Source organism: Streptomyces arenae (assembly GCF_022343545.1).
In the GTDB taxonomy this organism is placed as follows: domain Bacteria; phylum Actinomycetota; class Actinomycetes; order Streptomycetales; family Streptomycetaceae; genus Streptomyces; species Streptomyces humi.
Map to the genome: position 1 here is coordinate 56547 of NZ_JAKQYH010000045.1, position 55983 is coordinate 112529.

A 55983-nucleotide genomic window follows, 5' to 3' on the forward strand; every position below is an offset into this window, starting at 1 on the left:
GTGGGCCGACGGCGTCTAGCGTGGCGGGCATGGACGAGCAGCGCGAAAGGCAGCGCGGCCCGGCGCGGTGGTGGCGTCTCGGGCCCCCGTGGCATGACGCCGACGAGGCGGACGCCGAACCGGCCTCCGGTCGTCTGCCGTGGCGTTCCACCGTGCCGCTCACCGTCCTGGTGCTGGTGGGCTCGAACTTCGCGGCCCATGCGCAGCCCCACCGTGAACCCCTTGACGTGTACGCCCGGCTGCTGCTCGTCGCCGCGTGTGCCCTGTTGCTGTGGCGGCAACGGCATCCGGTGCCGGTGGCGTACGGCACCGCCGGGCTCGCCCTGGTCTACCTGGGGGCCGGCTACCCCTACGGTCCCGTCTTCGCGGCCGTCGCCGTGGCCTGCTTCAGTGCCGTGGTGGCCGGCCGGCGCCGGGTCGCCTGGGCGGCTCTCGGGACGCTGTGGGCCGGCCACCTGCTGATCTCGCTCTGGCTCTACCGCGTGCTGCCACCGCCGGGTGACAAGGGGGCGAACCCGGGCCAGGAGGTGATCATCGCCACCTGGGTGCTGATCATCGCCTCGGTGGCCGAGCTGGTCCGGCTGCGGCGCGAGCAGTGGGCGCGGGAGCGGGCGGACCGCGCCCAGGCTGCCCGGCGCCGCGCGGACAAGGAACGGCTGCGGATCGCACGTGAGTTGCACGATGTCCTGGCGCACAGCATCTCGGTCATCAACGTCCAGGCGGGGGCGGGGCTCGCGCTCCTGGACTCCGACCCCGAGCAGGCCAGAGCCGCGCTCACCACCATCAAGGCGGCCAGCAAGGAGGCGCTCGGCGAGGTCCGTCAGGTGCTGGACACCCTGCGCGCGCCGGGAGCCGCACCGCGTGCGCCGGCGCCGGGTCTGGGCCGGCTGCCGGAGCTGGCCGAACAGGCGGCGGCCGCCGGGCTCACCGTGACGGTGGAGGGGGAGGCGCCGCGGTTGCCGCCGGGCGCCGACCTGGCGGCCTTCCGGATCGTCCAGGAGGCGCTCACCAATGTCGTACGGCACTCGGGTTCGCGGCGGGCCCGGGTCCGGCTCGAACACGGGGGAGGGGAGCTGCGGTTGCGGGTCGACGACGACGGGCCGGCGAGCGGTGCGGACGCGGGCGGCAGCGGGAACGGGCTGGCCGGGATGCGGGAGCGGGCTCAGGCGCTGGGCGGCACGATCGAGGCGGGCCCGCGCGCCGACGGCGGTTTCCGGGTTCTGGCCGTACTGCCCTTGACCGAGCCGCCCGCAACGAAACGGCCTGCAACGCAACGGCCCGCAACGGAACCGCACCTGGCCCAGCCGCCCTTTCCCGACCGGGAGGACCGATGATCCGGGTGTTGCTCGCCGACGACCAGTCTCTGGTACGGGCCGGTTTCCGGGCGTTGCTCGACGCCCAGCCGGACATCGAGGTGGCCGGCGAGGCGGCCGACGGCGAGGACGCGCTGGGCAGGGTGCGTGAACTGCGCCCCGATGTCGTCCTCATGGACATCCGCATGCCGCGTCTCGACGGGTTGGCCGCGACCCGGCGCATCACCGGTGAACCGGAGCTGAAGGACGTCAGGGTGGTCATGCTGACGACGTTCGAGCTCGACGAGTACGTCTTCGAGGCGATCCGGTCCGGCGCCTCCGGTTTCCTGGTCAAGGACACCGAACCGGAGGAACTCGTACGGGCCGTGCGGGCGGTGGTGGACGGGGACGCACTGCTGTCGCCGGGGGTGACGCGCCGGCTGATCGCGGAGTTCGCGGCCCGCTCCAAGGAGCCGGCCGCCGCCGACGCCCTCGCCCGGCTCACCGAGCGGGAGCGGGAGGTGATGGCACTGGTCGGCATCGGTCTGTCCAACGAGGAGATCGCCCGCCGCCTGGTCGTCAGTCCCCTCACCGCGAAGACCCACGTGAGCCGCACGATGGTCAAGCTGGGCGCCCGCGACCGGGCTCAACTGGTCGTCCTGGCCTACGAGTCGGGCCTGGTACGCCCGGGCTGGCTCGGCTGACCGGCACGCCGACCGACGACACGCACTCCGCCGGTCCCGCGCCCTCACCGTGCCCCGGGCCGGTCCCGCGCCCTCACCGTGCCCCGGGCCGGTCCCGCGCCCTCACCGTGCCCCGGGCCGGACCCGTGCCACAGCCGTGCGCCCGGCGGAGCAACAGGCTCCGCCGGGCGCCGGCTTGGCGGCGGCCCCGGTCAGTCGCGTGCGGGCACGCGCTCCGCCTCCAGGGAGGTGGACCGGGCGATCACGACGGTCTGCCGGGCACGCTTGGCGCGCAGCCCCGAGAGCGTGATCAGCAGTCCGGCCAGGGCCACGCCCGCGACCACCACGAAGCCGGGCCGGTAGCTGTCGAGCACGGCCTGCGGGGTCGCCTCCGCGGGCGCGCCGGCGGTGACCACGGCGGTCACGATCGCCAGGAAGATCGCACCGCCCACCTGCACCGAGGTGTTGAGGAGCCCGGAGACCATGCCCTGCTCGTGGTCGTCGACGCCGTTGGTGGCCTGGATGTTGAGCGATGGGAAGACCAGGGCGCAGGCCGCGCCGATCAGCAGCATCGACGGCAGGATCACCGCCGCGTAGCCGGGGCTCAGGTCGATGCGCAGGAACAGGACGTAGCCGAGGACCATGAACGCGAAGCCCGCCGCGATCAGCCGCTGGGTGCCGAAGCGGTCCACGATCGCGCCGACCTTGGTCGAGGAGACCGCCACCAGTGCGCCGGCGGGGAGGAAGGCCAGTGCGGTGTGCAGCGCCGACCAGCCGAGCAGGGACTGCATGTACAGCGTGGTCAGGAACTGGAAGCCGACGTACGAGCCGAAGAAGGCGACCGCGCCGAGCTGGGCGCGGATCTGGTTGCCCGAGCGGAGCACGCCGAGCCGGACGAGCGGGCCGGGGGAGCGGCGTTCGACCTGGACGAACACGGTCAGCAGGACGGCGACCGCGAGGAACGACAGCAGGGTGCGGGCCGAGCCCCAGCCGACCTGCGGGGCCTCCACCACGGTGAACACCAGGAGCAGCATCGAGGCGGTGCCGAGGATCGCGCCGGGGATGTCGTAGCCGTTGTGGTCCCGCTCGCGGGAGCTGCGCGGCAGCAGCCTGAGGCCGGCGAGCAGCGCGATCAGGGCGATGGGGGCGGGCAGCAGCATGGTGAGGCGCCAGCTGGCCTCGGTGAGCAGGCCGGACAGCACCAGGCCCATGGAGAAGCCGGTGGCCGCGCAGGTGGTGTAGATGGAGAGGGCGCGGTTGCGCAGCGGGCCCTCCGGGAACGTGGTGGTGATGATCGAGAGGCCGGCCGGGGCGGTGAAGGCCGCGCTGAGGCCCTTGATGAAGCGGCTGGCGATCAGCAGCGGACCCGAGTCGACCAGGCCGCCGAGCAGGGAGGCGACCGCGAAGACGCCGAGTGCCACGAGGAACACCTGGCGCCGGCCGAGCAGGTCGGCGGTGCGGCCGCCGAGCAGCAGCAGGCCGCCGTATCCCAGGATGTAACCGCTGACGATCCATTGCAGGGTCGAGGTCGACAGGTGCAGGTCGGAGCCGATAGACGGCAGGGCGACGCCGACCATCGACACGTCCAGGGCGTCCAGGAACATCGCGGCGCAGAGCACCAGCAGTGTGCCCCAGAGCCGGGGGGTCCAGCGGACCGCCGACGACGCGGCGGCAGGGGCGGTGAGCGGAGAGGTCATGACCCCAGAGACTACATGCACATGCATCGAATGCAAGCGCATTTAATTACGATGCAACAATCCGTTTTCTCTGCTACGGTGCCGAGATGGCGGCGAAGAAGCCCGAGCAGGCGCTCGTGGAGCAATGGCGGGACATTCTGGCCCTGCACGCCCGTGTCCAGTGCGAACTCGACCGTACGCTGCACGATCATGGCCTGTGCGCCAGCGACTTCGAAGTCCTCGACCTGCTCTCCGAGGGGGCGGCCGCGGACGGCGGATGTAGCTACCGGGTCCAGGAGATCGCCGAACGGGTGCATCTCAGCCAGAGCGCGCTGTCCCGGCTGGTCGCGCGGCTGGAGAAGGACGGCCTGGTCGAGCGGGCCATGTGTGCGGAGGACCGGCGGGGCGTGCGGGTGGCGCTCACCGGGAAGGGGCGCGCGCTGCACGGTGAGGTGCTGCCCATGCAGCGCGCGGTGCTGAGCCGGCTGCTGGCCGGCTGAACCGGTCGCTCAGATACCGGAGTTGGCCCGCCACAGGGCGGCCAGTTCCGGGTCGCCCGTCACCTGCGGCACCGGCACCCGGTTCCACAACGCCAGGTACAACAGGTCGGCGGGCCCGGACAGTTCGGCTTCCGCCGGGCCCACCTCGCCGGGCTCGGCCACCGGGGGCCCGGCTGTGAGCCGTACGGTCCACACCGCGTCGGCGTCCACGGCGCGGACCCGCAGCACGCGCGGTGTCCCGGTGCGCACCCGGCTGCGTGACCGGGCGTGGAAACCGCGCAGCAGCTCGTCGATCCCGTCGACCGCGAACGCGGTGGCGACAGGCGACACCGGGCCACCGCGCGCGGACTCGGCGTCGTAACGGTGGACGGTCGTCTCGTGCGCCTGCCGCCGGGTCCAGAAGACGAGGGGTGAGGCGACGGGGGCCGGGTGGAAGGTCCAGCAGGACAGGCCGGCCGGTGCGTCGGCGAGGGTGTCGACGAGCCGGCGGTGGCCGTCCCGGTACCAGGTGACCAGCTCCGTGCCGTCCAGGTCGGGAAGGGCCGGGAACGGGCGGGGCCCGGGGTGCGCGTCGGTGACGACGCCGGCGGCCCACCGGTGGACCGTGCCCGTGTGCCGCAGCAGGTCGCGGACCTGCCAGTCGGGACAGGTCGGCACCTTGGCGTCGGGCCCGGCCGCCTCGGCGGCAGCGGCCAGCGACCGGCCCTCGCGGTCCAGGGTCTCAAGGAACTCGGCAGTCTCCATGCCGTGAGTCTGCACGACGACCTGGGCGCTAACGCAACAGGAAACCCACCGCGTATCCGAGGGCGTTGACCGCCCAGTGCAGGGCCGTCGGTGCCAGCAGGGAACCGCTGCGGTCGCGCAGCCGGCACAGCAGGCAGCCCGCGACGGTCGTGAACAGCACGGCGCCGACGTCCACCAGGACCACCCCGGTGACCGAGTGCCCGAACACCGAACCCAGCGTCGGCTTGTCCGCGCCGAGGTTCAGCGAGGGCAGGATGTGCCAGAGGCCGAACACCACCGAGGAGAGCACGGCCGCCGCCGTCGCGGTCCGCAGCCGGCACAGCAGCGCGAACAGGACGCCCCGGAAGGCGACTTCTTCCAGGAGTACGGTCCCCACGGGCACCGCGACCAGCGCCTTGAAGGCGATCTCCGGACCGGTCAACGCGTCCGTCCGCTGGTCCTCGAACAGCCCGCGGGTGACCGGCAGCAGGGCCCCGCAGAGATAGACGGCCGCGACGATCCCGATCAGCGCGACGGCCCAGCGCACCCCGTCGGACCAGGAACCGCGGCCCAGCCCGAGCTCCGTCCAGCTGCCGCCGGCCCAGAACAGCAACGCCACCAGAACGGCCGAGGCGACGACCGCGGTGAGCAGGATCCAGGACCGGGCCCACCGGTTGTTCAGCAGGTTGACCGGCACCAGCACGGCGACCACCAGCACGACGGCCGTCCGGGTGGGCAGCCTCGGGACCGGCACGGCACGCCCGGCCCGGTGTCAGAACCGGACCGGAACGCGCACCGGCGTGGTCGTCGCCGGGGGCCTCGGCCCGGCCGCGGGCGAGGTGGCGTGGGGACGGACGGTGGTCTGCGCCTGGGGCATGCCCACCACCATCGGACACCCGCCGGTGCTCCGCACCTTTTGCCGACCAGGCGGACCGGTTCGCGGATCTTCCGGATGCGGGGCCGCGAGCGGTGGCCGATCGTGGTCCCGAGGTGGCCGAGTGAGTGGTGTGGGCAGGGCTCTGAACCGTACGAGGGACTGGACCCGCCGGACGGCGGAGCGGGCGCGCCGGACAGGGGAGCGGGCGCGCCGGACGGGGGCGCGGGCCCGCCGGCACGCGGGACCGGGCCGGGTGGTCCGGCGGCGCCCCTGCTGGGGCGGGCTCGCCGTGGCGGTGCTGGGCTACTGCCTGTCCCTGACCCCCTCCCTGCTGCCCCGCGCCTGGTGGCTCCAGGGGCTCGCTGCTGGCGTCTCGGCGGCCGTCGGCTACGCCGTCGGCGCCGTGCTGGAGACCCTCGCCCGGCTCCTGCTCCGCTGGGCCGGCGTCCGCGTCCGCCCGCGCGTCCGCAGGATCGTCCGGCCCGCGCTGGGGGTGCTCGGGGTCGCCGCGGTCGTCACCGTCACCGCCTGGAGCGTCCGCTGGGAGGGCGAGGTCCGCCGCGCGGTGTCCCTGCCCCCGCAGTTCGCCCGGTGGCAGTGGGCGCTGGTCCCGGTCGTGGCCGTGTGTGTCGCCGCCCTGCTCCTGCTGGCCGCCCGCACGGTACGACTCGGCACCCGCGTGCTCGCCCACGCGCTCGGCGCGCACGTACCGCGCCGCGTCGCCTACGGCACCGGAGCCGCCGTGGTCGCGTTCGTGATCGTCGGAGTCGTCCAGGGCTTCCTGCTGCGGGCGGCACTCGACGCGATCGAGAGCGGCGCATCCCTCGCCGACCGGGGCACCACCGAGGGCGTGCACCGGCCGGACCTGCCCACCCTCTCCGGCGGCCCCGACTCCGCCGCCCCCTGGGACACGCTCGGCGCCAAGGGCCGTGACTTCGTCGGCACCGCCACGCCGCGCGCCGACATCGCCGCCTTCACCGGCCGCCCGGCCCGGGATCCGGTACGCGTCTACGTCGGCCTGCGCTCCGCCGACACCCTCGACGAACGCGCCGCCCTCGCCGTACGGGAACTCGAACGCACCGGCGGTTTCTCCCGGAAGGTCCTCGCCGTCATGGGCACCACCGGCACCGGCTGGATCAACGACCAGGGCAGCAAACCCCTGGAGTACATGTGGGGCGGCGACACCGCCCAGGTCGCCATGCAGTACTCCTACCTGCCCAGCTGGGTCTCCGCGCTCACCGAGGACGAGGCCGCCGCCACCGGCCGCGCCCTCTTCGACGCGGTCCACGACCGGTGGCGCACCCTCCCCGCGAGCTCCCGCCCCCGGCTCCTCGTGTACGGGGAGAGTCTCGGCTCCTTCTCCATGGAGTCCGCCCTCGACGGCTCCCTGACCGCGCTCACCTCGGAGACCGACGGGGCGCTGTTCGTGGGGCCGACCTACGACAACCCCCTGTGGAAGAGGATCACCGCGGAGCGCCGGCCGGGCAGTCCCGAGTGGCGGCCGGTGGTCGCCGACGGGGCGAACGTGCGGTTCGCCCAGGTGCCGACGGACTACGGCATCCCCGCGGCGCCATGGGGAGAGCCCCGCGCGGTGTATCTGCAGAACGGCTCCGACCCGGTCGTCTGGTGGTCACCCGCTCTGGCCCTGCACCGGCCGGACTGGCTGGACCGGCCGCGTGCCCGGGATGTCTCGCCGGCGATGCGGTGGTATCCGCTGCTGACGTTCTGGCAGGTGGCATGTGATCTCGCGGGCGCCGACAGCGTCCCGGACGGCTTCGGACACCGCTACGGGACACTGCCGACGAGCGCGTGGGCCGAGATCACCAGCCCACCGGGGTGGACGGCGGCCGACACGGCGAGACTGGCCGGCCTGCTGGAGTCGGTGCCCGAGCCGGGACTGCTGGACTGAGGGCGCGTGGCCACGCCATCAGCGGCGGCCCGCCACGCCCCGGCGCTACCTCGTCGCCGCGCCGATCAGCGTCGCCACCGCCGCCAGCACCGCCACGCTCGTCAGGGCCGTCGGCAGGGATGCCCAGTCCGCGATGAAGCCGATCGCCGGCGGCCCCAGCAGCATGCCTCCGTAACCCAGGGTGGACGCCGTCGCCACGCCCGACGGGCCGGCCAGGGCACCGGCCCGTTCCACCGCCACCGGGAAGAGGTTGGCCAGGCCGAGGCCCGTCACGGCGAAACCGAGCAGCGTGACCCACACCCAGGGCGCGAGCGAGCCGAGGAGCATCCCGGCGGCCGCCGTCCCGCCGCCGAGGACCACGGTCCTGGACCGCCCGAGCCGCTCCAGCAGCCTCGTTCCGCTCGCCCGGCCGACCGTCATGGCCAGCGCGAAACACGTGTAACCAGCCGCGGCGACCCCCGCAGAGGCGCCCAGGTCCTGCCGCAGGTGCAGCGCGCCCCAGTCGGCCATCGCCCCCTCCCCGTACGCCGTGCACAGGGCGATCAGGCCGAAGACGAACACCATCCGGCGGGTACGGCGGTCCCGTCGGCGCGGGGCGGCCTCGGCACGGTCCTCGGAGTGCGGGACCGGGATGCCGTGACGGAGCAGGGTGCGGCCGGCGACCGCGGTGACCACGAGGCCGACCACGGTCAGGGCGAGCAGGTGGCGGGTGGGGGAGAGGGCGCCGGCGACCAGGCCGCCGAGCCCGGCGCCGATCATCCCGCCCAGGCTGAAGGCCGCGTGGAAGGTGGGCATGATCGGCCTGCGCAGGGCCGCGACCAGGTCGACCGCGGCGCTGTTGAAGGCGACGTTCAACCCGCCGTACGCGGCGCCGAAGACGAGCAGGACCGCGCCGAGGGCCGGTACCGAGTGGGTGAGCGGGGGCAGGGCCACACTCAGGGAGAGCAGAATCGCGCAGGCCACCGTCACGCGGTGACTTCCGTACCGGCGGCACAGCCGGCCCGTGAGCGTCATGGTGATCACCGCACCGGCGGAGACGCCGAGCAGCGCGAGCCCCAGCGCGCCGACCGAGGCATGGGTCTGGTGCTTGATGTCGGGGATCCGGACCACCCAGCCCGCGAAGACGAAGCCGTCCATGGCGAAGAAGGCCGTGATGGCGATGCGGACACGGGTGAGGGCGACGGGGCTACCCGGCACGACGCTGTGCGAACGGGTTTTGTTTATTAGCGGCACAAAGTCAGCGTAGAAGGGTGTGCCGAGGGTCGCAAGGACGATGCCGGCCGTGCCCGCCGCTCAGTCGCGATGGCGCCCCTGGCGTGCGGTGATCGCGGTGAGGTAGCCGCGCAGCATGATCTTCGCCTCCTCGAGCAGGGCGGTGTCGCCCGCGGCGTCGCGGCGGAACGCCTCCTGGGCCAGGGCGTCCGCCGCGAGGACGGCGGCATGGCAGGCCCGGCCCAGCTCCTCCGTGTCGTCGGCGACGCCCAGCGCCAGCAGGACCTGGCGCACCCCGTCGGCCATCCGGTGCTTGTGCTCCCGGTCCGCCGCCCGGGTCCGGTCGGTCAGGCCGCTGCCGAACCAGAGGGCGCGGAAGCCGTGTTCGGCGCGGTAGAGCCCGGCGTAGCGCTCGATGAGCGCGCCGACCGGGTCCGGCCGGTGTTCGGTGGCCGCGCTGTGCGCGAACTCCGCCATCACCGCTTCGAGCCGGGAGAAGTACGTGGCCGCCAGCGCGTCGATGATCGCGTCCCGGTCGGGGAGGTACTGGTACAGCGAACCGACCGAGACCCCGGCCTCCGCGGCGACCCGGGTGGTGGTCAGCGCCTGGACGCCCTCGGCGACCAGCACCCGCTCCGCCGCCTCCAGCACCCGCGCCAACCGCGCCTTGCTGCGCGCCTGTTGGGGAGTCCGGCGCAGGACGACCCCGGTCTCGTCGGCGGTCGGCTCGCTCACGTACGGCTCCCGGATCTGAACGTGACTTTGTTTCAGGTTTAGGTTACCGTCGCGGCCATGACGGACTCAAGCTCCGCGCTGGTGCAGGAGCGGGCCGCGGTGGCGGACGTCTGCCGCCGTCTGGGCGCCGCGGGACTGCTGGTCGGAACGGCGGGAAACGTCAGCGTGCGGGTGGGGGACCGGGTGGCGGTCACCGCGACCGGAGCCGTGCTCGCCCACCTCACCGCGGGCCAGGTGACGGTGGTCGACCTGGCGGGCGAGGTCGTCGCCGGGACCCTGCGACCGACCTCCGAACTGGACCTGCACCTGGGGGTCTACCGGCGTTACGGCGCCGGTGCGGTCGTCCACACGCACGCCCCGATGGCCACCGCCCTCTCCTGCGTGCTCGACGAACTTCCCTGCATCCACTACCAGTTGCTCGCGCTGGGCGGCACCGTGCGGGTGGCGCCGTACGCCACCTTCGGCACTCCGGAACTCGCCGCCTCGGTGCTCGCCGCGCTGGACGGCCGCAGCGCCGCCCTGATGGCCAACCACGGCTCGGTCACCGTCGGCCCGACCCTCGACAAGGCCGTCGAGAACGCCCTGTTGCTCGAATGGGCCTGCGGGGTCTACCAGCACGCGGCGGCTCTCGGAAAGCCCCGGGTCCTGGACGAGCACCAGCAACTCGCGGTCATCGAGGCCGCAATCGCACGGAACTACGGCACCACCCGATCCCTGGAGGAGGGCAAGCCATGAGAGTCGTCACGATGGGCGTGCACGTGCTGGACGTACTGGTGCGGCCGGTGGACGCGATACCCGAGGGGCAGGGCGCCACCCTGGTCGAGGACATCAGGATGACCGCCGCCGGGACGGCCGGCGGCACCGCCCTCACGCTCGCCAAGCTCGGCGCCACGGTGCAGACCACCGGGGCGATCGGCGCCGACGCCACCGGTGACATGCTGGTGCGGCTGCTCCGCGGGGCAGGGATCGGCACCGAGTTCCTGGCCCGCCGCACCGACACCAACACCTCGGCCAGCGTGCTGCCCATCAGCTCCACCGGCGACCGGCCCTCCCTCCACCTGCTCGGCGCCAACGTCACCTACGGCCTCGACGACGTGCCCTGGGACGCCATCGCCGAGTCCGGTCATCTGCACCTCGGCGGACCGGAGTTGATCGGGGTCGACGTCGCCGCGCGGATCCTGCACTTCGCCAAGGAGCACGGTGTGACGACTTCCGTGGACCTGCTCGCACCCGGCGTGTTCGGCAGTTTCGAGCAGATCGCCGCGGCCCTGCCGCACATCGACCTCCTGCTCCCCAACGACGACCAGGTGCTGGGTTTCTCCGAGGAGGACGACCTGGTGGCCGGCGCGAAGAAACTGGTCGGCGCCGGGGCCGGGCTGGTCGCCGTCACCCGCGGCGCCGACGGGGCACTGCTGGTCACCGCCGACGGTACCGAAGCGGTTCCCGCGTTCGAGGTCGACGTCGTGGACACCACCGGCTGCGGTGACGCGTTCTCGGCCGGATTCGTCTACGGCATCGGACTGGGCCGGGCGCCGTTCGAGTCCGCCGTGCTCGGCAACGCCGTGGCGGCACTGGTCGCCCAGGGACTCGGCAGCGACCACGGGGACTTCGACCTCGACGCCGCCGACGCGTTCGCGGCCGGCGGTGCCAGGCGCGCGTGACGCGTGCCGTCGGCCGCGGCCGTCCCGGACGCCCGGCAGGTGCCTCCACGTCCCTCGAACCGCTGAAATCCTGCGGATGTTCACTCGCTCCGGGCGTCTGTGTTCGGACCGGGTCCGGCAACAGCTCGGTTAATAACTGCTCGCTGGTTGGTTACCACAGAGTGAGCGGTCCATGATGGGCCCATGACGTTGGCCTCGCGCGCTCTGGCGCAACTGGCGACCTGGCCCGACCTGACCCAGGCCGTGCCGAGCTGCGGTCTGGGCCAGGCCGTGAGTTCGACGCAGGGCGAGATCGCGCACTTCCACTCCGACCGTGACGTGGACCTGCGTCTGACGACCCATGCCATTCGGCACTTCGCCAAGAACCTCAAGAGCACGGGAGCGATCCGGATCGTCCCGGGCTCGCAGTGGGTGACCATCCGGCTCGACGCCACGAGCGACGTCGACCTGCTGCTGACGCTGGTGAGCGTCGCCCTCCAGGCGCAGCAGAGCTGGCCGGACCCGGCCGGCCGGCCCCTGTTCGGCTGCAACGACCAGCGGGGCGCCGGTTTCGTCAGCGCGGAGACCAGCGGTATGTGAGGGGACGCGGCCGAGTCACACGGTGACGACCCGGATCCCGGCCTCCTCGAACCCGCGCACCGTCTCCGGTGCCGCCGCCGTGTCCGTCACCAGCGTGTCGACCAGTTCGGCCGCGCAGATCCGGGCGAACGCCCGGCCGCCCAGCTTGCTGGAGTCGGCGGCGACGACCACCCGGGCCGCGCGCTCGCACAGCAGCCGGTTGACGGCGGCCTCCGCCTCGTCATGGGCCGCGGCGCCGTGTCCGACGTCGAAGGCGACCACTCCGAGCACCGTCACATCCAGGGTGATCTGGCCCAACACCCCGTCCGTGAGCGGTCCGACGAGTTCGTACGACTGGGCGCGCGCCACCCCGCCGGTCACCACGATCTTGAACTGGGGCCGTACGGCGAGTTCGTTGGCGATGTTGAGCGCGTTCGTGACGATCGTCAGCGCCGGCGTGCCGGAGGTGAGGTCACCGCGCACGGCCAGGGCGCGGGCCACCTCCGTGGTGGTCGTGCCACCGGTCAGCCCCACCGCCTCGCCCGGCGCGACCAGTTCGGCCACCGCCTTGGCGATCCGCTGCTTCTCCGAGGCCCGCCGCGCGGTCTTGTAGCGCAGCGGCAGCTCGTACGACACCCCGTGCACCACCGCGCCGCCCCGGGTGCGCACCAGCATCTGCTGTTCGGCGAGCTGGTCGAGGTCCCGGCGGATCGTGGCCGCCGACACCGCCAGCTCGGCCGCCGCCTCCTCGACCTCGAGGCGGCCGTGCTCCACGAGCAGCTCGAGCAGCGCCTTCCAGCGGGCGTCCCGCGACATCCGCCGCCTCCGTTCCTCGTCCTCTCCGCGACCCTAACCCACCCGGCCTTCGGCGGAACGGGGGCGCCACCTGGGGCGCCTAACCCCGCTTGACCGCCTTCAGCACCACGAACTTGGGGTCGCTCGCGACCAGTCGGCTGTTGCCGAACAGGCGGCGCAGCGCCACGTGGTAGCCCAGGTGCCGGTTGCCGACCACCCACAGCTCGCCGCCCGGCCGCAGCGCCCGCTTCGCCCCGGTGAACATCCGCCATGCCGTGGCGTCGGTGGTCGCCTGGTGGGAGTGGAACGGCGGGTTGTTGAGGACCACGTCCACGCTGCCGGCCGCGACCCCGGCGAGCCCGTCCCCGACCCGGAACTCGGCGTGCCCCGGCACCCCGTTGGCCTTGTAGGTGGCCTCGGCCGACGCCACCGCCTGGAACGACTCGTCGACGAACAGCACCTCGGCCGTCGGATCGGCCAGCGCCACCGCCGTTCCGACGACCCCGTTGCCGCACCCCAGGTCCACGAAGCGCCGGCCGCGCTCCGGCAGATGCCCCAGGAAGAACCGCGTGCCGATGTCGAGCCGGTCGGCGCAGAACACCCCGGCGTGGTTGACGACCGTACGCCCGGAGACCGCGCCGACGCCGTCGGGCAGCGCGTAGCTGTACGGCCACGGATTCTCCGGGCGCTTCAGCGACGGGTCCGGGGTGCAGTGGATCAGCCGGGCCTTCTGCTCGGCGAGCGAGGTCCTGGTCGGCCCGAGGATCCGCTCGAACAACCGGAGCGTCGAGGTGTGGATCTCCTTCACCATGCCGGTGCCGATCACGACCGTGCCCGCGTGCACGGCGGGCGCCAGCCGCAGCAGCTGGTCCTCGAGCAGCGCCAGGCTCTTCGGCACCCGCACCAACAGCACGTCCACCCGGTCCGGCGGCGGGTCCTGGGTGGTGAGCAGCCGCACGGCACCCGGCTCGACACCCGCCCGCGCCAGGTTCACGCGGGTCGCCTCCTGACTCAGGTACGAGTCGGTGATCTGCACCGGCCGGTGCTCCGCCAGCGCCGTGACCAGCGCGCCCCAGCGGTCGCCGAGCACCACGACCGTGCCGTCCGTGCGGACCCGCTCCCGGTCGAGATACCGGAGCAGATACGCGTCGGAGGCGTCCCAGGCACGCAGCCGGTCGCGCGGGTCCTCGGGGAAGCGGGACAGCTCGACCTCGCCCCACGGAGTCGTCATACGGTCGCTCATCGTGCGTCCAGGCTAGCGGAACCCCAGCTCAGGCCGGGTCGGGCAGGATGGGGGCATGGAGGACGAGCTGTTCCCGAGGGCGTGCGCCCAGGTCGCGCCGGGCGCCGTGCACGTCCCGGACTGGCTGAGCGCGGAGCGTCAGCGTGAGCTCCTCGCCGCCTGCCGTGACTGGGCCCGGCCGCCCGCAGGACTGCGCACGGTCCGCACACCCGGTGGCGGCACCATGACCGCCCGCCAGGTCTGCCTGGGCTGGCACTGGCACCCGTACGCCTATGCCCGCACGGTCGTCGACGGCGACGGCAGCCCGGTCAAGCCGTTCCCGGCCTGGCTCGACGAACTGGCCCGCGGCGCGGTCACCGACGCGCTGGGTCCGGCGGCGGTCGGCGGATTGTCGTACGACATCGCACTGATCAACTTCTATGACGCGGACGCCCGCATGGGCATGCACCGGGACGCCGACGAACGCTCGAACGCGCCGGTGGTGTCGCTGAGTCTGGGGGACAGGTGCGTCTTCCGCTTCGGCAACGTGGAGAGCAGGGGCAAGCCGTACACGGACGTGGAGCTGCGGTCGGGGGACCTGTTCGTGTTCGGGGGCGAGTCACGGCTCGCCTTTCACGGGGTGCCGAAGGTGTATCCGGGCACGGCACCGGCGGACCTGGGCCTGACCGGGCGTCTGAACGTCACGCTGAGAGTGAGCGGTTTTTGACCGGCCTCAGCTGAGAAGCGCCCCAAAGGGGCGCGGAGAACTGCGCGACCAGCCCGGACGGCGCCGCACCTGGGAGGCGGACCCTCCGGAGGATCATGGCAGACTCCCTCTCATGAGCGGCAAGGTGTCCCCCGGCCCGACGGGGAACGGAACCTCGAAACCCCGGTTGGACAGAGGACGCGGCGCACTCGGCCCCGCCCTGGAACTCGTGCACACCGGCCGCGCCCCCACCCGCGCCGTCCTGACCGCGGAACTCGGCGTCACCCGGGCCACCGCCGGCGCCGTCGCCGCCGAACTGGAGGCGCTCGGCCTGATCAGGGTCGACGCCCACCCCGGTGCCGCCGCCGGTTCCCAGGGCCGCCCCTCGCACCGGCTGGAGGTCGCCGAGCACGGCCCCGTCGCGCTCGCCGCCCAGGTGCACGCCGACGGTTTCCGCGCGGCGCTCGTCGGTCTGGGCGGCCGTATCGTCGCCACCGCCCCCGGCTGCGAGACGGTCGACGCCGACCCGGCGAAGGTGCTCGGCTCGGTCGTCGAGGCCGGTGCAGGACTGCTGCGGAGCACCGGTCTGCGCTGTGTCGGCGCCGGGCTCGCCGTGCCGTCCGCGGTCGCCGAACCGGAGGGCCTGGCCCTCAACCCCCTGCACCTGGCCTGGCCGGTGGGCGCCCCGGTACGCCGGATCTTCGCGGAGTGCGTGCGCGCGGCCGGCATCACCGGCCCGGCTTTCGCGGGCAACGACGTGAACCTCGCCGCGCTCGCCGAGCACCGGCACGGCGCGGGCCGCGGCGCCCGGGACCTGCTGTGCGTGGCCACCGGCCACCGCGGAGTCGGCGGCGCGCTGGTCCTGGACGGCCGTCTGCACACCGGCAGTTCGGGACTGGCCCTGGAGGTCGGCCACCTCACCGTCAACCCCGAGGGGCGCCCCTGCCACTGCGGCAGCCGGGGCTGTCTGGACGTCGAGGCGGATCCCCTCGCCCTGCTCATCGAGGCGGGCCGCGAGCCCGGACCCGAGGTGTCGCTGCTGCGGCAGGCCGAGGACCTGGTCCGCGGCCACTACGGCGACCCCACCGTCCGCGGGGCTGCGGAGGCCCTGATCGACCGTCTCGGTCTGGGTCTGGCCGGACTGGTCAACATCCTCAACCCCGACCGCATCATCCTCGGCGGCCTGCACCGCACCCTGCTGGACGCCGACCCCGAGCGGCTGCGCGCGGTCGTCGCCGACCGCAGTCTGTGGGGGCAGAGCGGCAGCGTGCCGATCCTGCCGTGCACGCTCAGCCACAACAGCCTGGTCGGGGCTGCCGAGTTGGCCTGGCAGCCGGTGCTGGACGACCCGCTGGCGGCGTTGCGGTAGCCGCCGCTCACCACTGCCGGCCTGGTGGCAGCCGGTGCCGGCCGGGTGCCGACAGGTGCAGCACCTGGAACACGTCCCCCTCGGCCTTCGGAGCGTCGTGTGCCCAGAGCGAGAAGCGGACCAGCTCCCAGCGGCCCGGGTCCACGGCGGCCGCCGCCAGCACGGCGCCGTCCTCGTCCGCGGTCCGCCGTGTCTGCCGCACCACGTCCGCCATCAGCTCGGCGAACTCGACCCCGTCGGGCACGGGTTCGCGCCGCCGTACCGCGAACGCCGCCGGTGCGCCGGCCGCCGTGCCCTCCTCGTACCCGAGCCCCGTCCACTGCCGGGCCGCGGGCCGCCCGAAGTCGTTCACGAGTCCCTGGAAGGGGCCTCCCCACAGGAAGCGGTTCATGCCCTCCACGGTGTTCCAGAGGTAGAACGGCGCGTACTGGTTGACCGGCGAGCCGTGCACACCGCGCTCGCGCAGCAGGTACGCCTTGATGCCGAGGCCGTCCCAGTCGTCGAGCAGATGCCCGACGCGGGCCACCCGGTCGCGGACGATACCGGTGTCGTAGTCGGCCGGGAGGGTCAACTCGTACTGCAGGGCGTGCATACCGGGGGCTTCCTCTCGGTGGTCGTGACGTCAACTCCTCAGCAGGGACAGCAGTCCGCGCACCCCGGCGTCGAAAGCGGCCGGTGAACCGGAGGCACGGGCCAGGACGTAACCGCCCTGGACGGTGGCGAGGACGGTCGCGGCGATCTCCCCGCCGTCCACCTGGGGCCCGAACTGCCCTTGCGCCTTGCCCTCTTCGACGATCCCGGCGATCAGCTCCCGGATCCGGTCGAGCGTCCGGTCGACCGGTGCCCGCAGTTCGTCGCTGGCGATGACCTCCGGGTCCATGGTCAGCCGCCCGACGGGGCAGCCGCGCAACACGTCGCGTTCGCGCCGCAGATACGCCTCGATCCGCTCGTACGGCGTGCCGGGCCCGGTGAGCAGGCCCTCGGCGGAAGCCAGCAACTCCTCGGCGGTGCGCCGGATCGCGGCCAGCGCCAGCTCGGGCTTGCCCCTGAAGTGGTGGTACATGCTGCCCTGGCCCGCGTCGGCGCGCTCCAGGATCGACCTGGGGCTGGTGCCGACGTATCCGCGTTCCCACAGCAGCTCACGCGTGGCCTCGATCAACCGCTCCGACGTGCTCACACGAGGACTGTACATACTAGTAGTTACAGAACGCCAGACCCTCCGGGAGCAGAGCGGCCGCCGCCGCGTACTCCCCGCGACGTACGGCCACTGTCGTCGGCCGCACGACGACCCGGACCCCTCTCCGGACACAGGCTCTAGGCATCGCACGAGACCTGCCGACGGAGGAGTCGAACCGACATGCAGACCCTGGCGAACTGGGACGGCGGACCCGGCCCGTGGATCCTGTTCTTCCCGCTGATCTGGGCGGCCGTCGTGATCGGCGCCGTCACCTTCCTGCGCCGCACCGGCTGGCGCGGGCGCCGCGCACCCTGGCTCCCGGCGGACACCGGGCGGCCGTCCGGTGACTCGCCGCTCGCGGTCCTCGGCCGCCGCTTCGCCTCCGGCGAGATCGACGAGGACGAGTACTGGCGCAGGCTGTCCGTCCTCGAGGAGCACTTCGGCCGTATCGGCAAGGACGGTGCCGCATGACCACGACGACCGAGGTGCGGGCCGCCGCCCGGGTGGTGGGTGCCGTGAAGGTGTACGGCGGCGGCGACACCGCCGTCCACGCCCTCGACGGCGTGGACCTGGCGTTCCCGGTGGGCCGTTTCACGGCGATCATGGGTCCTTCCGGTTCCGGGAAGTCCACCCTGATGCACTGCGCGGCCGGTCTCGACACCCTCACCTCGGGCGCCGCGTACATCGGCGACACCGAACTGGGCCCGCTCGACGACCGGCGGCTGACGCTGCTGCGCCGCGACCGGATCGGCTTCGTCTTCCAGGCGTTCAACCTGGTGCCGACACTGACCGTGGCGGAGAACATCACCCTGCCGCTGGACCTGGCGGGCATCGGCGGCGACCCGGAGTGGATCGACGCGCTCGTCGACGTCGTGGGGCTGCGCGACCGGCTGCGCCACCGGCCCGCCGAGCTCTCCGGCGGACAGCAGCAACGCGTCGCCGTGGCACGGGCGTTCGCGGGCCGCCCCGAGGTCGTCTTCGCCGACGAGCCGACCGGCAACCTGGACTCCCGCTCCGGCGCGGAGGTCCTCGGTCTGCTCGGTGACGCGGTACGCGAGACGGGCCGCACGGTCGTGATGGTCACCCACGACCCGGTGGCCGCCGCCCACGCCGACGAGGTCGTCTTCCTCGCCGACGGACGCCTGGTGGACCGCATGGAGTCCCCGACCGCCGACCGGGTGCTGGACCGGCTGAAGGCCTTCGAGGTGCGGTCGTGAACGCCTCCGTACGGCTCACCCTGTCCTCCCTGCGCGCACACCGGCGCCGGTTCGCGGGCACGTTCCTCGCGGTCTTCCTCGGGGTCGCCTTCCTGGCCGGGACCATGGTCATGGGGGACACGTTGCGGGCGAGCTTCGGCTCGATGTTCGGCGAGGCCGCCGCCGGCACGGACGCCGTGGTGCGCGGAGCCGACGCCATCACCACCCCGGGCGAGGCCCAGGGCGTACGACAGCCGGTCCGCACGTCCCTGGTGAGGACCGTCCAGCGGGTACCCGGCGTCGCCGCCGCCGTCCCGGACATCCGGGGCGCCGGCCAACTGGTCGGCGCCGACGGCGAGCCCATCGGCGGCAAGGGCCCGCCCACCCTGGCCGGCAACTGGATCACCGACCCGGAGCTCAACTCCTACCGGCTCGCCGAAGGGCGCGCCCCCGTCAGGTCCGGGGAGGTCGTGGTCAACCGGGGCGCCGCGAGAAGAGGCGGCCTGAAGATCGGCGACACGACCGTGCTGCGTACCCCCGACCCCGTCAGGGTGACCGTCGTCGGCCTCGCGACCTTCGGCGGCGAGGACGGCATGGCACAGGTGACCTTCACCGGGATGACCCGCGCCGACGCCGAGAAGTACCTCACCGCGAAGCCGGGCGAGGCGGCGGGCATCCTGGTGCGGGCCGCCCCCGGGGTCGGGCAGCGGGAACTGGTCCGACGCCTGACTCCGGTGCTGCCCAGGGGAGTGGAGGCGATCACCGGCCAGGAGTCGGCGCAGGAGAACACCGACATGATCTCCGGGCAGTTCCTGACCGTCTTCACCACCTTCCTGCTCGTCTTCTCCGGGGTCGCCCTGCTCGTCGCGACCTTCTCCATCCACAACACCTTCGCGATCGTCGTCGCCCAGCGCACCCGCGAGAACGCCCTGCTGCGCGCGCTCGGGGCGTCCCGCCGGCAGGTGACCGCGGCGACCCTGGCCGAGGCGGGCGCGGTGGCCCTGACGGCGTCCGCGGCCGGACTCGCCGGCGGTGCCGGCATCGCCGCCGGGCTGCAAATCCTCTTCCCGGCGATCGGCTTCCCCTTCCCCGGCGGGGGCCTGGTCGTCAGGACACTCTCGATGACCCTGCCGTTCGCGGTCGGTGTCGTGGTCTGCCTCGGCTCCGCCCTGCTGCCCGCCGTCCGCGCCGGCCGCACCGCCCCGCTGGCCGCCCTGCGCGAGACCGCCGTCGACTCCTCGGGCGCCTCCGGCCGCCGCGCCGTCGCCGGAGCGGGCCTCGGCGCCCTGGCCGTCGCCCTCGCCCTGACCGGCGTCCTGGCCACGGCGTCCGTCTGGACGGCGGGCCTCGGCGCCCTGCTGGCCCTGGTCGCCTTCGTCGTCCTCGGCCCGGTCGCCGCCACCACCGCCGTACGGTTCCTCGGCGGACCGCTGGACCGGCTGCGCGGCGTGACCGGCGCCCTCGCCCGGCGCAACGCACTGCGCAACCCCGGGCGGACCGCCGCCACCGCGAGCGCGCTGATGATCGGCGTCGCCGTCGTCTCGCTGTTCACGGTGTTAGGCGCGTCCCTGAAAGCCACGATGGACCAGACCGTCTCCCGGTCCTTCGCGGGGGACCTCGCCGTCAGCAACCCGTCCTACGGCGCGGGCGGCAGCGGACTCAGCCCTCGCCTGGCGCCGGCGGTCCAGCGGCTGCCCGAGGTGGACACCGCCGTCGGACTCGGCCGGGGCGTCGCCGAAGTCGACGGCAGGGGCCGGGCGTTGACGGTGACCGATCCGGCGGCCCTGGCCCGCACCTTCGACCTCGGCACCGTCCAGGGCTCCCTCACCGGGCTCGGCGCCGACGGCATCGCCGTCACCCGGACGGAGGCCGACCGGCAGCACCTGCGTCCCGGCGGCACCGCCCGCCTCACGTTCACCGACGGCAGGCGGCAGGACTTCACCGTCCGCGCGGTGTACGGGCGGTCCGAACTCGCCGGCGACTACGTCATCACCCGAGCGGCCTGGGCTCCGCACGCGATCCAGGACTCCGACACCCTGGTGGCCGTCACCCTGAAGCCCGGCGTGGGCACGACCGCGGGCCGGGCGGCGGTCGCCGCGGTGACCGCGCGGTACGGCGACCCCCAGGTGCAGACCCGGGACGAGTACGCGCGGTCCTCGGCGGGCGGCATCGACATGATGCTGACCCTCGTCTACGCGCTCCTGGCCCTGGCCGTCCTCATCGCGCTGCTCGGCATCGCCAACACCCTGACCCTGGCCGTCCACGAACGCACCCGCGAACTCGGCCTGTTGCGGGCGGTCGGCCAGACCCGCGCCCAGCTGCGCGCGATGGTCCGCTGGGAGTCGGTCCTGGTCGCCGCCTTCGGCACCGCCGGCGGTATCGGCCTCGGTGCCTTCCTCGGCTGGGTCCTGGTCAGGGCATCGTCGGACGGCGCGAGCGACACCGCGTTCGCCTTCGCCGTCCCGCCGGTCCGACTGGCGGTCGTGGCGCTGGTCGGACTGGCGGCGGGCGCCCTCGCGGCCCTGCGCCCGGCCCGCCGGGCGGCGCGCCTGGACGTCCTGCGGGCCGTCGCCGTGGAGTAGCCGCGCAGCGGCACCCCGGCGAGAAGCCTCACCGCCCGCTCAACTGACGACAGCCGAGCGGGCGGGAGCATGTCCGGCAGCGGAGACACCGGTGGCCGTGTGCGTGGCAGCGGGCGCGGAAGCCCCGGCGGCCACCGGGGGGCCGGTGGTCGCGTGTACGGCGGCGGGGGATCCGGCGCTCGCGTGTGCGGCGGCCGGGGAGCCGGCCATCGCGTGGGCCGGGGTCGGCATGCCCGCGGTCGCGGGTTCCGCCTCCACGATCCTGCGGGGCACCGGTTCGGCCGCACGGTGCGGCGGCCGGGTCGCCTGCGCGGTGGCCGTCGGCGCCGGCAAGGTGAACCACACGACCTTGCCGTCGTCGTGCGGCCGCACCCCCCAGCTCTCGCTGACCGCGGCGACCATCGCCAGCCCCCGGCCGCAGGTGGCCATGGGTGCGGCGGCCGTGCCTTCCCCGACCACGGGGAGGCGCGGATCGTGGTCGCGCACCGACACCGTGAGCCGGTCGAGCTGGAGCTCGATCTCCACGGTGCAGTTCTTGTCCGGCTGGGCGTGCCGGTGGACGTTGGTGAGCAGCTCGGTCACACCGAGCGCGGCCCGGTCGATGAGCGGGTCGAGACGCCAGTAGCGCAATTGCGCAGATACGATTCTGCGGACCTGACCGATCCGCGAGGGCAAGGCTTGGAGCTCCACCGAGCAGTGTCTGCTTGGGTGTTTGATCACGGCTGCGACTCCCCGACGTGAGGTCCGGAAGAACACGGGAGAACGGATCCAGCGAGGCGCCGTCCACGGGGCCGCCTGCTGTCGTGGCCGGCGGGCTGGTTCGCAGCGTTATCGCCGGTAGACCCAGAGTGACGTGTGACAAGCGTGACCCAGCGCGTACGGTCCCGCAACTCGCCGTGGTCAGCGGTCCCGTCCCGCGGCCCGTCGTACCGCTTCGATGAAGCGGCGCGCGGCGGGTGGCCCGGGCTCGCCCGGCGCCGGGTCGTGGTCACCCAGGGTGAGTGAGTAGCGCTGGCCGTTGAGGTCGGCCAGGGCCCGGTCCTCCGACGCGAACCACGGCTTGGAGGCTCGTACCGCCTGCACGGGCGCGCTGTCGATCTCGCTGCCGTAACTCGTCAGCAGCTGCAGCCTGCCGTCCCTTATCCGGACCTGTCCGGCCCGGGTGAGCGAACGCAGCCGCTTGTCGATCCGTACGCCCGTCGCCGTGAACTCCGGCTCCGCCATCGTGCCCCGCCCCTTCGACTGCCTCGGTGGCCGGCCCGGCGGCTGGTGGCCCCGGCCGGCCTGCTCCGGCTCGTGTCGTGATCCAGTGTGCGCCCCCGTTCGGGACGTTCGTCCCGTCGGGTCGCAGTCTGCCCGCCCCCGGCGAGGAGCACCAGTACGCACGGACCGCCGGGCCGGGGGCGCTCGGAGCACTCGGCGCAATGCGCCCCCCGAAAAGATCGCGCCACGTCTCCCGCGTGCGTCCCGCTCGCCCTCCGGCTTGCCCCCGGGTGTTCCCCAGGGGTGCCTTTGGGTCGCCCAAAGATGCGTTTATGCAGGTGAGAAGCGTGTGGAAGATGTCTATGATCGATGCGTCGGCCGCGTTAGGGCGTCGTCGGCGCGACGTGTGAGGAGCCCTGTCGTGAGCACCACCCAGCAGATCCGGACCGGCGCCACCCTCGACGCCGACCGCAGTGACCCCGCCTACCGTGACTGGCTGAAAGAGGCCGTCCGCAAGGTCCAGGCGGACGCGAACCGTTCGGCGGACACCCACTTGCTGCGCTTCCCGCTGCCCGAGGCGTGGGGCATCGACCTCTACCTCAAGGACGAGTCGACCCATCCCACCGGCAGCCTCAAGCACCGGCTGGCCCGCTCCCTCTTCCTGTACGGCCTGTGCAACGGCTGGATCCGGCCGGGCCGCCCCGTGATCGAGGCGTCCAGCGGCTCGACGGCCGTCTCCGAGGCGTACTTCGCCAAGCTGATCGGCGTGCCCTTCATCGCCGTCATGCCACGCACGACCAGCGCCGAGAAGTGCAGGCTCATCGAATTCCACGGCGGGCAGTGCCACTTCGTGGACGACTCCCGGAAGATGTACGAGGAGTCCGCACGTCTGGCGGCGGAGACCGGCGGCCACTACATGGACCAGTTCACCTACGCCGAGCGGGCCACGGACTGGCGCGGCAACAACAACATCGCCGAATCCATCTTCCGCCAGCTGGAGTTGGAGAGGTTCCCGGAACCGGCGTGGATCGTCGCCACGGCGGGCACCGGCGGTACCTCGGCGACGCTCGCGCGCTATGTCCACTACACCCAGCGCGACACCCGCGTCTGTGTCGCCGACCCCGAGAACTCCTGTTTCTTCGAGGGCTGGACCACCGATGATCCGGACGTCACCTGTGACTGCGGCTCCCGGATCGAGGGCATCGGCCGGCCGCGCATGGAGCCGAGCTTCGTCCCGGGCGCCATCGACCGGATGATGAAGGTGCCGGACGCGGCGAGCGTGGCCGCGGTACGGGCACTGGAGCGGACGATCGGCCGTCGGGCGGGTGGCTCCACCGGCACCGGCCTGTGGAGCGCGCTGAAGATCGTCTCCGAGATGGTGGCGCAGGGGCGCACCGGCAGCGTGGTGACGTTGTTGTGCGATCCGGGGGACCGCTATCTGGACAAGTACTACTCGGACGCGTGGGTGGCGGAACAGGGGCTGGACCTCACGCCGTACACGACGGCGATCGAGTCGCTGCTGCGTACAGGGGTCTGGCCCGACTGAGGGTCAGTCGGTCGAGAGTCAGTCGGTTGAGAGTCAGTCGGTTGAGGGTCAGTCGGTTGAGGGTCGGTCGGTTGAGGGTCGGTCGGTCTCCGAAAGCCGGTGGTCCAGTGTGGTGACCGCGTCCCGGAACGCCCGGCCCAGGCCCGCGCGTGCCGCCCGGACCGCGAGCCGGAACGGCGCCGTGCCGTCCACGGCGAAGGTCCACCGCACGCGGGTGCCGGCGCCGGACGGGGTGAGCCGCCACTCCTCGGCCATGGCGTGGGCGCCCGGCACGTTGGTCAGGTCGACCCGGTAGGCGTACACCTCCGGCTTCTCGGCCGCGATGACCGTCTCCCGGAAGCGGCCGCCGCCCTTGAGCCGGATGGCACGGCCGGCGCCGTCGTCCACGGACTCGGCGTGCGTCACCGCGGCGAACCACTCCGCCCAGCCGGGTACGTCGTCGTTGAGCGCCTGGAAGACCCGGTCGGGCGGCGCGGACATCTCCCGGGCGAACACCAGGCGTACGGGCGCGGTCTCGACGAAGTCGAGCCCCACGGGGCGCAGACGACGCGGCATGGGCGTGAACCCCCTTGACCGGGAAGGCGGTTGACCGGACCCGTCACGATAACTGGCGTACCGTCAGATGTCTGCCCGTCCGGTGGTCAGTCCTCCGTCTCGCCCGCGACCACCAGCCGGCGCAGATGCTCGGAGATCTCCGCGCGCGCGTCCGCGGGCAGCCCGGCATCCGTGACCAGCGTGTCGACCTGCTCCAGCTTGGCGAACGAACTCAGTCCCACCGTGCCCCACTTGGTGTGGTCGGAGACCACCACGACCCGGCGCGCCGACTGCACCAGCCGGCGGTTGGTCTCCGCCTCGGCCAGGTTCGGCGTGGACAGCCCCGCCTCCACCGATATGCCGTGCACGCCGAGGAACAGCAGGTCGAAGTGGAGCGCGGCGATCGCCTGGTCGGCCACCGGCCCCACCAGCGAGTCCGACGGGGTGCGCACCCCGCCGGTCAGGACCACGGTCGCCGCGCCCTGCCGCTGTCCGGAGACCCGCTGCGCGGCGTGGAAGACGTCCGCGACCCGCACCGAGTTCGTCACCACGGTCAGGTCGGGGACCTCCAGGAGCTGGTGGGCCAGCGCGTACGTCGTGGTGCCGCCGGACAGCGCGATCGCCGTCCCCGGCACGACCAGTTCGGCGGCGGCCCGGGCGATGTCCTCCTTGGCCGTGAGCTCCAGGCCCGACTTGGCCTCGAACCCCGGCTCGTGCGTACTCGCCTCGACCACCGGCACCGCGCCGCCGTGCACCTTCTCCAGCACGCCCTGGCGGGCCAGCGCGTCCAGGTCCCGGCGCACGGTCATGTCCGAGACGCCGAGCTTGCGGGTCAGCTCGTTGACCCGTACGCCGCCCCGGCGCCGGACCTCGTCCAGGATCAGGGCGCGGCGCTGCTCCGCGAGGAGGTTCTGGTTCTCACTCACGTACGCTCCGGTCCTCTCGCCTCAACCGTCCGACATGTCCGGCGTACCAGCTCCGACCAGGCGATTCCGTTCGGTTCCGGTGCGCGGGCGCCCCATCCTTTCACGGGACCACACCGGTTGCGCCACTCCCTGTGTCGCTGCGCACATGTCATTCGGTCACCACGTGTTGCACCAGGTGTCACACACAACGGGGAGATTCCGTAAGAAGTGGTGTGCGTCACACCGGGATCGGAGATCCTGGAACGCGCACCGACACAGATCATCGGCTCGGCACGGGGGAAGTGCGAGAAGAGTGGAACGCGCGCCAGAACGCACCGCCGGCGGTCCCGCCGGGCGGCCGACAGCGAAGGATCCCGCGCCCGCCCGCCGGGCCGGCACGGCCCCGGCCGGCTTACCGGAGATCGACCTGGAACTGCTCGTGCACGGCGTCGGCGGTACGACGCCCGGCAAGATGCTCGACGATCCGCGCACGGTCCGGATCACCGGCGACGGCACCGCCGCCGTCTTCCGCCGCGCCGAGGACGTCGACGCCGAGTCCCGGCCCGGCGACTACCGCGACCGCCCGGTGCCGGAGGCCTACGTCTGGTGCAACCTGACCTCCGGCAACGCCTCCCGCGCCCTGTGGCTCCTGCTCCTGCCGTTCATGGTGGTCAACCTCGCCCACTGGATGCGCCCCGCCGCCCAGGACCGGCCGCGTACCGTCCGCTTCTACGGCCTGCTGGTCCGCCTCGCCGGGCTCACCCTCACGGTGCTGTTCGTCGCCGCCGCCTGCGAGGTGGCCCTCGACCTCACCGCCTGGCAGTGCGCGGGGGTCACGGCCTGCGCCCGCCGGCACTCCTGGCTGGGTTTCCTCTCCCCGGCCGGTTCGCACGGCGGCTGGTGGAGCGTCCCGGGCCGGCGGCTCGCCCTGGCCGCCCTGGCGCCCACCGCGCTGACCGTCCTGCTCTGGTACCTCTCGCACCGCACCTGGAGCGCCTACGAGTCCACCCGGCCCATGACCCTCGACGCCGAACCCGGTCACACCTCGCTGGGCAGCCCCGGCTTCTGGTACGGGCGCCGGCTGGTCGCCCGGCTGCGCGCCGCCCACACCGCCGCCGGCCTGCTCACCGTCGCCGCCGCCGTCCTCGCACCGGCGGCCGCCTTCGACCGCCGGCCGGGCGGAGCCGCCGTACTGGACGCGCTCGGCCGGCTGCTGACCGGCGCGCTGGTCGCCGGCGCGGTGGCCGTGGTGTGGGTGGTCTGCCGCCGGGGCCGCACCGAGGACCTCCCCGACCAGGAACTCGACCGGCATCTCGTACGACGCCTGCCCCTGGTCGCGCTCACCCTGCTGGTGCTGGTCACCCTGTACGCCGCCTGGTCCCGGCCGGGATGGCGTTCGGCGGGGCGGCTCGCCGGGGACACCACCTTCGGCGGCCTGGCCCTGGCCCAGGGCGCGCTGGTGGTCGCCCTCGGCCTGGTCGCCCTCGACCTGTACCGCAGGCTCCCCGATCCGCGCGCCGCGATGCGCGGCCTGGGCGGCCCCGCGGTCGCGCTGCTGGCCTGCGCGCTGGGCGGGGTGATGTCGGGCGGGGTCGCACAGCGGGTCGCCGACTGGCTGGACGGCACGGGCGCCTCCATCCCCGGCCCGCCGGTGCTGCTGACCTGGCAGGCCTCGGTGATTCCGCCGGTCCTCGTGGTGCTCCTCGCCGCCGTCGCCTGGCTGTCCTGGCGCACGTCACGGCTCAGCCGCGCCGACCGGACCGCCGTGGACCGGGAGCATCCCGGGGAACCGGAGGACATCGCGCGCACCCGCCGGATCGCCCGGGTCCGGGCCATGGCCGTCCTCACCGACCGGACGCCGTTCGTGGTCACCGTGCTGTGCGCGACCACGCTGGTGCTGGGCGCCGGGGCGCTGGCGGGCGCCCTGGCCACCGGGAAGACACCGGACGGGGCCGCCGACCGCACGTACGCGCCGGTGCACGGCGCGGCCGAGGCCTCACAGGCGCTCGGCTCCTGGCTGGTGGGGCTCGGCTTCATACTCTTCGTCACCTGGGGCCGGCGCGCCTACAAGGACGCCGCCGCCCGGCGCACCATCGGCATCCTCTGGGACGTCGGCACCTTCTGGCCGCGCGCCGCCCACCCCTTCGCCCCGCCCTGCTACGCCGAGCGCGCGGTGCCCGACCTGACCTGGCGGATGGACACCTGGACCCGCCGCACCGGCGGCCGGCTGGTCCTCTCCGGCCACTCCCAGGGCAGCGTCCTCGCGGCCGCCGCGGCCTGGCAGCTGACCCCGCCGGTACGCGCGCGGGTCGCGCTGCTGACGTACGGTTCCCCACTGGAGCGGTTGTACGGCCGCTGGTTCCCGGCCCACTTCGGCCCGGCCCAGCTGGGCGCCCTGCACCGCGACGTCGCCTGCTGGCGCAACCTCTACCGGCCCACCGACCCCATCGGCGGCCCCGTCCGGATCGCGGGCGGCGACGGCCCCGAGGTCGACCACCCGCCCCTCAAGGACCCCCTCGCCTACGGACGCACGCCGGGCCATCCGCTCCCCGCCCCCATCCTGGGGCACTCCGACTACCAGGCCGACCCGGCCTTCGCCGAGGAACGGGAACGGCTGCTGGCGCGCCTGCGCCCGGACCTGCCCGGACCGCGGCCGACCGCGTGATCAGGCGAGTTCGGGCAGGTCCTCGGCGTACAGCAGGGTCAGGTCGTCGGTGGTCGGGTCGGCGAGCTGGGCCACTCGGCTCGCGTGCCGTTCCACCATCGCCTCGAAGGTCCCCCGCGCGGTACGGCCGTTGCCGAACGCGGGGCCCTTCGGGATCGCCGTGAAGTACTTCAGCAGCGCCTCGGACGCACCCGGCGCCAGCCGGTACTCGTGCTCGTCGGCCTGCTGCCCCACGATCCGCAGCAGCTCCTCCGGGCCGTAGTCGCTGAAGGTGATGGTCCGGGAGAAACGCGACGCCACACCGGGGTTGACCGAGAGGAAGCGCTCCATCTCCTCGGTGTACCCCGCGACGATCACCACCACCGAGTCCCGGTGGTCCTCCATCAGCTTCACCAGCGTGTCGATGGCCTCCTTGCCGAAGTCCCGCCCGGCGTCCTCCGGCGACAGGGCGTACGCCTCGTCGATGAACAGCACACCGCCGTGCGCCCGCTGGAACGCCTCCTGGGTGCGGATCGCCGTGGAACCGATGTGCTCGCCGACCAGGTCGACCCGGGACACCTCGACCAGATGACCCTTCTCCAGCACGCCGAGGGAGGCGAGGATCTCACCGTAGAGCCGGGCGACCGTGGTCTTCCCGGTGCCGGGGGAGCCCGTGAAGACCAGGTGCCGCTTGACCGACGCGGCCTTCAGCCCGGCCTGCTGGCGCCGGCGGCCGACCTCGATCATGTCGGTGAGCGCCCGCACCTCGCGCTTGACGCTGTCCAGCCCGACCAGCGCGTCGAGTTCACCCAGCACGGCCGTGGAGGTCCGGGCCGGCTCCTCGGGGGCCGCCGGGGTGAGCAGGGGTTCCTGCTCGGTGCTGCGCTGACCGGGGATCGCCCCCAGCAGGCCGGGGGACTGGTACGACGTCTGCACGGCCGTCTCCCGCGCGGTGGACGGCCGCAGGCTGCCGCTCTCGTCGCTGGTGCAGTCCTCGACCACGGGTCCGGTGCCCGGGTCCGCGTCCGCTCCGCCCTCCGCGAACTCGTAACCCCCGCGCGCGCACCGCTCCGTGCGGCACTTGCGCAGTGTCGTACGGCAGCCGTCGATCACGTGGAAGCCGTAGCCGCCGCTGCCCGTGACCCGGCAGTTCAGGAAGGAGCCCCGGCCGCCCGCCGACACGTAGAAGCCGGCCTCCGCGGGGGAGTCCACCGAGCACCGCTCGATGGTGGGATCGGCGCCCTTGGTGACGATCACCCCGGTCTGGGTGCCGTCCACCGTGCAGTTGTTGAGGGTGCCGCCGCTGCCGTGGTCGCGGAACCAGGCACCGGTGGCCGCGTCCCGGATCCGGCAGTCGTCCAGCTGCGCGGTCGCCCCGTCGCTCACCGACACCGCCGTGTTGCGCACCTGCGACAGGTCGCTGTCGACGACGTCCGCGCGGGACCCGCGGTCCAGCACGAACAGTGCGTCCGGCACGTCGTGCACCCGGCAGGAGTCCAGGACGGCGGTGGCGCCGTCGCTCACCCACACCGCGGGGTAGTCACCGGTGCTGTCGAAGATCTCGCACTGGTTGGCGTCGACACGGGTCCCGGGGTCCCAGACCGACAGCCCGTTGCGACCGAACTGACGCACCGTCGTGCGGGTCAGCGTCAGCACCGAACGCGAACGCAGGTCGACCGCGTTCTCCGGGATGTCGTGGATACGGCAGTCGGCGAGGGTGAGCACCGCGTCGGTGTCGAGCGTGACGCCGTCGCCGGTGGTGCGGTGCACGTCGCAGTCGGTCAGATGCGCCGTGGCCCGCGCGGTGACCTGCACGCCGGAGCCGCGCACCTCGTAGATCTCGCACCCCACCGCCTCCAGCGCGGAGCCCTCCCCGGTGGCCGTCACACCGGTGCCCGAGGCGTGGTGGATCCGGCAGCGGTCCAGCCGCGGGTGGCCGCCGCCGCGCACCGCCACGCCCGCCTGGCCGGCCGCCACCACCTCGCACTCCTCGAACACCCCGCCGCCGCCTTCGAGTACGGCGATGCCGATGCCGGCCGGGTTGTCCACGGTGCACCGCCGCACGGTCGGCCGGGCACCGCCACGGACCTCGATCCCGGCGGCGGACCGGGTGACGATCCGTACGTCCAGCAGCTCGGGCGTGCCCTCCTCGACCAGCAGTGCGGGTGCCGCCGCGTCCTGGCCCTCGACATGCAGGTCCTGTACGACCGCCGAGGCGCGCACGGTCAGCGGCACCCCGTCCGCGGGCGCGATCCGGACCGAGCCGGGCGAGCCCTCCGGGCCGCGCAGCGTCACGGCGCGCTGGACGACGAGGTTCTCGCGGTAGGTGCCGGGCGCGACCGTGAGGACGTCGCCGTCGGCGGCAGCCTCCAGGGCGGCGGCGAGCGAAGGGTACTCACCCGTGCGGCGTCGCCACCGCGATGTGCCGGTGTGCGTCACCTGGACCGTGCCCTGTGCCATGGCGTTGCCGTGCCCCCACCTCGTCGTACAGATCGCTCGCTGGTCTCGGGGCGGTACCGCGGACGGTGCTCGCCCCTGTGGTTCGCTCGCGCGCGGGTCGATGCCGAATGCGCTTCGGCCGGTCCACCGTAGCGTGCGCCGAGGCGGTGGGTTGACCAGAGACAAAAGGCCGTCAGCTGCCCGTGCCTGCCTTGCCCCAGTCCGGACCCGCCCGGTCCCAGGCCTGGTCCCAGCGCGCGTATCTGCGGCGGACCATGCGCCAGACGATCAGCCGTCGGGCACTGTCGACCAGCCCCGCGGTGAGCAGGGCGGCGCCGAAGCCGGCCAGCACGGCGTGTGTCGTCGCCGTCGTGGAGTCCAGCGGGCGGGCCGTTATGAGGCCGTGCGGGTCCGTCCAGACGTCGAAGTGGTCGCCCTTGTGGGGGGACTTGAGGGTCGTGAGGACCGGGCCGTGCCGATGGCTGCCGTCCGGTCCGGTCCAGTCGGCGAGGACCCGGCTGCGGGTGTCGTGGGCGCTGGTGGTGTCGGGATCGGGCTCCACCGGGGCACTGCCCAGTCTGCGCACCACCGTGGCCACGACGAGGTGCCGGTCGTGCTGCTGCTGGCGGACGGACCGCTGGAGGGCGCCCTGGGCGGCGGCGCCCACGACCACGCCCAACAGTGGTGCGGCCACCGCGATCAGCACCAGTGTCACCAGGGCCACCCAGGCCTCGATCAGGTCGGTCGAGCGGCGCAGCGGATTGCGCCGCCAGCGCCACAGGCCGCGGATCGCTCGCACCGGCCACCACCCCCTTCCCGCTCCGTGATAACCCCACCCGGACCGTTCACCCGCGGACCCCTGCCGAAGAGAGAACGAAATCACCCCCGGCAGGACTTTCACCGACTTCTCACGACGCCCAACGACCGGAGCGTGGGCCCGGGTTCCCGTCGCGACGGAGATCACTCGGACCGGGTCACCGGCGGGGCTCGCGGTGGGCTGGGCCGTCGGTGGGGCTCGCCCGGTGGGGCGGGGCGTCGGTGGGCTCGCGGTGGGGCGGGGCGGAGTGCGGCGCGCGCGGGGCCGAGGGTGCTTGGGCGTGGTGCGAGGCGGTCGGGGGAGCGGCGGGGGTGCTTGGGCGTGGTGTGAGGCGGGTGGAGGAGGGGCCGAGGGCGGTGGAGGTGTTGCGGGTTGGCGTGCCGCGGGGCGGCATGCGGCCGGCAGCGGCGCTGGCGGGGCGGGCCTCTCGTGGGTGTGATCGCCCTGCGCGGTCGACGCGTTGGGGTCCGGCGGAGGCCTTGGGGTGCCGGGGGGAGCCCCGGGAGGTGAACCGGGCGGCCGCAGGCGCCGGGACCGGTCCGTGCCAGGTGTCAGGGGCGGGCGCCGGTAGGTGGACAGACGAATACCGCCGCCGGGCAGCAGCTCGGCGGCGTGGCGGTGGGACGCGGCTGTGCGCGCCGGCTGACGACCCTTCCCCCGTCGTCGATCAGAGCCCGGCGCCGCTCACCGGCCGGCCCCGACGGTCTCAGGACGGCCTGCCGGGGCGGGCAGCCCCGGAGCGCCTTGACCAAGGTGAGCGTGGACGAACCGCGGCCCGGCGTCCCCATGACGTCGTCGTGCCGGCCGGCACCGGCATCCGGGGGTGCCGGTCAGTAGCCGCGGTACTGCTGCTGTTGCTGGTTGTTGTACGGGTCCTGGTACGGAGCGGGCTGCGCGGGGCGCGGAGCCGCCGGGCGCATCGCCTCGTAACCCGTGCCGCCCATCATCGGACGGGGCTGCTGGGGCTGCTGCGCCGGGTAGCCGCGCGGGCCCGTCGCCTGCTGGGGGATGTACGCGGCGGGCGCCTGCTGCAGCGGGGCGGGCTGCTGCATCTGCTGCGGGTAGCCGTAGCCCGGGGCGACCTGGGAGGGGCCTGCCGGGAGGGCGGGCAGCGCCGACGGCAGGGCAGGCAGGTTCAGGCCGCTGCTCGTGTCGTAGGCGGGAGGGACCCGGATCGGGGCGATCTGCGGGGTGCCCCGTTCGGCCACGAGCGAGTCGTAGATCGGGGTGTCCGGGAAGGAGGCGGAGTAGTAGCCGCCGCCATAGGTGGAGCGGGGGGAGGTCATGGCACATAAGGTAAGCCCACGATGTGCTGGTTGGGGAGACCGATTAGAGGGTTGTTTTCCGTGTCGGCAGTGACGTCGGATCCCCAATCCGAGCGAACTCGGCAAAAAAGGACGGCAATCGGCGTCGTGATCGTGTAAAGGCCGAGTTCCGGGGCCGTTACCGGCAGTTGGCGGGGGATCTTCCTGTGCCGTTCGTGGGCGTTCCCTGTCCCCGGGAATAGGTTGTGCGGGTAGGGATGACCTGGGACCGCCGGGGTGCCCCCGGCATGCCGACACTGATGGGGGCGGACATGTCAATGTCGAAAGGATCCAATACGCCGGTGCCGACCACGGCGCTGCGGGTCGAATTGGGCTGGCGCTCCGGTCCGGGCGTGCCCGACGCGGACGCGTCGGCGCTGCTGCTGGTCGCCGGGAAAGTGCGCTCCGACGGGGACTTCGTCTTCTACAACCAGCCGTCGCACGCCTCCGGCGCGGTCCGGCACGAGGGCAAGCGGCGCTCCGGCGACCAGGTCACCGACACTCTTTTCGTCGACCTCGCGCGCGTGGAGGCCCCGGTCGAGCAGATCGTCCTCGCGGCCTCCGCCGACGGTGGGACCTTCGGGCAGGTTCCCGGTCTCTACATCGAGGTACGGGACGCGGCGTCCGGGAATGTGGCCGCTCGGTTCGACAGCTCCGGCGCCACCGTAGAAACCGCTTTCGTATTCGGTGAGTTGTACCGCCGTCAGGGCGGCTGGAAGTTCCGCGCGGTGGGACAGGGATACGGCAGCGGACTCGAAGGGCTCGCGACCGACTTCGGGATCACGGTGGACGAGCCGCAGCATGCGCAGCAGCCCCCCGTTTCCCGAGCCGCCCCACCGGCCCCCGCTCCTGCCCCGCACCCGCCGGCCCCCGCTGCCCCGAGCCCGGTCCCGCCGGCCCCGAGCCCGGTTCCGCCGTTCCCCGCCACCCCGGCCCCCGGCCCGGTTCCGCCGCCGCCCAGTGGGCTCCCTTTCCCGCAGTCCCCTGCGCCGACGTCGGCGGGGCTGCCCGTCCCGCCGTCCCCCTCGGCCGCCCCCGTACGCCTGTCCAAGGTGACGCTCACCAAGGCCGCGCCCTCCGTCTCCCTGGCCAAGCAGGGCGGTACCTCGGGTGCCCTGCGCGTCAACCTCAACTGGCAGGTCCGCAAGGAGCTCCCCGGTTGGAGCGGCCGGCGCGGCGGGAACGTCGACCTCGACCTGTGCGCCCTCTACGAACTCGCCGACGGCCGCAAGGGTGTCGTCCAGGCGCTGGGCAACGCCTTCGGCTCGCTGAACCGGCCCCCGTACATCCACCTCGACGGCGACGACCGCACGGGAGCCGTGGCGAGCGGGGAGAACCTCACCCTCAACCTCGACCACAAACAGGACTTCCGACGCATCCTGGTCTTCGTGACGATCTACCAGGGCGCCTCCTCCTTCGCCGACCTGCACGCCACCGTCACCCTCCAGCCCGAGCACGGCGCCGCGGTCGACTTCTCACTCGACGAGTGCACGGTTCCCTCGACGGTGTGCGCGCTCGCCCTGATCAGCAACACGGGCGGCGACCTCGTCGTCCAGCGCGAGGCGCGCTACCTGGTCCCGGAGCGCGGGGTCAGCCCGCAGCGCACCGTGGACCGCGCCTACGGCTGGGGGATGAACTGGACACCCGGCCGCAAGTGACCGGCACCGGAGGTCACCCCTCGTCGGCGACCGCGCCGGGGCGCGCGTAGGTGCGGCCCTTCCAGGCCGCTCCGCGCCCCCGGTAGTGCCGCACCGCCGAGTCGACCGTCATCAGCAGGTAGAGGAACGCGGTGAACGGCAGCAGGGGAGCCAATCGGAGGGGCACACGGTAGTAGCGGAGCATCGGCAGGTACGTCGCGGTCATCACCAGCCAGGCCGCCGCGCCCGGCAGGGCCGCCGGCGCGCTGCCCGCGACCGCGCCGGCCAGGACCGCCGCCGGGGGGACGAGGTACACCAGCGTGAGACCGGCGACCGTACCGAGCAGCAGCAGCGGGTTGTGCCGCAGCTGCGCGTACGCGCTGCGGGAGACCATCCGCCACAGGTCGTGCAGTCCGGGATAGGGCCGCACGCTGTCCACCCGGTCGGCGAGGCCCAGCCAGACGTGCCCGCCGGCGCCCTTCACGGCACGGGCCAGGGCCACGTCGTCGATCACGGCGTGCCGGATCGCGTCCGGGATCCGCGCCCGCTCCGCCGTGTCGGCGCGCAGCAGCACGCACCCGCCCGCCGCCGCTGCCGTACGCGACCCCTTGCGGCCGATCCGGCGGAACGGGTAGAGCTGCGCGAAGAAGTAGACGAAGGCGGGCACCACCAGCCGCTCCCACCTGCTCTCCACGCGCAGCCGGGCCATCTGCGAGACCACGTCGAAGCCTCCCGCGCGGGCGGCCGCCACCAGCACGCGCAGACTGTTCGGAGCGTGGGCGATGTCCGCGTCCGTCAGCAGCAGGTACTCGGGGTCGCGCGCGCGGGCCAGCCCGATCCCGTGCCGTACCGCCCACAGCTTGCCCGTCCAGCCCGCCGGCGGTTCGCCGGGCGAGTCCACGGTGAGCGGCAGGCCGCCGTGGCGCCCGGCCAGCTCCCGGGCCAGCTCCCCGGTGCCGTCCGTACTGCCGTCGTCGACCAGGAACACCTCGGCCCGGCCCGGATAGTCCTGGGCGAGCAGGGACGGCAGACTCAGGGGCAGCACGGCCGCCTCGTCCCGGGCCGGGACGACCACGCACACATCCGGCCATGCCTCCGGGTCGCGCCGGGGCGGCAGCCGGACGTCGGTGCGCCAGAAGAAGCCCTGGCAGAGCAGCAGCCACAGCCAGGCGGCGAGGGATACGGCGGCGGTCCACGCGATGGCGCTCACGCGCGCAGTCTGCCCCACCGGACCGGTCCCCAAGGGCCCATCGTCTATCGTGACCGGGTGAAGATCGCGCTCATGGACTCCGGAATCGGTCTGCTGGCGGCCACCGCAGCGGTACGGCGGCTGCGCCCCGACGCCGATCTCGTGCTCTCCTTCGACCCCGAGGGCATGCCCTGGGGGCCGCGCACCCCCGAGGACGTCACCGCACGCGCGCTCGCCGTCGCCGAGGCCGCGGCTGCGCGAGGGCCCGAGGCGCTGATCGTCGGCTGCAACACGGCGACCGTGCACTCCCTGCCCGCGCTGCGCGCCCGTCTGGAGCCGGGCATCCCGGTCGTCGGCACGGTCCCGGCGATCAAGCCGGCCGCGGCGGGCGGCGGCCCGGTCGCCATCTGGGCGACCCCGGCGACCACGGGCAGCGCCTACCAGCGTGGCCTCATCGAGGACTTCGCGGACGGCGTGCCGGTCACCGAGGTGCCCTGCTGGGGGCTGGCCGAAGCCGTGGAGCACGCCGACCAGACGGCCATCGACACCGCCGTGCGCGCCGCGGCCGAGCTCACCCCCGACGACGTGACCACCGTCGTCCTGGGCTGCACCCACTACGAACTCGTCGCGGAACGCATCCGTGCCGCGGTGCGGCGACCCGGCGGCACGCCGCTCGCCCTGCACGGCTCCGCCGATGCCGTGGCCGCGCAGACACTGCGCCGGATCGGGGCCTCGCCGGCTCCCGGCGCACCGGCCACCGGCCTGGTGACGGTGCTGCTCAACGGCCGTGAGGGCGAGCTGCCCGAGGCCGCCCTGAGCTACGCCGAGGCCCGTCTGCTGCGGACGGTCGCTCCCGCCGCTCCCGCCGTGTCCCAGTGAACCCTCGCGGACCGCGGATCCCCCGATGTGAGCACTCACCCTCCGCGACGCGATACCCGCGCAGCGAAACCTGAGTAGTCTCGTTGACATGAGGGACCACCCCCACGGCCACTCCGCGGACGAGGACGGCCCGCACCCCGACGTCTGGACCGGCCGTGCCACGAACCGGGTCCAATGGCTGCTGGCACTGGGCGGCGCCGCCTGCATGGCGCTCGGCATCGAACTGGCCGTGGACTCCGCCTGGACCTCGAGCGCCCCGCTGGTGATGTCCGTCGTGGGCTGTATCGCCGCCGGACTGCTGGTCCTCTTCGGCACCCTCGCCTTCGTGCACGTCGACCTGAAGCTCGACCGGGAATGCCTGGAGATCCGCTGCGGGCACATAGGAGTACCGCGCCGCCGTATTCCGCTCTCCCATGTGGCCGGCGCCGACTTCACCCCGCAGATCACCCCGCGCCACTGGGGCGGCTGGGGCTACCGCTGGCGCCCCGAGAAGGGCACGGCCGTCGTCGTCCGCCGTGGTGAGGGCATCGTCCTGCGCCTGTGGGACGGCCACACCTTCACGATCACCGTGGACAACGCGGAGTCGGCGGTGCATGTGATCAGAGAACGCCTGCGGACCATCACACCGGGTGCCGCGCACTGACACCGGCGCCGTACCGACGGCGGCACACGTGTGGCGCGCCCCCATGTGCCTCAGCCTGTGCCTCAGCCGGCCGGGACGCCCGCGGCCCAGGGGCGTGCCGTGGCCAGGCCCGCCAGCAGGCCCGCGCCCGCCGACACCGTCGTGAAACTCAGCGCGTCGCCGACCGCGGCGATCGCGGCCAGCACCGTGAGCGCCGCGCCCGCGGTCAGGGCGACCGGCGTGGGGCGGGGCGAGCGCCACAGGGCGTAGAGCAGCCAGCAGAACGCGGCGACCAGCAGCAACCCGCCGACCAGGCCCAGTTCGGCGGCCTGCTGGAGCGGCGCGGAGTGCGGCTTGCCGTCCGTTGCCAGGGCGTCGGAGGCGGAACCGCTCAGCTCGCCGAAGCGGCCGGGGCCGACGCCCAGCGCGGTGTTCCGGTGCGCGAGGCCCAGGGCGTCCCGCCACAGCCGGACCCGGTGCGCGGTGAGGGGGCCTTCGAGGGCCGAGGAGGGTCCGGAGGGCAGGACGTTCCCGGCGACCGCCCAGACCGTGCCGGTCACCAGCACGGCCGCCAGCGCCAGCCCGGCGATGCCCACGCCCCGGTGTCGCGTCCGGCCGGCGGCGAGGGAGCAGAGCAGCACGGCGGCACTGGCGGCGCACCCGGCCGCCGAGCCCAGGGCCGCCCCGGCCACCGCGATCCCGGCGGCCAGCGTCCGCAACCCGAAGCGCAGCGCGGGAACCGGTGTCGCCCAGGCGGCACAGCACGCACCGCCCGTCGCCAGGGCCAGCAGTGCGGCGACCGCCCCGGCGTGCCCGAGCGGGCCGGTGAACTGGGGGCCCGGCGCCACATGGGGGCCCGCCACAGCAAGCCCCAGCCCGGCCAGCGCGCCGGCACAGGGCGCGGCCACCGGCAGCAGCGCCCCGGACATCCGGCCCGCCGCATAGCCCGCGGCCACGGCGAGCACCGCCAGCAGCACGCCCTCGGGCCGTCCGTCGCGCACGGTCGCCGAGATCAGCGGCCACAGCGCACAGGCACCGAGCACCACGACGCCCCACGCGTCGGAAACGTTTCGTCTTTCGATGTCCGCTTCCGTCCCGGCAGCGGACGTCATCCCGGTCGACCCCACCGTCGCCCCCCGTACCCGGTCCCCCGACCCGTCCGGCGGCCCCCGCCGCCATCTCGCCACACCGTAACCGGCGATGCCCGTTTTGTGGACGACTTGCGCAGGAACGGTGCGGGTCCTGCATGCCGAGACCGCGCTGTCAGCCGTATGGTCAACCGCCGTACACTCCCGGAGTGACCGTCACCGCAACCTCCGTGGACCAGTCGGACCAGCTCACGCCACGCCCCGCACCCGGTGCGCGCGGCCTCGCGCTGCTCCGCCGACTGGTCCCGGCCGCCGCCTCCGCGCTCAGCGGAGTGCTGCTGTACGTCAGCTTCCCGCCCCGCACCCTGTGGTGGCTGGCGCTGCCCGCCTTCGCCGGATTCGGCTGGGTGCTGCGCGGCCGTTCCTGGAAGGCGGCCCTCGGCCTCGGCTACCTCTTCGGGCTCGGTTTCCTGCTGCCCCTGCTGGTGTGGACCGGCGTCGAGGTCGGCCCCGGTCCATGGCTCGCCCTGGTGGCCATCGAGGCGATCTTCATCGCCCTCGTCGGGGTGGGCGTCGCCGCCGTCTCCAGGCTGCCGGCCTGGCCGGTGTGGGCGGCCGCCCTGTGGATCGCCGGTGAGGCGGCACGCGCGCGCGTGCCGTTCCGCGGCTTCCCCTGGGGCAAGATCGCCTTCGGCCAGGCGGACGGCGTCTTCCTGCCGCTCGCCGCGGTCGGCGGCACTCCGGTGCTCGGCTTCGCGGTCGTCCTGTGCGGGTTCGGTCTGTACGAGGTGGGGCGGCTCGTCGCCGAGGGGCGGCGGACGCGTGAGATCCGGCGCGGGGCGGCGGCCGCGGCGCTGCTCAGTGTGGCGGTCCCGGTGGTGGGCGCGGTCGCGGCGCGGACCCTGGTGAGCGACACGGCGGAGAGCGGCTCGGCGACCGTCGCGGTCATCCAGGGCAACGTGCCGCGCGCCGGCCTCGATTTCGCCTCCCAGCGGCAGGCCGTGCTCGACTACCACGTGAAGGAGACGCTCAAGCTGGCCGCCGACGTCAAGGCGGGCAAGGTCGCCAAGCCGGACTTCGTGCTGTGGCCGGAGAACTCCTCCGACGTCGACCCGTTCGCCGACGCCGACGCGGCGGCCGTGATCGACGAGGCCTCGAAGGCCATGGGCGTGCCGATCTCGGTCGGCGGAGTCGTCGAACGCGACGGCAAGCTGCTCAACGAGCAGATCCTGTGGGACCCGGTCAAGGGACCGACGGCGACCTACGACAAGCGGCAGATCCAGCCGTTCGGCGAGTATCTCCCGCTGCGCGGCCTGGTCGGCGCCATCAACAAGAACTGGACCAGCATGGTCCGCCAGGACTTCAGCCGCGGCACGAAGCCCGGCGTGTTCGACATCGACGGCACCGAGGTCGGCCTCGCCACCTGCTACGAGGCCGCCTTCGACTGGGACGTGCGGGACACGGTCACGCACGGCGCGCAGATGATCTCCGTGCCGAGCAACAACGCGACCTTCGACCGCAGCGAGATGACCTACCAGCAGCTCGCCATGTCCCGGATCCGCGCCGTCGAGCACAGCCGAACCGTCACCGTGCCGGTGACCAGCGGGGTCAGCGCGATCATCATGCCCGACGGCAAGATCACCCAGCGGACCGGCATGTTCGTGCCCGCCTACCTGGTCCAGAAGGTGCCGCTGCGCACCTCCGAGACGCCCGCGACCAAGCTGGGCATCCTGCCCGAGATGGCCCTGGTGCTGGTGGCCGCGGGCGGTGCGGGCTGGGCGATCGGGTCCGGGCTGCGCCGTCGGCGCGCCGGTGACGCGTAGCCGTACAGCCGCTGTACGCACGGTGGTTCCGGCTGTGGTTCCGTCCGGGCGGGGGGAACCGGGCGGCTAGGGTCGGCGCATGGCTACTCCTGACTTCATCCGCACGATCCGGGCATCCGCCGGCCACCAGCTGCTGTGGCTGCCCGGGATCACCGCCATCGTCTTCGACGACGACGGCAGAGTGCTGCTGGGCCGCCGCACCGACACCCGCCAGTGGTCGGTCATCGGCGGCATTCCGGAGCCGGGGGAGCAGCCCGCCGCCTGCGCCGTGCGAGAGGTCTACGAGGAGACCGCGGTGCGCTGTGTCGCGGAGCGGGTGGTCCTGGTCCAGGCTCTGCAGCCGGTCACCTACCCGAACCGCGACGTCTGCCAGTACATGGACATCACGTTCCGCTGCCGGGCCGTCGGCGGCGAGGCCCGGGTCAACGACGACGAGTCGCTCGAGGTGGCCTGGTTCGACGTGGACGCCCTGCCGGATCTGCACGAGTTCGGCGTCTTCCGGATCAAGCAGGCCATGTCGGACTCACCCACATGGTTCGACGCTACGACTTTCAGCTGACGTATGTGGTCCGGCTCTGTGTGGGGGCGGGGGAGGGCCACCTAGGGTCGGATCATGAGCTCGCCCGGCGCCCTCCCCGGCCCCCAGACCCCCACCCACACTCACACCCCCACCCTGCACGGCCGTACCGCTCTCGTCACCGGTGCCGCCGGTGGTATCGGCCGAGCCTGCGTCCTGCGGCTGGCGGCCGCCGGCGCGCGGGTGAGAGCCGTGGACCGGGACGCGGCGGGACTGGGCGAACTGGCCGACGCCGCGGAGCGAACCCTGGGACCCGAGGCCGGCGCGATCGAACCCCACGTCCTGGACCTCACCGACCTGGACGCGGCCGAGCGCGCCGCCGCCGGCACCGACGTCCTCGTCAACAACGCGGGCATCCAACTGGTGCGCCCCCTGGAGGAGTTCCCGCCGGACGTCTTCCACACCGTGCTGACGGTGATGCTGGAGGCACCCTTCCGGCTGATCCGGGGCGCGCTGCCGCACATGTACGGGCAGGGCTGGGGCCGGATCGTGAACGTGTCCTCCGTCCACGGGCTGCGCGCCTCCGCCTACAAGTCCGCCTATGTGGCCGCCAAACACGGGCTGGAGGGACTGTCCAAGACGGCGGCGCTGGAGGGCGCACCCCACGGGGTCACCTCGAACTGTGTGAACCCCGGCTATGTGCGCACCCCCCTGGTGGAGCGGCAACTCACCGACCAGGCGAGGACGCACGGCATCCCCGAGGAACGGGTGCTGTCCGAGGTGCTCCTGACCGACAGCGCCGTCAAACGCCTCCTCGAACCGGAGGAGGTCGCCGAGGCGGTGGCCTATCTCTGCGGGCCGCAGGCATCCTTCGTCACGGGCACCTCGCTGGTCCTCGACGGCGGCTGGACGGCCCACTGACGGACCGGGTCACCGCGGTCCGCGAGTTTTCCACAGGCCCGACGGGCCGCAGGCGGAATGCGGAATCCTGTGAGCATGTCTCGCGATCACGTGCAGTCCGCCGGCCCGGCGACCCCGGCAGCAGCCCTCGACACCCTCGACAGGGCTGCCGAGCCGTCCGGGGCCGCCGAGCTGTCGTACCTCGAACTGCTGGCCAGGGGCGCCTCGGCGGAGGCGTACGAGCAGCCGGTGCTGACCGCCCGCGCCGAGGGCCGGACACCGGAGCGGATCACCGACCTGGAGCGGGCCAAGCTCCTCGCACTGCGGGTCCGTTCCGAGCTGGAGGGCAGACGGCGCCGTGAGGCCGAGCTGTCCGCCCTCTTCGAGACCGCGCACGACCTCGCGGGACTGCGCGACGTGGACGCCGTGCTCCAGGCGATCGTCCAGCGAGCCCGTTCCCTGCTCGGCACGGACATCGCCTACCTGAGCCTCAACGACCCGGCGCGCGGCGACACCTACATGCGGGTCACCGAGGGGTCGGTCGCGGCCCGCTTCCAGCAGCTCCGGCTCGGCATGGGGGAGGGGCTGGGCGGACTCGTCGCGCAGACCGCGCGGCCCTATGTCACCGACGACTACTTCAAGGACAGCCGCTTCCAGCACACCCTCACCATCGACGCGGGAGTGCGGGACGAAGGCCTGGTCGCGATCCTCGGGGTGCCGCTGATGCTCGGGGCGCACGTCATCGGCGTGCTGTTCGCGGCGGACCGGCGGGCCCGCGTCTTCGAGCGGGAGCAGATCGCGCTGCTCGGCTCGTTCGCCGCGCTCGCCGCCGCCGCCATCGACACGGCGAACCTCCTCACGGAGACCAGGTCGGCCATGGCCGACCTGGAGCGGGCCAACGGCATCATCAAGGACCGCAGCGCGGGCATCGAACGAGCCTCGGACATCCACGACCGGCTCGCCGAACTGGTGCTGCGCGGCGGCGGGGTCCAGGACGTGGCCGCCGCGGTCTCCCAAGTCCTAGGCAGCACGGTCGAGTTCACCGAAACCGCCGACGCCGGGGCGGTGCACAGGTCGCGCCTGGAAGGGCACGCGGTACGGCACGGCGACGGCTGGACCGCCACCGTCGCGGCCGGCGGTGAGCTGCTCGGCGCGCTGGTACTGCGCGGCCATCCGGACCTCGACCCCGTCGACCGGCGCACCCTGGAACGCGCGGCCATGGTCACCTCACTGCTCCTGCTCGCCCGCCGCTCCGCAGCCGAGGCCGAACAGCGGGTCCGCGGTGAGCTGTTGGACGACCTTCTCGACGCCCGGGACCGCGACTCGCGACAACTGCGCGACCGGGCGGCCCGGTCGCACGCCGACCTCGACGCCACTCATGTCGTGCTCGCCGCCCGCCTGGCGGACCCGCCGGCCGGCGACGAGGACGGCCGTGAGACCCGCCGCCGGCTCTGGTCGGCCGCCTCCCGGCTCGCCGGCACCCACCACGGCCTGGCCGCCGCCCGCGACGGCGGCACCGTCCTGCTGCTGCCCCTCGAAGCCGACGACACCGCCACCGACCTGGCCCGGCGCACCGCCCGCCACCTCGGCACCGCCGTCCGCCGGCCGGTGACCGTCGGCGCCTCCGCCCCCGTCACCGGCCTCGCCACCGCCCCGGACACCGTGGCCGCCGCCTACGCCGAGGGCCGCCGCTGCCTCGACGCGCTGTGCCTCCTCGGCCGGAGCGGGGACGGCGCAGCCGCCGAGGACTTCGGCTTCCTCGGCCTGCTGCTCGCCGGCGAACGGGACGTCAGCGGATTCGTACAGCGCACCATCGGCCCGGTCGTCGCGTACGACGAGCGGCGCGGTACCGAACTGCTGCGCACCCTCGACGCGTACTTCGCCTCCGGGATGAGCCCGGCACGCACCAAGGACGAGCTCCACGTGCACGTGAACACCGTCGCCCAGCGCCTGGACCGCGTCACCCGCCTCCTCGGCGACGGCTGGCAGCAGCCGGAACGCGCCCTCGAGATCCAGCTCGCGCTGCGCCTGCACCACCTGGAGGCGCCCCGGGCCCGCCGCTGATCGCACAGGAATTCCCGGCGCGATGAACAGGCGGAGGTAATTCCCGCACGGCTACCGCGCCCATCCGTCACCACGGGCCGGTGTCATTGCTTTCCGGCGATGGGGAACGCCCTTTTCCCGCGGTACGGACATTCACCCATGACTCGGCCCGCCGGACGCCGTCGGAGCCGCGCCTTGCTAGCGGCGGGCGCCAGGCGCACGCTGGTGACATGAGCGTCCACGAGAGCCCCACGCTCATCATGTCGGTGCAGCGCGCCTTCCGCCTGCTGGAGGCGGTGAGCGCGCACGTGAACGGTGCGCCCGCCAAACAACTGGCGCGGGAGACCGGGCTGCCCCTGGCGACCGCCTACCACCTGCTGCGGACCCTGGTCCACGACGGATACCTGCGCAAGCTGGACGACGGCGGCTTCGTCCTCGGCGACAAACTGCTGACCCTGCACACCGCGGGCCAGGGCCAGACCCTGCTCAGCCGCGTCCGGCCGACCCTCGCCGCGCTCCGCGACGAACTGGCCACGGCCACCTACCTCACCTTCTACGAGGAGGGCGAGATCAGTGTCGCCGAGATCGTGGACGGCCCACGGGCGCCCCGGACCGACCTCTGGGTGGGCTTCGAGGACGCCGGACACGCCACCGCGCTGGGCAAGGCCGTCCTGCGCGAACTGGACGAGGACGCCCGCCGCGACTACCTCTCCCGGCACCACCTCGCCGACCTGACCCCGCGCACCATCACCAGCCTGCCCGAGCTGCTCCGCAAGCTGGAGACCTCGCCCCTGGCGCCGGCCGTCACGGACCTCGAGGAGTACGCGCTCGGCACGGTGTGCGTCGCCGTGCCGATCTACCGTGGTGACGTCCTCGGCTCCCTCGGTGTCTCGCTGCCGGCGGAACGGCTCTCCCGGCTCCCCGAGCTGCGCGCCCGGCTGCTCCCGGTCGCCGACCGGGTGACCAGAAGCCTCTCGCTCACTATCTGAAATTCCTCTCCTTGTGACGTTCCGGCCGAACCTCTTTCCTGGATGAAACGGACAACCCGGAAACTCCGTACAGGTGAGGATTGCGGACGGAACATGAGGCAGGCGCGAGACCATCACGACGACCACTGGCCGTTGTGGCCGTTCAGGAAGCGGACGGCGGGCCCGGGGGCATCGGCCTCCCGCCGCGCCGCCTCGCAGTTGGCCGCCGGGATCCCCGTGGTGCCGGTACTGATCGTTTCCGCCGTCGTGTTCGTGGACACCCTCGGCGGCTCGGGGCTGTTCTGGCTCCCCCTGCTCGCCGCGGGGCCGGCACTGGCCGCCAGCACCAGCGGCCCCCGGGGCGTGCTGTGCGTCGGTTTCCTCGCCGCCGTGCTGGGCGGCACACTGGCCGCCGCGGACGGGGTACCGGGGCGCGCGCTGGCGGTCGTCCTGTCGGCCCTGCTGGCCGTCACTCTGGCGAGTGCCCTGGCCAGCGCGCTGCGGTGCCGCCGGGAGCAGGTGCTCGCCGCCGTGCGCTCGGTCGCGGAGGCCGCTCAGCACGCGGTGCTCCAGCCCGTCCCGAAGACCGTGGGCCCCTTCCGGGTGGCGGTCCGCTACAGCGCCGCGGCCGCGGAGGCCCGGATCGGCGGTGACCTCTACGCCCTGGTCTCCACCCCGCACGGGGTCAGGCTGATCGTCGGCGACGTACGCGGCAAGGGGCTGCCCGCCGTGGGCACCGCCGCCCTCGTCCTCGGGGTCTTCCGCGAGGCCGCCTACGACGAGCCTGACCTGCTCGCCGTCGTCGGGCGGATCGAGCGGAGCCTCGCACGCAATCTCGGCCCCGACGACTTCGTCACCGCGGTCGTCGTCGGACACCCGGCCGAGGGACAGCTGGAGATGGTCAACTGCGGACACGCGCCTCCCCTGCTGATATCCGCGTCCGGAGACGTGGCGGCGGTCGAGTCCACCCGGCCGGCTCCGCCCCTCGGCCTGCGCGCCCTCGTCGGCGAGGCCCCGTGCCTGGAGGTCCTGCCCTTCTCCGACGGCGACCAGCTGCTGCTCTACACGGACGGGGTCACCGAGGCCCGCGACCGGGGGCGCGCGTTCTACCCGCTGGCCGAAGGGGTGGCACGCCATGTGTCAGGCGAGCCGGAACACGTCCTGTCCGCGGTCCACGACGAGCTGCTGGCCCATGTGGGCGGACGGCTGCACGACGACGCGGCGCTGCTACTGCTGCGGATGCAGACCACGGACCGCTCCCGGTCCGTCGTCGGGGCCGTCGAGGGTCCGGCCGGCAGCCGGCTCCCGGCCGAGGAGGCGGGCGTCGGGTTCCCGTCGGGCCGAAACTTCTGACAAGTCCCGTCGGCCCGCAAGCTCTGAGAAGTCCGGTCGGGCCGCGACCTCTGAGAAGTCGGGCCGCGACCTCTGAGAAAGCGGGTGCGCGCGTCCCCCCGCTCCCCTGGCCGGTGCCGGGGGAGCGGGGGGACGCGCGTGACGGGTGGTGGCCCGCAGGGTCACACCGCGACGAGCTCGGCCCAGCGGGTCACCCCGCGCCGGGACGTGCGCATGCCGTACCGGGTCGCCAGCGCGTGGACGATCTCCTCGCCACGCCCGTGCTCGTCCGGGTCGATCCCCGCACGCTGCTGTCGCGCCGCGCAGGACGGGCCCGCGTCGGTGACCTCGATGTGCAGGGTGCCGAGGCCGGCGTCGCGCATCCAGCAGAGCCGCAGCACCGCCGGGGGGAGGGCGTGGACGATCGCGTTGGTGAGCAGTTCCGACACCACCAGCAGCGCGTCCTCGACGATCTCCGGGGACACCTTCCAGGCGGCCAGAACCGCACCGGCCCGTCGGCGTACGTCCGAGACGGCGCCGGGAACAGGAGGCATGGGAAAAACGTGTTCGCTTGCCTCCCGCACCAGGGTGTTGAGCTGTACCGCCATCTTGTGTCTCCAGGGGTGAGGTTCACAGGCCCACGTCACACACCTCGGCGCATGTGCCGGACCTCATAGCACGCTAAGGAGCCACCGAGCGTCGGTCAATGAACGTCGGTCGGCATTACCGAACGATGCCGTCCAGGCCGGACAGCGGACGCAGGCGGCGACCGCGCGGACGGCCGCCGCCCGCGCGGCAGACCCGTCCCGGCGGTAATAAGCTCGGATCATGGCCGGACCGGTCCAGTCGATCGAAAGGGCGGCCGCGATCCTGCGTCTGCTCGCCGGCGGGCCTCGCCGCCTCGGGCTCGGCGAGGTGGCGGCCTCCCTGGGGCTGGCCAAGGGGACCGCCCACGGCATCCTGCGCACCCTCCAGCACGTGGACTTCGTCGAGCAGGACGCGGCGACCGGAAAGTACCAGCTCGGAGCTGCCTTGCTGCACCTCGGCACGAGTTACCTCGACGTCAACGAACTGCGGTCGCGGTCCATCAACTGGGCCGACGCCCTGGCCGCCCGCAGCGGGGAGGCGGTGCGCCTGGGTACCCCCCTGGAAGGCATGGTCCTGGTCGTCCACCACGTGTTCCGGCCGGACGACACGCTCCAGACCCTGGACGTGGGCTCGCTGCTGCCCCTGCACGCCTCCTCGCTGGGGAAGGTGCTGCTGGCCTACGGCGCCGCGCCCCTGGACGCCGTGCTGGAGTCGGGCCTCGAGCCGTACACCCGGCACACCCTGGTCGCCCCGGAGCGGCTGACCCGGGCCCTCGCCGAGGTCAGGGAGGTGGGGTGGGCCGCGGAGATACAGGAGATGAGCATGGGCGAGGCCGGGCTCGCCGTGCCGATCCGCGGCCACGGCGGTCTCGTCGTCGGCGCCATCGGGCTCTCCGGGCCCGTCGAGAGGATCTGCGACAGCCAGTCCAGGCCCCGGCCCAACCTGATCACGCTGATCCGCGAGGCCGCGCGGGCGATCTCCCGGGACCTGGGCGCCGCCCGTTGGTAGACCCCCAGGCCCGCGCCGCTCGCGCTCCCCCCGCGACCCATCGGAAGGCGGTTCCCGATCATGGTGGAACGGTATGTGATGTCCATCGATCAGGGCACCAACTCCACCCGATGCATCCTCTTCGACCAGGGCGGACGGCTGGTGTCCGTCGCGCAGCGGGAGCACCAGCAGCACTTCCCGAAACCCGGCTGGGTCGAGCACGACGCCGTCGAGATCTGGCACAACCTGCGCCGGGTGATGTCCGAGGCCATGTCCGGCGCCGGTACGGCCGTCGACGCGGGCCAGATCGCCGCCATCGGGCTGGCCAACCAGCGGGAGACGACGGTGCTCTGGGACCCGCGTACCGGCACCCCGCTGGGCCGCGCGATCGTCTGGCAGGACGTCCGCACCGCGCCGCTGGTCGAGGACCTCGGACAGGATCCCGGGGCGGAGTTCTTCCTCGACCGGTGCGGCCTGCCGCCCTCCACCTACTTCTCGGCACTCCGGCTGCGCTGGCTGTTCGACCACGTCAAGGGCCTGGAACAACGCGCCAAAGACGGCGAGGTGCTGTTCGGCACCATGGAGAGCTGGCTGATCTGGAACCTCACCGGCGGTGCCGACGGCGGCCTGCACATCACCGACGCCACCAACGCCAGCCGCACCATGCTGATGAACATCCACACACTCGCCTGGGACGAGGAACTCCTGGCGTTCTTCGGCGTTCCCCGCGCGATGCTGCCGGAGATCAGGCCCTCCTCGGAGATCTACGGCGAGGCCACCGCACTGCTCGCCGGCGTGCCCATCGCGGCCGCGCTCGGCGACCAGCAGGCGGCCCTCTTCGGCCAGACCTGCTTCTCCCCGGGCGAGGCCAAGTGCACCTACGGAACGGGCAGCTTTCTGCTGCTCAACACCGGTACCGACGTCGTGCGGTCCCGGCACGGACTGCTCACGACGGTCGCCTACCTGATCGGGGACCGGCCGCCGGCCTACGCCCTGGAGGGGTCGATCGCCGTCACCGGCTCACTGGTCCAGTGGTTCCGCGACCGGCTGGGCCTGATCAACAGCGCCCCGGAGATCGAGACACTCGCCCGGACCGTCGAGGACAACGGCGGCTGCTACATCGTCCCCGCCTTCTCGGGCCTGTTCGCACCGCGCTGGCGCAGTGACGCGCGCGGCGTGATCGTCGGCCTCACCTCCTACATCACCAGCGGGCACCTGGCCCGGGCGGTCCTGGAGGCCACCGGCTGGCAGACCCGCGAGGTCGTCGACGCGATGAACGCCGACTCCTCCGTCGGACTGAAGGAACTCAAGGTGGACGGGGGCATGACGGCCGACAACCTGCTCATGCAGTTCGTCTCCGACGTGCTGGACGTGCCCGTCGTACGGCCCATGGTCTCCGAGACGGTCTCCCTGGGAGCCGCCTACGCCGCCGGGCTCGCCGCCGGCTACTGGTCCGACCTGGAGGTGCTGCGCCGCAACTGGCACCCGGCCGCCCGCTGGCTGCCCGCGATGGACCCCGGCCACCGGGAGTCGGAGTACGACAACTGGCAGCGCGCCGTCGAACGCTCGCTGGGCTGGATCAGAAGCCCCCGGTCCCAGCCGCCCGGTTGAATTCCCTTTCCTTCATCTGTTTCCCTTCCGCAGATTGTCGCGCCCTCTTTCCGTGCCCTGTTCGCTTCCCTTCGGCCTTGTGTTGACGCGGTGGCAGCCGGATGTGGCGGCCCCTATCGTTAGTCTGTTCGGCGTATTGCTGGAGGACGAGGATTTCGTGGCGAGGGCCTGGCAGGAGGGACTGTCCGTCCGGCTCGTCCACACCAGGCCCGACTGCGAGATCTACGTGGCACCGCACGGGGTCTTCGCCGGCGAGCAACCGCAGGGACCCGTGGCGATCACCCTCCGGATGTCCTGCGACACCGCCCACGCACTGTGGATGGGACGCCTCCTGGTGCCCGTTGCCATCGCCACGGGCCGGCTCCCGTGGCATTACTACCTCACTATGAGGCGTGCCTAAGCCTCGCTGCAGCACGTGCATTCGGGAGGCTGTTGCCGGGTGATCTGCATAAAATAGGACTGCCGACGGGCTGTTAATAGTGCGAATGGTGAAAAAGAATGAGGCGTCGTGCCCTTTCGGGCGCGTAGATTCATCGGAGCAGTCGGTCGATATCCGCGAGTGCCGGGAAGGGTATGAAAAGGACCGAAGAAATTCTCACCACCGGTGAATTGCTGATCGCCATCATGGCACTGGTGTCGCCCGGGTTCCCCCGGGTGCCGGGGGAGACGCGGGCGGAACCCGCACCGGCCATGCACCGCACGAGACCGGAACACGGCGCGGAAGGAGTCCGCCCTGTTGACCGCGACCACTGAGGCCAACCGGCCCGGCACCGCCCGGGGCACACCCGCGGCCACCGATGGCCTGGTGACCGGTCTCGGCGCGACCACCCCGCTCGGCGGTGACGTCTCCGCCAGCCGGGCGGCGCTGCTGTCCGGCGGGTCCGGGGTGTCCCGGCTGGACACCTCCTGGGCCGAGCAACTGCCCGTGCGCATCGCCGGGCACAACGTGGTCCTCTCCTTCACCCGACAGGACGACTGACGGCCCGCGGCGTGCCGCTAGTGGACGCCGGCCCGGTCCCGGCAGGCCGTCAGGAGGCGGGCCACGGACACCGGATGGCTGAGCTGGGGACAGTGCCCGGCGTCCTCGATCACCGTGACCGGCGTGTCCACGGGTTCGGCGAGCGGGTCCTCGGACCCGACGACGATCTCGACGGGCAGGCGCGTCTGCCGCAGCAGACGGCGCAGTTCCGCGCGCTGCCCGTGGGCCGTGCGCATCGCGGCGGCCACCCGGCGGGCGGCCCCGGCACGCCGCAGGTCCAGCGTGAGGGTGTCGAGGCCGGCGTCCTCGGGCAGACCGAGCGAACGACCCAGCCGGGACGCGGGAGCCGTGCGCAGCAGCGGCGCGGCCAGGGGGGAGCGCAGCAGCGCGGAGGACGGCGGCTGGAGGAACGCCGGCGAGACCAGCACCAGGCCCGCGAGCCGGTCGGGCCGGGCCGCGGCGTAGCGCAGCGCGGGGCCGCACGCGAACGAGTGCGCCACGAGCACCGGCCGGGTCTCCACCGCGTCCAGCAAGTCGGCGAGCCAGTCCTCGACCGGCCGCCCGCCCGTTCCCGACCTGCCGAGACCGGGCAGGTCGGGAACGAGCGAGGGCGCGTCAAGGCGGTCCGCGGTCCCCGCCCACGCGTCGGCGCTCAGCAGCAGCCCGTGCAGCAGGACGTAACCGGGGCGCCGCGGTTCGCCCGTCACCCAGGTCCGGCAGCCGCCCACGTCGGCGAAGCCGTAGGGCCCGCGGGAGGGGGCGCCGTGACCGAAGCGGGTGGCGACCAGGTCGTCGGCCCACTGCCGCAGGGCCGTCGCGACCGGCGGCATGGACAGGCCGTGGGACACGGAAAGGGCCTGCGCGGAGGCCGTGTCGTAGCGGTCGGCCGACAGGAACGAGAGGGTCTCGGGGTCCGCCCGGGTGAGCGCGCGCGGCAGCCTGCGCAGCACGCCCACCGGGATCGACCGGCGGGGCGCGCGCACCCCCATGTGCTCGGCGAGCAGACCGACCAGCCCGGGCAGTTCGGGCGTCGAGTCGTCCAGCACGTAGTAGGTGGCGCCCGCGCTCTCCTGGTCGTCCGGAAGGGCGGCCAGGAACCGGACGAAGTGGTCGAGGGTCACCACCGGGACGAAGACGTCGGGGCCGCCGGGCAGCGCCGGCAGCCGGCCCCGCCACAGATCGGAGACCACCGTGGCCAGGCCGAGGTACTGTCCGGGGCCGATCACCGTACTGGGGTTGGCGATGCTCAGCGGGACCCCCAGTTCGCGGGCGCGGATCCGCACCGCGGTGTCCCCTTCCTGCTTTGACGCCTCGTACGCCCCGTGCGCGCGGTAGTCCGGCGCCACGTCCTCCGCCGCGGCCATGCGGTAGCCGCTGATGTGGACCAGCCGGCGCAGCTCCGGCAGGGCCGCCGCCCACTCGACCACCCGCGCGGCGCCCGCCACGTTGACCGCGCGCGCCTCCGCCGCCGTCATACCGAACGCGAAGCGCGCGGCGGCGTTGTAGACGTCGCGCACCTCGGTGAGCCCCTCGTCCGCGAGGCCGAGACCGGGGGAGGTGAGGTCGGCCCGGACGACCGTCAGGGCCGTGCGGTCCACCCCCTGTCCGTCGAGCCAGGCCGTCAGCCCCGCACCGGAACCGCGTACCGCGGCCGCCACCGGATGGCCCCGGCGCAGGAGTTCCGCCACGAGGGAGCGGCCGATGAAGCCCCCGGCTCCGAAGACGATCGAGTCCGCGAGCATGCTGTCTCCTTGCCCGGTCCGCAGCCCGGTCCGAAATGCCCTGTCAGCGCTCTGCGGCCCGGACCAGGGACCCCGGCCACGGAGCGTCACCGACCGTAGCGAAGCACCATGGGCGAACGGGGAGAAACATGCCCGCACCACACGATCGGGGTGTACCGCTCACCCCGAGGCGTGACCTCGGGGTGTGGCGGGGGCATGTGTGCGCGGACACCATGCCCGGATCGGGTGTCAGCCGGCCAGCAGGTCGCGGACCATCGGGACCACCTTGGTGCCGTACAGTTCGACGGCGCGCAGCCGGGCGCTGATCGGCTGGTTCCCACTGGTGTAGATGAGGTCGAACCGGCCCACGCCGAGCGCCTTGACGGCACGGGCCGTCTTCCGGGCGACCGTCTCGGGCGAGCCGACGTACAGCGAGCCGTGCTCGATCTCCGCCTCGTACTCCTCCTTGCGGAGGGGCGGCCAGCCCCGGAGCGCGCCGATCCGGTCCCGGATGACCCGGTAGTACGGCCAGTGCAGCTCGCGGGCCTCCTCGTCGGTGTCGGCGATGAACCCCGGCGAGTGCATCCCGACGGGATGCGCGGTGGTGCCGAACCGGTCGGCGGCGCGCCGGTACAGGTCGATGTGGGGCGCGAAACGCTCCGGGGCGCCACCGATGATGGCGATCATGAGCGGGAAGCCGTAGCGCGCGGTGCGGACGACCGACTGCGGGGTGCCGCCGACCCCGACCCAGGTGGTCAGCCGCCCCGACTCGGTCTTCGGGAAGACGTCCGCGGCGTCCAGCGGTGCCCGCTTGGTGCCGCTCCAGGTGACCGGCTTCTCCTCCAGCAGCCTGGCGAACAGCTCGATCTTCTCCTCGAACAGCACGTCGTAGTCGCTCAGGTCGTACCCGAACAGGGGGAAGGACTCGGTGAAGGAGCCGCGCCCGAGGATGACCTCGGCCCGGCCGTTCGAGAGCGCGTCCACGGTGGCGAAACGCTGGTAGACGCGGACCGGGTCGTCCGAGCTGAGCACGGTCACACCGGACGCCAGCCGGATGCGCCGGGTGCGGGTCGCGATGCCGGCCAGGACGGTCTCCGGAGTGGAGATCGCGAACTCCGGGCGGTGGTGTTCACCGAGCGCGACGACGTCGACGCCGGTCTCCTCCGCGAGGACGGCCTCGTCGACGACCTGCCGGATGGCCCGGGCGTCGGACACCGGGCGGCCCGCGTCGTCCTGCGGCACGTCGCCGAAGGTGTCGAGGCCGAAGACGAGATCGGACATGGTGGGCTCCTCCTGCCCTCCGGCCGCGCGTGACACGACCGCAAAAGTGATTGACGTGTCAATCATCGCCCGGATATGATTGACGTGTCAACAAGAGGCGGAGGCGGTGGTGCGATGACCACGCGGCGGAAGGACCTGCCCAGCACCGAGGAACTGCGGATCTGGCGGGACTTCATCGAGACGACGGAGGCGCTGCGCGCCGAGCTCTCGGCCCGTCTGCAGCGCGAGGCCTCGTTGTCGCCGGGCGACTACGCCGTGCTCCTCGCCCTGCGGGAGGCGGACGGGCGCCGGCTGCGCTCCTCGGAACTCGCGGACCGTGTCGGCTGGGAGCGCAGCCGGCTCTCCCATCAGATCGGGCGGATGGAGCGGCGCGGGCTGATCCGGCGCGAGGAGTGCCGCGCCGACAGCCGGGGCGCCGAGGTGGTGCTCACGCCCGCGGGCGCGGAGGCCTTCCGAAACGCGACGGTGCCCCATCTGCGCGCCGTGCACGAGCTGTTCGTCTCCGCCCTCACCCCGGAGCAGCTCACCGCGGCCCAGCAGCTGGCCTCGGCGCTGCGCACCCGGCTGGCCCCCGGAAACTGAGCACCGGCACGGCGGCGAGGCGAGCCGTCGGATCGCCCGCGGGCCGGACGTGAGCCGTCACGGCCGGTGTGGCGGGGTGGCCGGTCCTGCCAGGTCGGCCGCCCGGCGCACGAAGGCCGCGTGCAGGTCCCGGGCCGCCTGCGGTACCGATGCGGCCCGCCGGCGCTGGAGCATCAGCAGCACCCGGGTGCTGTCCCCGGCCAGCGGCCGGCACACCAGCGTCCCCGCCCGCTCCAACGGGTCCCCGACCACGCTGAAGTCCGGCAGCACCGTCGCCCCCAGCCCCTCCGCCACCATCAGCTTGCCCATCTCGGCACCGTCGGTGGAGTACGAGAACGTGGGCGTCCGCCCCGCCAGCAGCCGGTGCACATAGCGGTGCATCACATAACCGGTCCGCATGGCGATCAACGGCACGGAGAGCAGTTCGTCGACCGACACCTCGGGCCGGCCGGCCAGCGGACTGTCCGGCCGTACGCACACCACCGGCCGCCCGTGCAGCAGTTCGGTGGTCTCGAAGCCGACCGGCACGTCGTCGCCGTCGAGATGGTTCACCAGACCCAGGTCGAAGCCGCCCTCGGCGAGCGCCCGCTGGATCTCCGTCTGCTGTGCGCCCACCACCTCGACCTGGGTGACCGGATGCGTGGCCCGGAAGTCCCGCAGCACCGGGATGAGCAGCGGCACGGTCGCCGCGTTGACCGTGCCGACGCGCACCATCCGGCTGATGCGGTGCTGCTCGCCCGCCGCCGCCCGCAGCCGGTCCACCGCCTCCAGCACCTCGGCGATGCGGGGCATCAGCTCCTGCCCCGCCGCGCTCATCGTCGCCCCGGTGCGCTTGCGCTCCAGCAGGTCGACGCCCAGCTCCCGCTCCAGGTTCCGCACCGTCTCGCTCAACGCGGGCTGCGACAGCCGCAGTTCGTCCGCCGCCCGGCGCAGCGAGCCGAGCCGGGTCACGGCCGCTATGTACTCCAGCTGTTCGGTTCGCACCCCGGCAGAATGCGCGGCCATTCGGGCCGGGTTCAAGGGTTTCCCTGTCACACGTTCGTGAAATTCAATGGTCCGCGATGCGAGAACGGTCGGGTTTTCCTTGACTGGTCTCGGCGCCGACTGCCACCATCGACGGCATGAAGATGCGACTGGACCTCACGCGGCGACGCCATGTCGACCTCGCGCGCGTCTCCAGCGCCTCCTGTCGCGCCGCGGCCTGATCGGCACACCAAGATCCGCCGCGCTTTCCGCCCCACCTTTCCCGCCTGAATTCACCGCCCCCGCGCCCGGCACATTCGCCGCGCCCGGCACCTCCCGAATTCCGGCGCGCCCGAAACCCGCAACAGGAGTTCCGCATGCCCGCCGCGCCCCTGAAATTCGCCTACTGGGTCCCCAACGTCAGCGGAGGACTCGTCACCAGCACCATCGAGCAACGCACCGACTGGGGTTACGACTACAACCGCGAACTCGCCGTCCTCGCCGAGAACAACGGCTTCGAGTACGCGCTCAGCCAGGTCCGCTACATGGCCAGCTACGGCGCCGAGTACCAGCACGAGTCGACCGGTTTCAGCCTCGCGCTGCTCCTCGCCACCGAACGCCTGAAGGTGATCGCCGCCGTCCACCCGGGCCTGTGGCACCCGGGCGTCCTCGCCAAGTTCGGCGCCACCGCCGACCACCTCTCGAACGGCCGGTTCGCCGTGAACGTCGTCTCCGGCTGGTTCAAGGGCGAGTTCACCGCCCTCGGCGAGCCCTGGCTGGAGCACGACGAACGCTACCGCCGCGCCGAGGAGTTCATCCGCGCCCTGCGCCAGATCTGGACCGAGGACCACACCGAACTCGCCGGTGACTTCTACCGGCTCCGGGACTTCTCCCTCAAGCCCAAGCCGCTCAACACCCCCGAGCGCCCGCATCCGGAGATCTTCCAGGGCGGCAACTCCACCGCCGCCCGGGCGATGGCCGGCCGGGTCTCCGACTGGTACTTCTCCAACGGCAAGGACTTCGACGGGGTCACCGAACAGATCAACGACGTCCGCAAGTCCGCCGCCGAAGCGGGGCGCCCGGCACCGAAGTTCGGTCTCAACGGCTTCCTCATCGCCCGCGACACCGAGGCCGAGGCCCGCGACACCCTCCGCGAGATCATCGCCAAGGCCGACCACGAGGCCGTCGCCGGCTTCGGCGCGGCCGTCAAGCAGGCCGGGCAGTCCGCGGCCGACGGCAAGGGCATGTGGCAGGACTCCACCTTCGAGGACCTCGTCCAGTACAACGACGGCTTCCGCACCGGTCTGATCGGCACCCCCGAGCAGATCGCCGAACGCGTCGTGGCCTACAAGAAGCTCGGCGTCGACCTCTTCCTGCTCGGCTTCCTGCACTACCACGAGGAGGTCGAGTACTTCGGCAGGCGAGTGCTGCCCCTGATCCGGGAGCTGGAGGGCCGGCCGGACGACGGCGCCCCCGCGTCCGCCTGACCGCCCCCGCCGCGGACCGCAGTCGGCACGACGTCCGCACCCGCACCCCGCACGCCCCGGTCGCCCACAAGCGCCACGAGGTGGGCCGTCGGGCCCTCGAAGGCGCCCTGTCCGAACCCACTTGGCACTCCTGACCGTTCCCCGCCGGAGCCCGCCTCGCACGGGCGCCCGGGCCACCAGAAAGAGGCAGCTCCATGGCCACCGTCCTGTCCGTCTCCGGCAGCCCCTCCGCCTCCTCCCGCACCGGCCGGCTGCTGCGCCACCTGGACCAGCGGCTCACCGCCCAGGGCCATGAGGTGATCCCGCTCGACGTCCGCACCATCCCCGCCGAGGCCCTGCTGGGCGCCGACTTCCGGCACCCCGCGATCATCGAGGCCACCGAGCTGTTCGACCGCGCCGACGGAGTGGTCGTCGGCACCCCGGTCTACAAGGCGTCGTACTCCGGTGTCCTCAAGGCGCTGCTCGACCTGCTCCCGCAGTACGCGCTCACCGGCAAGACCGTGCTGCCGCTGGCCACCGGC

General features: G+C 73.1%; 53 protein-coding genes (1 of these 53 cut by a window edge). 31 read left to right on the forward strand and 22 right to left on the reverse strand.

The window, feature by feature from the left end:
- The first annotated feature begins 29 nt into the window (after positions 1–29).
- Entirely contained in the window at positions 30–1334 is a 1305-nt protein-coding gene (locus tag MB828_RS19895) for a sensor histidine kinase (protein ID WP_301649379.1), read from the forward strand.
- On the forward strand, positions 1331–1996 hold the full coding sequence (locus MB828_RS19900) for a response regulator transcription factor (RefSeq protein WP_301649380.1): 666 nt from the start codon (positions 1331–1333) through the stop codon (positions 1994–1996). The genes MB828_RS19895 and MB828_RS19900 overlap by 4 nt, the downstream gene beginning before the upstream one ends.
- Positions 1997–2187: 191 nt before the next feature.
- On the opposite strand, the gene MB828_RS19905 is transcribed toward MB828_RS19900, so the two are convergent.
- Positions 2188–3672 (reverse strand): MFS transporter, encoded by a 1485-nt coding sequence (locus MB828_RS19905; RefSeq protein ID WP_301649381.1) that lies wholly within the window; start codon positions 3670–3672, stop codon positions 2188–2190.
- Positions 3673–3758: 86 nt separating this feature from the next.
- Between MB828_RS19905 and MB828_RS19910 the strand changes: the two genes are divergently transcribed.
- Positions 3759–4151, forward strand: a complete 393-nt coding sequence (locus MB828_RS19910) for a MarR family winged helix-turn-helix transcriptional regulator (protein ID WP_133025009.1) — start codon at positions 3759–3761, stop codon at positions 4149–4151.
- A 9-nt stretch (positions 4152–4160) separates the two neighbouring features.
- Here the strand turns inward: MB828_RS19910 and MB828_RS19915 are convergent, their stop codons facing one another.
- Both MB828_RS19915 and MB828_RS19920 read right to left on the reverse strand, forming a co-directional pair.
- Positions 4161–4895 (reverse strand): maleylpyruvate isomerase family mycothiol-dependent enzyme, encoded by a 735-nt coding sequence (locus tag MB828_RS19915; RefSeq protein WP_301649382.1) that lies wholly within the window; start codon positions 4893–4895, stop codon positions 4161–4163.
- A gap of 28 nt (positions 4896–4923) precedes the next feature.
- Positions 4924–5628 (reverse strand): CPBP family intramembrane glutamic endopeptidase, encoded by a 705-nt coding sequence (locus MB828_RS19920; RefSeq protein WP_301649383.1) that lies wholly within the window; start codon positions 5626–5628, stop codon positions 4924–4926.
- A 253-nt stretch (positions 5629–5881) separates the two neighbouring features.
- Between MB828_RS19920 and MB828_RS19925 the strand changes: the two genes are divergently transcribed.
- On the forward strand, positions 5882–7660 hold the full coding sequence (locus MB828_RS19925) for an alpha/beta hydrolase (RefSeq protein ID WP_301649384.1): 1779 nt from the start codon (positions 5882–5884) through the stop codon (positions 7658–7660).
- A gap of 45 nt (positions 7661–7705) precedes the next feature.
- On the opposite strand, the gene MB828_RS19930 is transcribed toward MB828_RS19925, so the two are convergent.
- Entirely contained in the window at positions 7706–8857 is a 1152-nt protein-coding gene (locus MB828_RS19930) for an MFS transporter (protein ID WP_301649385.1), read from the reverse strand.
- Positions 8858–8953: 96 nt separating this feature from the next.
- Positions 8954–9607 carry a TetR/AcrR family transcriptional regulator gene (locus MB828_RS19935; protein ID WP_301649386.1) on the reverse strand — a complete coding sequence of 218 codons (654 nt, stop codon included), beginning with the start codon at positions 9605–9607 and terminating at the stop codon, positions 8954–8956.
- A 57-nt stretch (positions 9608–9664) separates the two neighbouring features.
- On the opposite strand from MB828_RS19935, the gene MB828_RS19940 reads away from it, so the two are divergent.
- The 3 genes from MB828_RS19940 (at position 9665) to MB828_RS19950 (ending at position 11847) form a co-directional block, all read left to right on the forward strand.
- On the forward strand, positions 9665–10342 hold the full coding sequence (locus MB828_RS19940; protein WP_301649387.1) for a class II aldolase/adducin family protein: 678 nt from the start codon (positions 9665–9667) through the stop codon (positions 10340–10342).
- The gene (locus tag MB828_RS19945) at positions 10339–11268 is read left to right on the forward strand and encodes a carbohydrate kinase family protein (RefSeq protein WP_301649388.1); all 930 of its coding nucleotides are present in this window, start codon (positions 10339–10341) and stop codon (positions 11266–11268) included. Before MB828_RS19940 ends, MB828_RS19945 begins: the two co-directional genes overlap by 4 nt.
- 183 nt (positions 11269–11451) lie before the next feature.
- Entirely contained in the window at positions 11452–11847 is a 396-nt protein-coding gene (locus MB828_RS19950; RefSeq protein ID WP_165941547.1) for a luciferase family protein, read from the forward strand.
- Positions 11848–11862: 15 nt separating this feature from the next.
- Here MB828_RS19950 and MB828_RS19955 read toward each other — a convergent pair whose 3' ends face one another.
- Entirely contained in the window at positions 11863–12642 is a 780-nt protein-coding gene (locus MB828_RS19955) for a DeoR/GlpR family DNA-binding transcription regulator (RefSeq protein WP_301649389.1), read from the reverse strand.
- Between the two features lie 79 nt (positions 12643–12721).
- A complete protein-coding gene (locus MB828_RS19960; RefSeq protein ID WP_301649390.1) occupies positions 12722–13852 on the reverse strand; it encodes a methyltransferase in 1131 nt (376 codons plus the stop codon).
- A 67-nt stretch (positions 13853–13919) separates the two neighbouring features.
- On the opposite strand from MB828_RS19960, the gene MB828_RS19965 reads away from it, so the two are divergent.
- Both MB828_RS19965 and MB828_RS19970 read left to right on the forward strand, forming a co-directional pair.
- Positions 13920–14570, forward strand: coding sequence for an alpha-ketoglutarate-dependent dioxygenase AlkB family protein (locus tag MB828_RS19965; protein WP_301649391.1), 651 nt, complete (start codon positions 13920–13922; stop codon positions 14568–14570).
- 112 nt (positions 14571–14682) lie between these two features.
- Positions 14683–15918 carry an ROK family protein gene (locus tag MB828_RS19970; protein ID WP_133025019.1) on the forward strand — a complete coding sequence of 412 codons (1236 nt, stop codon included), beginning with the start codon at positions 14683–14685 and terminating at the stop codon, positions 15916–15918.
- A gap of 7 nt (positions 15919–15925) precedes the next feature.
- Here MB828_RS19970 and MB828_RS19975 read toward each other — a convergent pair whose 3' ends face one another.
- Positions 15926–16510, reverse strand: coding sequence for a DUF4865 family protein (locus MB828_RS19975; protein ID WP_301649392.1), 585 nt, complete (start codon positions 16508–16510; stop codon positions 15926–15928).
- Positions 16511–16540: 30 nt separating this feature from the next.
- A complete protein-coding gene (locus MB828_RS19980; RefSeq protein WP_301649393.1) occupies positions 16541–17110 on the reverse strand; it encodes a TetR/AcrR family transcriptional regulator in 570 nt (189 codons plus the stop codon).
- Between the two features lie 165 nt (positions 17111–17275).
- On the opposite strand from MB828_RS19980, the gene MB828_RS19985 reads away from it, so the two are divergent.
- From MB828_RS19985 to MB828_RS19995, 3 genes are read left to right on the forward strand one after another with little or no spacing between them, the layout of a single operon-like run.
- Positions 17276–17566 carry an SHOCT domain-containing protein gene (locus MB828_RS19985; protein ID WP_301649394.1) on the forward strand — a complete coding sequence of 97 codons (291 nt, stop codon included), beginning with the start codon at positions 17276–17278 and terminating at the stop codon, positions 17564–17566.
- Positions 17563–18312, forward strand: a complete 750-nt coding sequence (locus tag MB828_RS19990; protein WP_301649395.1) for an ABC transporter ATP-binding protein — start codon at positions 17563–17565, stop codon at positions 18310–18312. The genes MB828_RS19985 and MB828_RS19990 overlap by 4 nt, the downstream gene beginning before the upstream one ends.
- Complete coding sequence (locus MB828_RS19995) at positions 18309–20873, forward strand: ABC transporter permease (RefSeq protein WP_301649396.1); 2565 nt, start codon at positions 18309–18311, stop codon at positions 20871–20873. The genes MB828_RS19990 and MB828_RS19995 overlap by 4 nt, the downstream gene beginning before the upstream one ends.
- Before the next feature lie 39 nt (positions 20874–20912).
- Here the strand turns inward: MB828_RS19995 and MB828_RS20000 are convergent, their stop codons facing one another.
- Together MB828_RS20000 and MB828_RS20005 are read right to left on the reverse strand one after the other, a co-directional pair.
- Positions 20913–21593 (reverse strand): ATP-binding protein, encoded by a 681-nt coding sequence (locus MB828_RS20000; RefSeq protein ID WP_301649397.1) that lies wholly within the window; start codon positions 21591–21593, stop codon positions 20913–20915.
- Positions 21594–21773: 180 nt separating this feature from the next.
- Positions 21774–22097 (reverse strand): hypothetical protein, encoded by a 324-nt coding sequence (locus tag MB828_RS20005; protein WP_301649398.1) that lies wholly within the window; start codon positions 22095–22097, stop codon positions 21774–21776.
- A gap of 400 nt (positions 22098–22497) precedes the next feature.
- On the opposite strand from MB828_RS20005, the gene MB828_RS20010 reads away from it, so the two are divergent.
- Positions 22498–23622: a PLP-dependent cysteine synthase family protein gene (locus MB828_RS20010; protein ID WP_301649399.1), complete on the forward strand. Its 1125-nt coding sequence runs from the start codon at positions 22498–22500 to the stop codon at positions 23620–23622.
- Between the two features lie 48 nt (positions 23623–23670).
- Here MB828_RS20010 and MB828_RS20015 read toward each other — a convergent pair whose 3' ends face one another.
- Together MB828_RS20015 and MB828_RS20020 are read right to left on the reverse strand one after the other, a co-directional pair.
- The gene (locus MB828_RS20015; protein ID WP_301649400.1) at positions 23671–24177 is read right to left on the reverse strand and encodes an SRPBCC family protein; all 507 of its coding nucleotides are present in this window, start codon (positions 24175–24177) and stop codon (positions 23671–23673) included.
- 86 nt (positions 24178–24263) lie between these two features.
- A complete protein-coding gene (locus tag MB828_RS20020; RefSeq protein WP_133025027.1) occupies positions 24264–25082 on the reverse strand; it encodes a DeoR/GlpR family DNA-binding transcription regulator in 819 nt (272 codons plus the stop codon).
- 292 nt (positions 25083–25374) lie between these two features.
- Here MB828_RS20020 and MB828_RS20025 point away from each other — a divergent pair, with 292 nt between their 5' ends.
- Positions 25375–27726 carry a hypothetical protein gene (locus tag MB828_RS20025; RefSeq protein ID WP_430381400.1) on the forward strand — a complete coding sequence of 784 codons (2352 nt, stop codon included), beginning with the start codon at positions 25375–25377 and terminating at the stop codon, positions 27724–27726.
- Here the strand turns inward: MB828_RS20025 and MB828_RS20030 are convergent, their stop codons facing one another.
- The 3 genes from MB828_RS20030 to MB828_RS20045 all read right to left on the reverse strand — a co-directional run bounded on the left by MB828_RS20030 (position 27727) and on the right by MB828_RS20045 (position 32247).
- A complete protein-coding gene (locus tag MB828_RS20030; protein ID WP_301649401.1) occupies positions 27727–30165 on the reverse strand; it encodes a right-handed parallel beta-helix repeat-containing protein in 2439 nt (812 codons plus the stop codon).
- Between the two features lie 172 nt (positions 30166–30337).
- Positions 30338–30943, reverse strand: a complete 606-nt coding sequence (locus MB828_RS20035; protein WP_301649434.1) for an Rv1733c family protein — start codon at positions 30941–30943, stop codon at positions 30338–30340.
- 848 nt (positions 30944–31791) lie between these two features.
- A complete protein-coding gene (locus MB828_RS20045; protein ID WP_133025029.1) occupies positions 31792–32247 on the reverse strand; it encodes a DUF6643 family protein in 456 nt (151 codons plus the stop codon).
- Between the two features lie 296 nt (positions 32248–32543).
- On the opposite strand from MB828_RS20045, the gene MB828_RS20050 reads away from it, so the two are divergent.
- The gene (locus MB828_RS20050) at positions 32544–33923 is read left to right on the forward strand and encodes a TerD family protein (protein ID WP_301649402.1); all 1380 of its coding nucleotides are present in this window, start codon (positions 32544–32546) and stop codon (positions 33921–33923) included.
- A 13-nt stretch (positions 33924–33936) separates the two neighbouring features.
- On the opposite strand, the gene MB828_RS20055 is transcribed toward MB828_RS20050, so the two are convergent.
- A complete protein-coding gene (locus MB828_RS20055; RefSeq protein ID WP_301649403.1) occupies positions 33937–35112 on the reverse strand; it encodes a glycosyltransferase in 1176 nt (391 codons plus the stop codon).
- A gap of 57 nt (positions 35113–35169) precedes the next feature.
- Between MB828_RS20055 and MB828_RS20060 the strand changes: the two genes are divergently transcribed.
- Positions 35170–35970: a glutamate racemase gene (locus MB828_RS20060; protein WP_301649404.1), complete on the forward strand. Its 801-nt coding sequence runs from the start codon at positions 35170–35172 to the stop codon at positions 35968–35970.
- Between the two features lie 88 nt (positions 35971–36058).
- Entirely contained in the window at positions 36059–36613 is a 555-nt protein-coding gene (locus MB828_RS20065) for a hypothetical protein (RefSeq protein ID WP_133025033.1), read from the forward strand.
- 62 nt (positions 36614–36675) lie between these two features.
- On the opposite strand, the gene MB828_RS20070 is transcribed toward MB828_RS20065, so the two are convergent.
- Entirely contained in the window at positions 36676–37704 is a 1029-nt protein-coding gene (locus MB828_RS20070) for an O-antigen ligase family protein (protein WP_301649405.1), read from the reverse strand.
- Between the two features lie 185 nt (positions 37705–37889).
- Here MB828_RS20070 and lnt point away from each other — a divergent pair, with 185 nt between their 5' ends.
- The 6 genes from lnt (at position 37890) to MB828_RS20100 (ending at position 45284) form a co-directional block, all read left to right on the forward strand.
- Positions 37890–39503 carry an apolipoprotein N-acyltransferase gene (lnt, locus tag MB828_RS20075; protein ID WP_133025035.1) on the forward strand — a complete coding sequence of 538 codons (1614 nt, stop codon included), beginning with the start codon at positions 37890–37892 and terminating at the stop codon, positions 39501–39503.
- Between the two features lie 79 nt (positions 39504–39582).
- A complete protein-coding gene (locus MB828_RS20080) occupies positions 39583–40062 on the forward strand; it encodes an NUDIX hydrolase (protein ID WP_301649406.1) in 480 nt (159 codons plus the stop codon).
- A gap of 54 nt (positions 40063–40116) precedes the next feature.
- Entirely contained in the window at positions 40117–40941 is an 825-nt protein-coding gene (locus tag MB828_RS20085) for a 3-hydroxybutyrate dehydrogenase (protein WP_301649407.1), read from the forward strand.
- Between the two features lie 75 nt (positions 40942–41016).
- Positions 41017–42984: a helix-turn-helix domain-containing protein gene (locus MB828_RS20090; RefSeq protein ID WP_301649408.1), complete on the forward strand. Its 1968-nt coding sequence runs from the start codon at positions 41017–41019 to the stop codon at positions 42982–42984.
- Positions 42985–43193: 209 nt separating this feature from the next.
- Positions 43194–43952, forward strand: a complete 759-nt coding sequence (locus tag MB828_RS20095; protein WP_301649409.1) for an IclR family transcriptional regulator — start codon at positions 43194–43196, stop codon at positions 43950–43952.
- A gap of 93 nt (positions 43953–44045) precedes the next feature.
- On the forward strand, positions 44046–45284 hold the full coding sequence (locus MB828_RS20100) for a PP2C family protein-serine/threonine phosphatase (RefSeq protein ID WP_301649410.1): 1239 nt from the start codon (positions 44046–44048) through the stop codon (positions 45282–45284).
- A 161-nt stretch (positions 45285–45445) separates the two neighbouring features.
- On the opposite strand, the gene MB828_RS20105 is transcribed toward MB828_RS20100, so the two are convergent.
- Complete coding sequence (locus MB828_RS20105) at positions 45446–45817, reverse strand: ATP-binding protein (RefSeq protein WP_343236183.1); 372 nt, start codon at positions 45815–45817, stop codon at positions 45446–45448.
- Between the two features lie 274 nt (positions 45818–46091).
- Here MB828_RS20105 and MB828_RS20110 point away from each other — a divergent pair, with 274 nt between their 5' ends.
- From MB828_RS20110 to MB828_RS46900, 4 genes are all read left to right on the forward strand, one after another.
- Positions 46092–46859 (forward strand): IclR family transcriptional regulator, encoded by a 768-nt coding sequence (locus MB828_RS20110; RefSeq protein ID WP_301649411.1) that lies wholly within the window; start codon positions 46092–46094, stop codon positions 46857–46859.
- A 60-nt stretch (positions 46860–46919) separates the two neighbouring features.
- The gene (gene glpK / locus MB828_RS20115; protein WP_301649412.1) at positions 46920–48449 is read left to right on the forward strand and encodes a glycerol kinase GlpK; all 1530 of its coding nucleotides are present in this window, start codon (positions 46920–46922) and stop codon (positions 48447–48449) included.
- A 157-nt stretch (positions 48450–48606) separates the two neighbouring features.
- Complete coding sequence (locus MB828_RS20120; protein WP_301649413.1) at positions 48607–48849, forward strand: hypothetical protein; 243 nt, start codon at positions 48607–48609, stop codon at positions 48847–48849.
- A gap of 336 nt (positions 48850–49185) precedes the next feature.
- The gene (locus MB828_RS46900) at positions 49186–49428 is read left to right on the forward strand and encodes a hypothetical protein (RefSeq protein WP_430381401.1); all 243 of its coding nucleotides are present in this window, start codon (positions 49186–49188) and stop codon (positions 49426–49428) included.
- Between the two features lie 17 nt (positions 49429–49445).
- Here the strand turns inward: MB828_RS46900 and MB828_RS20130 are convergent, their stop codons facing one another.
- Both MB828_RS20130 and MB828_RS20135 read right to left on the reverse strand, forming a co-directional pair.
- Entirely contained in the window at positions 49446–51170 is a 1725-nt protein-coding gene (locus MB828_RS20130; protein WP_301649414.1) for an alpha/beta fold hydrolase, read from the reverse strand.
- A gap of 228 nt (positions 51171–51398) precedes the next feature.
- Positions 51399–52430 (reverse strand): LLM class flavin-dependent oxidoreductase, encoded by a 1032-nt coding sequence (locus tag MB828_RS20135; RefSeq protein ID WP_301649415.1) that lies wholly within the window; start codon positions 52428–52430, stop codon positions 51399–51401.
- Positions 52431–52544: 114 nt separating this feature from the next.
- On the opposite strand from MB828_RS20135, the gene MB828_RS20140 reads away from it, so the two are divergent.
- Positions 52545–53012, forward strand: a complete 468-nt coding sequence (locus tag MB828_RS20140; protein ID WP_301649416.1) for a MarR family winged helix-turn-helix transcriptional regulator — start codon at positions 52545–52547, stop codon at positions 53010–53012.
- Positions 53013–53069: 57 nt separating this feature from the next.
- Here the strand turns inward: MB828_RS20140 and MB828_RS20145 are convergent, their stop codons facing one another.
- Entirely contained in the window at positions 53070–53996 is a 927-nt protein-coding gene (locus MB828_RS20145; protein ID WP_301649417.1) for a LysR family transcriptional regulator, read from the reverse strand.
- Between the two features lie 143 nt (positions 53997–54139).
- On the opposite strand from MB828_RS20145, the gene MB828_RS46905 reads away from it, so the two are divergent.
- From MB828_RS46905 to ssuE, 3 genes are all read left to right on the forward strand, one after another.
- Entirely contained in the window at positions 54140–54217 is a 78-nt protein-coding gene (locus tag MB828_RS46905; RefSeq protein ID WP_351405193.1) for a putative leader peptide, read from the forward strand.
- 135 nt (positions 54218–54352) lie between these two features.
- Positions 54353–55462 (forward strand): dimethylsulfone monooxygenase SfnG, encoded by a 1110-nt coding sequence (gene sfnG / locus MB828_RS20150; protein WP_301649418.1) that lies wholly within the window; start codon positions 54353–54355, stop codon positions 55460–55462.
- A gap of 194 nt (positions 55463–55656) precedes the next feature.
- On the forward strand, positions 55657–55983 hold the 5' portion of the coding sequence (ssuE, locus tag MB828_RS20155; protein ID WP_133025054.1) for an NADPH-dependent FMN reductase. 231 nt of this gene lie beyond the right edge of the window; 327 of the gene's 558 nt are visible here — the first part of the coding sequence; it begins with the start codon at positions 55657–55659; its stop codon lies off the right edge, out of view.

Bases quoted from the DNA above. Each gene is read 5' to 3' on its own strand.
- MB828_RS20095 (WP_301649409.1), top strand. From the start codon at position 43,194: ATGAGCGTCCACGAGAGCCCCACGCTCATCATGTCGGTGCAGCGCGCC.
- MB828_RS20090 (WP_301649408.1), top strand. From the start codon at position 41,017: ATGTCTCGCGATCACGTGCAGTCCGCCGGCCCGGCGACCCCGGCAGCA.
- MB828_RS20085 (WP_301649407.1), top strand. From the start codon at position 40,117: ATGAGCTCGCCCGGCGCCCTCCCCGGCCCCCAGACCCCCACCCACACT.
- MB828_RS20080 (WP_301649406.1), top strand. From the start codon at position 39,583: ATGGCTACTCCTGACTTCATCCGCACGATCCGGGCATCCGCCGGCCAC.
- MB828_RS20105 (WP_343236183.1), bottom strand. From the start codon at position 45,817: ATGCCTCCTGTTCCCGGCGCCGTCTCGGACGTACGCCGACGGGCCGGT.
- MB828_RS19900 (WP_301649380.1), top strand. From the start codon at position 1,331: ATGATCCGGGTGTTGCTCGCCGACGACCAGTCTCTGGTACGGGCCGGT.
- MB828_RS19980 (WP_301649393.1), bottom strand. From the start codon at position 17,110: ATGTACAGTCCTCGTGTGAGCACGTCGGAGCGGTTGATCGAGGCCACG.
- MB828_RS20100 (WP_301649410.1), top strand. From the start codon at position 44,046: ATGAGGCAGGCGCGAGACCATCACGACGACCACTGGCCGTTGTGGCCG.
- MB828_RS20045 (WP_133025029.1), bottom strand. From the start codon at position 32,247: ATGACCTCCCCCCGCTCCACCTATGGCGGCGGCTACTACTCCGCCTCC.
- MB828_RS19965 (WP_301649391.1), top strand. From the start codon at position 13,920: ATGGAGGACGAGCTGTTCCCGAGGGCGTGCGCCCAGGTCGCGCCGGGC.
- MB828_RS20130 (WP_301649414.1), bottom strand. From the start codon at position 51,170: ATGCTCGCGGACTCGATCGTCTTCGGAGCCGGGGGCTTCATCGGCCGC.
- MB828_RS20065 (WP_133025033.1), top strand. From the start codon at position 36,059: ATGAGGGACCACCCCCACGGCCACTCCGCGGACGAGGACGGCCCGCAC.
- MB828_RS19955 (WP_301649389.1), bottom strand. From the start codon at position 12,642: ATGTCGCGGGACGCCCGCTGGAAGGCGCTGCTCGAGCTGCTCGTGGAG.
- glpK (WP_301649412.1), top strand. From the start codon at position 46,920: ATGGTGGAACGGTATGTGATGTCCATCGATCAGGGCACCAACTCCACC.
- MB828_RS19960 (WP_301649390.1), bottom strand. From the start codon at position 13,852: ATGACGACTCCGTGGGGCGAGGTCGAGCTGTCCCGCTTCCCCGAGGAC.
- MB828_RS19910 (WP_133025009.1), top strand. From the start codon at position 3,759: ATGGCGGCGAAGAAGCCCGAGCAGGCGCTCGTGGAGCAATGGCGGGAC.
- MB828_RS20135 (WP_301649415.1), bottom strand. From the start codon at position 52,430: ATGTCCGATCTCGTCTTCGGCCTCGACACCTTCGGCGACGTGCCGCAG.
- MB828_RS19975 (WP_301649392.1), bottom strand. From the start codon at position 16,510: ATGCACGCCCTGCAGTACGAGTTGACCCTCCCGGCCGACTACGACACC.
- sfnG (WP_301649418.1), top strand. From the start codon at position 54,353: ATGCCCGCCGCGCCCCTGAAATTCGCCTACTGGGTCCCCAACGTCAGC.
- MB828_RS46905 (WP_351405193.1), top strand. From the start codon at position 54,140: ATGCGACTGGACCTCACGCGGCGACGCCATGTCGACCTCGCGCGCGTC.
- MB828_RS19895 (WP_301649379.1), top strand. From the start codon at position 30: ATGGACGAGCAGCGCGAAAGGCAGCGCGGCCCGGCGCGGTGGTGGCGT.
- MB828_RS19905 (WP_301649381.1), bottom strand. From the start codon at position 3,672: ATGACCTCTCCGCTCACCGCCCCTGCCGCCGCGTCGTCGGCGGTCCGC.
- MB828_RS20110 (WP_301649411.1), top strand. From the start codon at position 46,092: ATGGCCGGACCGGTCCAGTCGATCGAAAGGGCGGCCGCGATCCTGCGT.
- MB828_RS19940 (WP_301649387.1), top strand. From the start codon at position 9,665: ATGACGGACTCAAGCTCCGCGCTGGTGCAGGAGCGGGCCGCGGTGGCG.
- MB828_RS19970 (WP_133025019.1), top strand. From the start codon at position 14,683: ATGAGCGGCAAGGTGTCCCCCGGCCCGACGGGGAACGGAACCTCGAAA.
- MB828_RS19990 (WP_301649395.1), top strand. From the start codon at position 17,563: ATGACCACGACGACCGAGGTGCGGGCCGCCGCCCGGGTGGTGGGTGCC.
- MB828_RS19945 (WP_301649388.1), top strand. From the start codon at position 10,339: ATGAGAGTCGTCACGATGGGCGTGCACGTGCTGGACGTACTGGTGCGG.
- MB828_RS20050 (WP_301649402.1), top strand. From the start codon at position 32,544: ATGTCGAAAGGATCCAATACGCCGGTGCCGACCACGGCGCTGCGGGTC.
- MB828_RS20070 (WP_301649405.1), bottom strand. From the start codon at position 37,704: ATGACGTCCGCTGCCGGGACGGAAGCGGACATCGAAAGACGAAACGTT.
- MB828_RS20015 (WP_301649400.1), bottom strand. From the start codon at position 24,177: ATGCCGCGTCGTCTGCGCCCCGTGGGGCTCGACTTCGTCGAGACCGCG.
- MB828_RS19985 (WP_301649394.1), top strand. From the start codon at position 17,276: ATGCAGACCCTGGCGAACTGGGACGGCGGACCCGGCCCGTGGATCCTG.
- MB828_RS19950 (WP_165941547.1), top strand. From the start codon at position 11,452: ATGACGTTGGCCTCGCGCGCTCTGGCGCAACTGGCGACCTGGCCCGAC.
- MB828_RS20030 (WP_301649401.1), bottom strand. From the start codon at position 30,165: ATGGCACAGGGCACGGTCCAGGTGACGCACACCGGCACATCGCGGTGG.
- MB828_RS20140 (WP_301649416.1), top strand. From the start codon at position 52,545: ATGACCACGCGGCGGAAGGACCTGCCCAGCACCGAGGAACTGCGGATC.
- MB828_RS19915 (WP_301649382.1), bottom strand. From the start codon at position 4,895: ATGGAGACTGCCGAGTTCCTTGAGACCCTGGACCGCGAGGGCCGGTCG.
- MB828_RS20005 (WP_301649398.1), bottom strand. From the start codon at position 22,097: ATGGCGGAGCCGGAGTTCACGGCGACGGGCGTACGGATCGACAAGCGG.